Here is a 57671-nt window from a genome sequence, read left to right on the forward strand (position 1 = left end):
CTTGCATGTATTAGGCCTGCCGCTAGCGTTCATCCTGAGCCAGGATCAAACTCTCCATCGTAAATGTTATAAAAATTAAGACTTGCGTCTTTGTACTGTTACGCGTCCTGTCGTTTGTTTTCTTCTCACCATTCTGTCAAAGAACTTTTGCTCAAGTCGCTCTCAAGCAATGTGTTAACTCCTTCCGTTAACTTATTTCCTCTTTCTCTCTCCTCGTTTCGGGTTGCAAAGGTCTGACTTTCTTTTTTAATTTCCAAAAAAATTTTGAACTTTTTTTTCAACCTTCAAAATCTCTTCTTCTTTATCAGCTCCCCTTCATTTCTTTCGGGTTGCAAAAGTCTCACTTTTTATTTTAACATCCAAATTATTTTTTGATTTTTTTTATTTCTCAAAATTTTATTTGGATTTTTCCGCCCGCCCTCGTTGTTTGGGGTTGCAAAAGTCCCACTTTTTTCACCCCATTCCAAATATTTACACAACTATTTTTGAAAATAATTTGCAACTACCTAAAAACCAAATCATTATACCTATAAAAAAATACCCAGCTCCTCACCAAAATATCGCAAAACATGCTCACGCAAAACGTTTTCTTGGCTAATTAATGAGATTCGAGGCAGTTTTTCGTTCAATTTCCAGTGTGGCCAACCATCTTTATCGAGTCCTTCGAGGGTATAAAAGCCCGATAAACTGAGAACTTTACAGGTAGCAATGTGCATTAAATCCTGTTTTTGCTCTTTTGTAAAGTGCAAAGGCCCCTTTCCCAGCTCTTGAACTCCTATTAAAAATAGCACGCTGTTCAAATCTTCTGGTCTTTTACCCACCATTGACTGAAGCGTATCCAATAACTTTTCCCAATTCTGTTCCAGTTGTTCGTTTACCTCTATCATATCCTTTATATATATATAAGCACTATTTAGAAAGTTCGTCCCAATACTCAACGGCACGACGTAGGTGTGGAATCACGATTGAACCGCCGATGAGCGTGGCGATTGAAAACACTTCTTGAATTTGTGGTTCGGTAACGCCCAATTCTTTACATTTCCCTAAATGGTATTTTACACAATCGTCACACCGAAGTACCATCGAACACGCAAGCCCCAACATTTCTTTGGTCGCTTCATTGAGATGCCCTTCCGAATAACAATTTGTATCCAAATTGAAGAGACGTTTAATGATAAGATTGTCGGACGACATGATACGGTCGTTCATTTTGGTCCGATAGCTGTTGAAATCTTCTACAAGTGACATACGTATAAATAGTAAATGCTTTGGTCAATGATATGGTTAACAAAACTGAGGTTATGCCTATTTTGTTCCCTACCTTGACCAAAGCATTGATTCAACAATGAATTAATGAATGATTAATGAGCTGATAGTTCGCTCATTTTCTGTTTATGAACCGAAGTAATTTCTATCAAATCAGCGACTAACCCCGTCCAGCCCATTTGGTGGGATGCCCCTAGCCCATCTCCGTTATCTCCATTAAAGTATTCATAGAATAAGTACAAATCTTTGAAGTGTTCGTCTTCTTGGAACAACTTCGATGAAGTATAAACTGGAATGTTGCCGTTTGCATCTCTACGGAAAATATTAATCAGTCGCTCTGCTACGCACATCGCTGCTTCTCGAACAGTCATAACATTGCCCGAATTGGTGGGGTATTCAATCTCATAGTCGTCGCCGTAGTAGTTATAGAACTTCAACAGTGAATCGACGATTAGGAAGTTAAGCGGGAACCAAATGGGGCCACGCCAGTTGGAGTTTCCTCCGAAAATGCTACTTTCGGATTCGGCAGGCGTGTATTTCACTCGAAGTACTTCGCCATTTACGTAAAACTCGTACGGATGTTTTTCGTGGAACTTCGACAAAGCACGAATGCCATAGTCGGACAAAAACTCTGTTTCGTCAAACATTCGTTTGAGCAGCATCTTCATTCGGTGACCGCGAAGCAAAGCCAATAAGTGTGATTCTCCCTTGCCTGGTTCGTGCCAACGAGACACCAACGACGCCAAATCGGGGCGATTGGTGAGTACCCATTCTACCCTTCTTTTAAAGTCGGGGAGCTTTTCGAGCAAATCGTCGTCCAAAATCTCGACGGCAAACAGCGGAATCAGGCCGACCATAGACCGTACCTTTAACAACATTCCCTTTTTGTCGGGGGTATGAAGTACATCATAATAGAACTGATCTTCTTCGTCCCAAAGACTGATTTTATCACCTCCCAACGATTTCATAGCCGCCGCAATGTGCAAGAAGTGTTCAAAAAACTTCGAGGCCATGTCTTGGTAGGCAGGTCGTACCAACGAAATTTCGCAGGCAATTCGAAGCATGTTCAGCGTGTACATGGCCATCCAGCCAGTTCCATCGGCTTGTTCCAAATACCCACCCGTTGGTAGCTCGGCACTTCTATCAAATACCCCAATGTTATCAAGCCCTAAGAAACCTCCCGAAAAAACGTTGTTTCCTTCGGCATCTTTGCGGTTGACCCACCACGTGAAGTTGAGCAATAGTTTATGAAAAACGCGTTCTAGGAAGGCCACATCTCCTTGTCCGTTCATTTCACGGTCAATTTCATAGACTTTCCAAGTTGCCCACGCGTGTACGGGCGGGTTTACGTCCGAGAAGTTCCATTCGTAAGCAGGCAACTGACCATTGGGGTGCATGTAATACTCCCGAAGCACTACTGCCAGTTGTCGTTTGGCAAAATAAGGATCAAGTCGAGCCAAAGTAACGGTATGGAATGCCAAGTCCCAAGCCGCAAACCAAGGATACTCCCATTTGTCGGGCATTGACAAAATATTGGCCGTGTACATGTGTTTCCACGTAAGGTTACGTGGATAGGCTCTTCCTTTGAACTCGAACGGCATCTTAGGATCGCCTTTGAGCCATTCGTTTACATTATAATAAAAGAACTGCTTGTTCCACAACATTCCCGCAAAGGCTTGACGCTGCACAGTACGAAGCTCGGGGTCAGTAACATTTTTTTGCAAGTCGTCGTAAAACTCGTCGGCTTCGGCTTTGCGTTGTTCAAAAATTTCGTCGAAATCCTCAAACGCGTTCGTCAAGTGAGTTTGATTTGAAAAGCGAAGGCGAATTTCTACGCTTCCACCAGCGGGTACTATTTTTTTATAATGACCCGCCGCTTTCGAACCAATTTGATTTCGATTGATGTACTGCTTTTTCCCCGTAACAATATAATTATTGATACCGTCTTTGGTGTAAGGGATGGCATTGGGTTTTCCAAACATCTTTTCTGTGTTGGTTTCGTTTTCACAGAAAATTAGCTCATCGGCTCCATCCAAATAAAACTTATACCGTCCCAGCAAGCGGTGGTTCACGTCAATTTGACGATTGGCAATACCATTCAGAATAGGTTTGTAATTAAACTGCTCGTATCCCCACGACCAGGTGTTGCGAAACCAAAGTGTGGGCAAAATGGTCAATGGTGCTTCTTTGGTGTAGCGGTTATGGGCCGTAATTTTTACCAACAAGTCATTTTCATCGGCTTTGGCATACTCTATATATATATCAAAGTAGCGATTATCATTAAAAACACCCGTATCCAAGATTTCATACTCGGGTTGAAGGCGGTTTCGTTTGCGGTTTTCCTCCGATAGTTTGGCGTAAGGAAACGCTTGCTGCGGGTATTTATACAGCAATTTCATGTACGAGTGCGTCGGTGTACTGTCGAGATAATAGTACAATTCCTTCACATCTTCCCCGTGGTTTCCTTCAGGTCCTGTTAGGCCAAACAAACGTTCTTTGATGATGGGGTCATGGTGATTCCAAAACGCAAAAGCCAAACAGACATGGCCTTTATTGTCTGAAATACCACCGATACCATCTTCTCCCCAACGATACGCGTACGAACGAGAAAGTTCGTGTGAGATGAATCCCCACGAATCGCCCCAGTAACTATAATCTTCGCGAACAGTTCCCCATTGGCGTTCAGCCAAGTAAGGCCCCCATTTTTTCCAGCCTTTGTTATCGGCACGCGCATGAATACGCTTTCTTTCGGCAGTATCTTTCATTGTGTATTAGAGTGGGTTATTACAAGGAATTACAAAAATAGCGGAATCAGCGATAGGTTTTTCTGCAATTTTGCATCAAATAAGCATTTATTCCCATCTTCAACTATCTTTTTTATGTATTTTTTACGCTGGAAACTACTATTTATCTTTCTATGGGGCAACATTCCATTGCTTTTTTCTCAAGTTTATTCTCCTACCTCAACCATCGCACTCGTAGGAGCAATGGACGAAGAAATCGAATTACTCCAACGTTCGTTGCAACATTCCAAAACAAAAATCATCCACGGCATTCCTTTTTATACGGGGAAAATTGGGAAACAAAAGGTCGTTATCCTCAAAACAGGAATTGGAAAAGTAAATGCCTCGATGGCGGTGGCTTTTCTTCTCAGCGAATTTCGTCCTAAACAGCTAATTTTTACGGGAATTGCAGGAGGTTTACGTCCCGATTTGGAGGCGGGAGATATTGTGATTGGCAAACAAACGCTCCAATACGATTATGGCCAAGCGACCAACGACAGTACATTTACCCGAAGTACTCGCAACCCAATGACGAAACAACTCAATCCGTTGTATTTTTTGGCTGACTCCATGTTATTAACAACTGCTCAAGAAGCAGCCAAGCAAACTGATTTTCAATCATTGGGTACGACTCATCGTGCACCAAAAATTTTGACAGGAACCATTGTCACGGGCGATTTGCTCGTTACTTCTGAAAACAAGGCCAACGAACTGCGCCGAAAGTTTGGGGCGGATGCCACCGAAATGGAAGGAGCAGCCGTGGCGCAAATTTGCTGGCAACAAAAAGTGCCTTGTTTGGTTATCAGAAGCATGAGCGATAAAGCCGATAGCAAAGCACGCGACAGCATCGAAAATTTTAAACAGGTGGCTTCTTACAATTCAGCGCACCTTTTACTAAATTTATTGGGGAAACTTCCCTAAAAAGGTGCATTTTGTGACATCATTCATTCCCTAAATCAGGTCAATATGACTAACCGTGAATTTCATCAACAGCTTTTAGACGAATTGAACCGTCGTTACGAAAAAGTAAAATTAGGCGGTGGACTTAAAAACATCGAAAAACACAAAGCCAAGGGAAAACTGACCGCCCGCGAGCGCATCGACTATTTGGTGGACGACGCTAACGATTTTGTGGAAGTAGGTGCATTTGTGGGTGACGGTATGTATCCCGATGAAGGCGGTTGCCCATCGGGCGGTGTGGTGATTGGTATCGGGAAAGTATCTGGGCGGCAATGCGTGATTGTGGCCAACGATGCCACGGTAAAGGCGGGGGCTTGGTTTCCGATTACGGCCAAAAAGAACTTACGTGCCCAAGAAATCGCCATCGAAAACCAACTTCCTATCATTTACCTCGTCGATAGTGCAGGGATTTACCTGCCCCTTCAAGCCGATGTTTTTGCTGATAAAGAGCACTTTGGACGAATTTTTCGTAACAATGCCGTGATGTCTTCCATGGGATTGCTGCAAGTAGCGGCCATTATGGGAAGCTGCGTTGCGGGTGGGGCTTACTTGCCTATTATGTCGGATGAAGCGCTGATTGTAGAAGGAACGGGTTCTATCTTTTTGGCGGGGCCTTATTTGGTAAAAGCCTCCATCGGTGAAGACGTAGATGCCGAAACCTTGGGTGGTGCCTCCACGCACTGTGAAATTTCGGGCGTTACCGATAATAAATATCCTGACGACCCTTCATGTTTGGACGCTATCAAACGAATTTTTGACCGACTGGGGCATTCGCCTGAAGCTGGGTTTGACCGCATTGTACCCGCTCCACCCCAAAAAAGTCCTGACGAAATTTTTGATTTGCTCCCCGCCGACCGCAACAAACCCTACGATATGCGCGAAATCATTGAGCGAATTGTGGATAATTCTGAGTTTGAAGAATATAAACAATTGTACGGTCAAACCTTGCTCTGCGGTTATGCTCGAATTGACGGCTGGTCGGTAGGAATTGTGGCCAATCAGCGAAAAATGGTCAAAGCGAAAAAAGGAAGCGGTAACGAAATGCAAATGGGCGGCGTGATTTACTCCGACTCAGCCGACAAAGCTGCCCGTTTTATCATGAACTGTAACCAAAAGAAAATTCCGCTGGTGTTTCTGCACGATGTGACGGGGTTCATGGTAGGCAGTCGTTCGGAACAAGGCGGGATTATTAAAGACGGCGCTAAGATGGTCAATGCCGTAGCCAACTCGGTGGTGCCCAAGTTCACGTTTATTATCGGAAACTCTTACGGCGCGGGCAATTATGCTATGTGCGGTAAAGCGTACGACCCACGCCTGATTTATGCCTGGCCAACGGCCCAATTGGCCGTTATGAGTGGGGCTTCGGCGGCCAAAACGTTGCTCCAAATCCAAGTAGCTACGCTTAAAGCAAAGGGGCAGACGATTGACCCCGAAGTTGAAAAAGAGCTTTTATCCGACATCACCAACCGCTACAACGAGCAGCTTTCGCCGTATTATGCGGCTGCACACTTGTGGACCGACGGTATTGTCCATCCCTTAGACACGCGCCGCATCATTTCAGCAGGTATCGAAGCGGCCAACCACGCGCCTATTCAAAAGCCATTCAATGTAGGAGTGATTCAGACGTAACTTTTTCATTCTAAAGATTATGAAAAATCTACGTCGGGCTATTTTTTTACTTCTTTTACTGTCAAACCAAGTCATTGGGCAGGAGTTTTCGCCTTATTTCGAAGGGCTTACCAAGCAATTGCGTTTAAACAAGCCTAGATTGCCGCGAAACTCCTACCAAGTAAGGCTCTGGGTAAACCTTTCACTGGCGGTTGGGGAAGCCGAAGAATTGTACCTCATTACCCAAAAACGAAAAAAACTATCCCTCGAAAAACGTACTCTTTTTCACACCAAAGAAGGATTTCTACGTTCTACCGTTGATTTCAAAGTAAGTTTAAAAGAAACCACTTTCTTTAATGAACTGATTGCCAACGCTGTTTTATCAAGCCGCGACCAATCCATCGTTACAGATTCGTTATACAATGTCTATCGTTCTTTTAAACAAACAACTCGGGTTGAAATACAAGATGGCGAAGTACAAGTGATTTCTAACAAACCTCCCAAATTGACCATGTTACTGGACGGAACTACGTATTATTTTGAGGTGATGGGAAACGGTTTTTTCAGAAAGTACAAGTTTCATTCGCCCAAAGCCTACGCGAAGATGTATCCTGAACTAGGAGAACTAAGTCGAAACTTAGATTTGGTTCGACGTATTTTTATTGCTTTTTTAGAAAAACGGCGAGAAATATCTCTTGTCGAATGTGTAATTCAGCAAAATTCTTGGATTTAAGTTTACTCATTATTAACTTACTAACTAATCATACTTATTGGCCTAATGACACAAGTAACCTATTCATTTGATAATACAATTAAACAGACGATTCAATTATTACGATTACAAAAGCATCAAGCAGGGTTTCCTTTTATGATTGAAAGTAGAGGTGAGTTAAATTCCAACCAAGCTTTTATGGAATATGCAAATGGAATCATTGAAGTAGTCGAATTTGATAAAGAATTTCGTAGCTACTCTTTTGTACGACGTCTCTCTTCTATCGAGGCAAGTGAGATACGTCAAAAATACCTATTTGGGGTATAATGAAAAACCTTTTTGTTATTACAGGCGCCAATGGTGCTGGGAAATCGACTCTTTCGCACTACTTACTCCCCACTCAATGGAAATCATTATCTGTTTTTGACGGAGATAAGTTTTTCGTTGAAGCATTAAAAAATATATTTCCATCTCAAACCAAGTCCCCCAAATACGCACGAGAAGAAGCATTCAAAAGAACAATTACTGAGTTCGAAAGCCTTGTGAGCGAAGCTATTCATAAGCAAAAAGATTTTGCGTATGAAGGTCATTTTAGCAGTGATGTACCTTGGGATACCATCAAAAAATTCAAAAATGAAGGCTACCGAGTTACTATGTTCTTTTTAATGGTTGAAAACCTCAGTTTATCTCAAAAACGCGTTGTCGAACGTGTAAAAACTGGAGGTCATTATGTCACTCCCCAAGAAGTTGAAAAAAACTTTATTGGAAATCTCATTTTCCTCAATCAGTACTACTATTTGCTTGATGAATTAATTGTTGCAGACAATTCCTACATAAACCAACCCAGTTTACTGTTACACCATTCTGACAAGGATATACTTTACATTGCTTCACAAAGGCCACAATGGTTTGAGGTGTACTTGCCCAATCTTCTATAAGCAGTTTTTTATGTCTGTGGCCCAAGTAACCGTCATTTTACCCGTTTTTAACGGCGAACTTACGCTCGCAAGGGCAGTAAAATCAATTCTACACCAGACCTACCCACATTGGAAACTACTCCTCCTCGACGATGGCTCAACCGATGCTACCTTGGAAATTGCACATTCATTTCAAGATTTTCGGATTACAGTCATCAGTGATGGACTGCACAAAGGCATCGTCGAACGACTTAATCAAGGCGTGGAACTTGCCGATACGCCCTATATTGCACGAATGGACGCCGATGATTTTTCTTTGCCCGAACGGCTAGAACAACAAATTCATTTTTTGGAAAATGCTCCCCAAATTGACCTTGTAGGTACGGCAATTCACTTAGTTGGCCCGACTGGCGAAGTAATTGGAAAGCGTATATTTTCTACTTCACATTCGGGTATAGTTTCTAAGCCTTGGCTCAAAACCATTTCAATCGCGCATCCCACTTGGTGTGGACGTACCGCATGGTTTAAAAAATGGATTTATCAAGATTTTTCCAGAAATGAAGACCAAGAACTTCTCCTGAGAGCAGCTGCTTCGAGCACATACTCAAATCTTTCAACTCCTTTGCTAGAATATACCTTTAAAAATAATTTCTACCAAAATTTTCAAACTCGTTTGAGTTGGCTAATCGTTTTGGTAAAACATTATCTAAAAAGAGGGCAGTTTATTGAATTATTTTTAGGTATATCTGTATTTTTTGTTAAAATTTTTCTGGATTTTTTGCGAAAGCTCTTGCACTAATTACCTATTTTAACGTCACCAAGGTTTTAAAAAGTGACTCATTATGAAGGTAATACACACATTCACTGTACCCATTTCGCTTTGTTTTTTAGAAAACCAATCATCGTTTTGGGATACAAACCAGTACAATCTGTACGTCCTTTCGTCAGAACACGGTGGACTTTTGAAGGAATTTGGTCAAAAGAACCGTCTTACCACTTTTGCCATTCCTTTTACCCGAAACAAAGACATTCTCCAGTCGCTCTCAAATCTAAGAATGCTCTACGCTTACTTCCGTAAGCATCGCCCTACCCTAGTTCACGGCAATACCCCCAAGGCCGCCTTTCTGAGCATGATGGCTGCGACGTTCGCCCGTGTGCCCGTTCGCGTATATGAAATGCACGGGCTTCCACTCGAAACGGCCCGCTGGCCTTGGAAATTATTTTACTGGGGAATAGAAAAAATGACGTGTGCGTTAGCTACCCACGTCATCGCGGTCAGTCCTTCCCTGCGGCAAAGTGCCATCCAAAAACGGTTGATTTCTGCACAGAAAATTTCGGTTATGCACCACGGCAGTTGCAACGGCGTAGATACCAAACAGAAATTTAACCCTGCTTGTATCGACGTCCAAAAGGTAGAAAATTTACGAAAAAAGTGGAATCTTCATCCTAGTCAGCCCATCGTCGGATTTGTAGGAAGACTCAGCCCCGAGAAAGGTATTCAAGAATTGTACGATGCTTGGCAATGGGTAAAACAGGTCGTTCCTGCGGCTAAACTTTTGATGGTGGGTGACTGTGACGACCGACAGCCTATTTCCCATCGGCTGCTTTCACAATTGGAACACGATGCTTCGATTATACACCTCAACCACCAATCGGACATTGCTTCCGTGTATGCACTGATTGATTTTTTGGTATTGCCCAGTTACCGCGAAGGACTCGGGAATGTTGTCCTAGAAGCCGCTGCCATGAGCAAACCCGCTGTGGTAAGCAACGTCACGGGTTTGAAAGATGCCGTTGACGATAATCGCACAGGCACGTTTTGCACACCCCGCTCCGCACAAGACCTTGCAGCGAAAATAATTGCTTACCTCCAAAACCCACCGCTCGTCCAACAACATGGGCAGGCGGCCCAGCTCCGCGTACGCAAACGGTTTGTTCCAGAAGACGTATGGCACGCAAAACTTATGCTTTATCGGCGTTTGGTAGCCGCTACCGAATCCGTAACTTTGCCGCATGTACCCACAATTTTTCAAACCGCTGATTGATAAAACCATCGCTGGTATTTTACTGCTCATTACTTTGCCTATTACGCTGTTAGTAAGTGGGTTGTTGTATTTTTATAACGACGGAAAACCGTTCTTTTTTCAACTGCGGCCTGGACTTCGTGGGCAAATTTTTAGGATTTGGAAGTTCAAAACCATGAACGACCGCAAAAACAAACAGGGTGAACTCTTACCCGACCACGAGCGCCTGACAGCGGTAGGGAAATGGGTACGAAAAACGTCGCTAGATGAACTGCCTCAGCTTATCAATGTATTGAAGGGTGATATGTCGCTGGTGGGGCCTCGTCCGTTGCTGGTGGAATACTTACCGTTGTACAATCTCCGTCAACAGCGCCGACATGAGGTGAAACCTGGGATTACGGGCTGGGCACAAGTCAATGGTCGTAACGCGATTTCGTGGCAGCAAAAATTTGAGTACGATGTTTGGTACGTAGAAAATCTTTCCTTCTTTCTCGACTTGAAGATTTTATGGCTAACGGCCATGAAAGTGGTTAAATCGGAAGGAATAAACGCTTCCCAAACAACGACAATGGAAAAATTTATGGGAAACAACTAACTCCAACGACTATGCTTTTATACGGTGCAAGTGGTCACGCCAAGGTAATCATCAGTTGTTTGCGGGCCCAAAATGTAGCAATCAACGCCATTTTTGATGATGATTTATCGAAAAACGAACTTTGGGGAATTCCTGTCGTTGGAAAGTATCGTGCCCAACAATCGCCGTCTCTTCCCCTCATTATTTCTATAGGCTACAATGCCATACGAAAAAAAGTAGCTTCAACCATCCAACATCGTTTTGGGAAAGTGGCTCATCCTACGGCCATCATCGACGAATCGGTGGTATGGGACGAAGGGACTGTTATTTTTCATAATACGGTAATTCAAGCCGACGCTTACATTGGTAAGCACGTGATTGTCAACACCGCTGCCTCCATCGACCACGACTGTAGTATTGGAGACTTTGTCCACATTGCCCCCAAAGCTACCTTGTGTGGCAACGTTCGGGTGGGTGAATCGACGCTGATTGGCGCTGGTACGGTCGTCGCTCCTAACTTAACCATTGGCAAAAACTGCATGATTGCAGCGGGAAGTGTCATTACCAAAAACATTCCTGACAACGCCATTGTACGCGGAAACCCTGCTCGGGTTATCAAAATAAGTACTTGATTACAAGTCAACTGTTATTTGAGTGTGCCGAGGGATGCTGACACCCCGATATTTAGCTTAGTTCTTCTTAAAGATATGGTATAAAAGCCGACGGACAATGTTGTTGACCCAGCCTCCTGCCCGAATCCACACAATTGTTTTTATCAAAAGGAGCCCAAACACAATGGCAAAGCCCCAATAGCGGCTATCGAGCCATTCGTTGAGTAAAACGGCCAACATTATAAAAACAAAAATGCCCGTTAGCGAAACTAGCAACAACAAAACCACCAAATAGATGATTTGAATAACAATGTTTTCAATCTGCTCTTGGGCTTCGGTTTTAAATAAATCCAGGCGGGCTTCGAGGTATTTGTACAAATAATCCCGAATTTCTTCGATTTTTTCTATCATTCTGGGTAAGTATTTCGATACGGTGAACAATTTTACACAAAACTCTTTAGTCCTACAAAGCGTTTCACAAATGTCGTTCGTACCTTTGTGAACTTTTTATTGATATTAATATGGCTGTAGTTCCTTATAAAGATAAAGACGCCTCTAAGCGTGAGCAAATTGCTGAAATGTTTGACAACGTATCGGCAAAGTATGATTTTTTAAATCACTTCCTGAGCGCAGGAATTGATTTTTATTGGCGCAAACGTGCCATCAAACTTCTTCAACCCGAAAAACCTCAAACGATTTTGGACATTGCCACGGGCACGGGCGACTTTGCCATTGAGGCCCTCAAGCTCAATCCCACCAAAATCATTGGCGTCGATATTTCGGAGGGGATGTTGGCGGTAGGTCGTGAGAAAATCAAAAAAATGGGCAAGGAAAACGTGATTGAACTTCGCAGTGGCGACTCGACCAACCTCATGCTTGAAACCAATTCGTTCGATGCAGTCATTGCTTCTTTCGGAGTCCGTAACTTTGAAAACCTATTAGCGGGCCTTACCGAAATGTGCCGCGTGACCAAACCAGGCGGAACTTGCGTTGTTTTGGAGTTTTCAAAACCGAAAACTTTCCCTTTCAAACAATTATACAACTTTTACTTTCGTTACATTTTACCAGTTATCGGACGAATGGTTTCCAAAGATGCCTCGGCCTACACCTATTTGCCCGAATCGGTACAGGCGTTTCCTGATGGAAACGACTTTTTGAAAGTTTACGAACAGGCAGGTTTTAAAAACACGAAATGCATACCACTCACTTTCGGAATTTGCTCCATTTACGTTGGCAAAAAGTAATTGTTGGCGCGTTGCTCCTTGGGCAAGCAATCTTGTTTTCGGCAAACGCCCAAACGTCAAGCTATTACCGTAAACATTTAGAACACTACGACGATAAGCCCGTACATTACGGCTTTTTGTTTGCCCTGCCCGTCACCCGTTTTGGAATCGTGCATAGCAATACGTTTTTAACCCAAGATACCCTCAATCGCATTACGGCACCTGCTACCGCAGGTTTTCGCATGGGATTTGTGGTAAATGGCTACCTCAATGACAGTTGGGACATTCGTACGACGCCCTCTGTATCGCTCTACGACCGCCGTGTTCAATACGAATATGCAAAAGGAAGTACGCGAAATGAGCTGCGTGAAGCCACTTGGATTGAAATTCCTGTCTTATTCAAATACAAATCCCAACGTCGTATGAACACCCGCATGTACATGCTTGGGGGTATGACGTTTGGTTTTGAAACCAACGTTCGGAAGCGTCTTCGCCAAGGTTCGGATTTTTTAAACACCCGTGGTTCGGATTTGACCGTGGACTACGGTTTTGGGCTTGAGCAATTCTTGGCCTACACAAAATTTTCTCCCGAAATTCGATTTTCGCACGGGATTCTTAACTTATTCCGTAGCAACGACCTCAATACATCGAGCAATGGTATTCGTCGCCTGACTTCTCATACCGTTACAATTTATTTGATGTTTGAATAAACCGATTGTTTTTTCAAACTTTGTAGAAATGAATCCCAAATTGTTGGGATATCCGCTATTTGACCAGTAGCGGATATTTTCTTTTATTCCAAATCATCAACTATCATGTCAGAAATTGCTCTTTTAGACGAAATCCCGTCTTTAGACTTATCCGATTTTACATCGGGCAATCCTGAGCGCAAAGCCAAATTTGTCCAAGATTTAGGTTCTGCTTTTAATACTATTGGCTTTGTAGCCATTTCTAACCACGGCCTGACGGAAGACATTCGGGTGAAGCTTTATGAAACAGTTCAGGCTTTTTTTAAACAACCAGACGAAGTCAAATACAAATACGAATTTCTTGAACTCAACGGTCAGCGTGGCTACGTCAGTAAAGGGCGTGAAAAAGCGAAAGGGTTTAAAGTAGCTGATTTAAAGGAGTTTTACCACGTAGGACAGCCTACTCCCGAAGGTGAAATGCCTTCCAATGTTTTCCCCGAAGAAGTACCTAACTTTGAAGAATACACAACACTGGTTTTCAACACATTTGAAAATACGGGTAAAACCCTTCTTCGCGCCATTGCCCTGTATCTCGATTTGGACGAAGATTATTTTGAAGACAAAGTGCGTAACGGAGATAGTATTCTGCGCGCCTTGCATTATTTCCCACTCGACCCCGAGACCGTACCCGAAGGAGCCGTTCGGGCGGCTGCCCACGGCGACATCAACCTGATTACGTTGTTGATGGGTGCCAGTGCCGAAGGATTAGAAGTACTCCGTCGCGACGGAGCTTGGATTGCCGCCACCCCTTCTCCCGACCAAATCATCATCAACGTAGGCGATATGCTCGACCGCCTCACCAACCACAAACTCAAGTCAACGATTCACCGCGTAGTCAATCCTCCACGTGAAAAGATGAATACGTCGCGGTACTCGATTCCGTTTTTTATGCACCCACGGGCCGAAATGAACTTGACGTGTTTGAGCAGTTGCGTTACGGCCGAACACCCCAAATTGTACGTTGACATGACTGCAGGCGAATTCCTAAACGAACGCCTCATTGAGCTTGGATTGAAAAAAGCCTAATCACCCGCCTCCTCACTGCTTTTTCGGAAGGTAGTGAGGAGACTAAGCCCACTTAATCACTTGTCGGAATCAGTTTTACACTCACACGTTAGGCAAATTCGCTACCTCATCTTTCTCAAAGATGTTCTCGTTCTTGCGTTGACGTGTTTTGGAGGTCCACAAGTGCATTTGGTGATGTTTTTGGAACGTTTTGTTCAAAAAAGACGCTACATTACTGAAGCCGAACTTCTTGAGTTACAGGCACTTTGCCAAGTACTTCCTGGCCCTACTTCTACCCAAACCATCACGGCTTTGGGCTTTAAAATCGGAGGTCCTACCCTTGCCTATCTTACCGTACTGATTTGGTCGTTGCCTGCCGTAATTGTCATGACGTTGGCAGCATTGGGGATTTCTTACCTCCAGCAACACCACATTTCATTGTCGTTCATGCGTTTTGTAGAGCCAATGGCCATTGGTTTTCTAGCGTACGGCGGCTATTCGATTGGCTCCAAAGTCATTCATAATCAGTCACATTGGATTATTTTAGGAATATCGGCGGTCGTATCGTACATTTTTCCCTCACCCTACATGACACCCATTGTCGTGATTTTAGGTGGTGTCATTACATCTTTTCAATACCAACGACTCCAAAAATTGGACAAAACGCCTATTCGCATCGAGTGGGCCAACTTCTTTCTTTGGCTTGGCGTACTCATTGCAGCAGCCCTTCTTGGGAAAATTACCAACTGGCTCCCGATTCGCTTGTTTGAAAACTTTTACCGAAATGGCAGTTTGGTATTTGGCGGCGGGCAAGTACTTAATCCCATGCTTTACACGGAGTTTGTGGAGTTTAAACAATGGCTCTCAGAGCAAGAGTTTTTAACAGGTATGGCCTTGGCCCAGATTGTCCCTGGTCCTGTTTTTTCGATAGCGTCTTACATTGGCGCGCTTTCCATGCGTGACGATGGGGTTTTTGGGCAACTCATTGGCAGTACGGCCGCAAGTTTTGGTATTTTTCTCCCAGGTACGTTTTTAATTTTCTTTGTGTATCGTTTTTGGAACGAATTAAAAAAATACCGAGGCGTCAGAGCTTCGCTCGAAGGACTCAATGCCGCCAGTGTTGGCCTAACCATCGCGGCCGTCATTCGGATGTTTATGGCGACTGCTACCACTTCTACGGGTATTTTTAGTATTCTGCTCACAATTTGTTTACTTTACTTCACCAAAACGCCGCCTTACATGATTGTTTTTGGTGGCATTTTGCTGGGAATTCTGCTTTAGAAGTAGCATTCCCCTTTCCAAAATCAGAAAAATCTACGTTCAACCAATAGTTACTTTTTATTACATTTCTGTTTTTAGCAAACCATGAATAAACTTAAAACAACCCTGTGCGCCTTGTTGGCAAGCTCGCTGGCATGGGCTGGGAATCCCTCCGACGAAGGGATGTGGCTTCCGCTTTTGATTGGAAAAAATGAAGCCCAAATGAAAAAACAAGGCTTTAAACTCTCCGCAAAAGAGATTTATAACGTCAACAATGCCAGCTTAAAAGACGCCATCGTTCGCATGGGCGGCGGTTTTTGCACGGGCGAAATCGTTTCCGACCAAGGTCTTTTGTTTACCAACCACCACTGCGGCTACGATGCCATCGCAACAAACTCCACTCCAGAAGACAACATTCTCGACAACGGTTTTTGGGCAAAATCTTCCAACGAAGAACGCCCCATCAAAGACCTTTACATCGACATATTGGTACGAATGGAGGATGTGACAGACAAAGTTCTCCCTCAATTGGCAGGTCTTAACGAAAAAGCCCGCGCTGCCAAAGTCAACCAATTGGGCAATGAGCTTTCTCAAAAAGCCACCGAAGGCACCAATTACAACGCTTCCGTGCGGGAATTTGCCAAAGGGAACGCCTATTATTTGTTTGTTTTTGAAAAATTCTCCGACATTCGTTTGGTAGGAACTCCCCCGCAAAGCATCGGAAAATACGGAGGTGATACCGATAACTGGGTTTGGCCTCGCCACACGGGCGATTTCTCGGTATTTCGTATTTATGCCAACAAAGACAACAAAGGAGCCGATTACTCCAAAGACAACGTTCCGTACCGTCCAAAAAAATTCTTACCTATTTCCCTGAAAGGCATCAAACCAGGGGACTTCGCAATGGTATTTGGGTTTCCAGGACGTACCAACCGCTACGAGACTTCTATGGGAATCAAATTGGCGATTGAAAAAGTAAACCCAGGCATTGTAAAAAACCGTGGGGTACGTTTGGAAGCGTGGAAAGAAGAAATGGATAAAGACGTGGCAGTTAAACTTGCTCTTGCGTCTGAATATGCCAGCATTGCCAACTATTGGAAATACTTTATTGGTCAAACCGAACAACTCGTTCACCTCAAAGTGTATGACCAAAAAGTAGCCCTCGAAAACCAATTTAAAGAATGGGCCAAAGGGAAAGCCGAGTACGAAAGCATTTTTGAAGAATGGCAAAAAGCCTACGCAGCCTACGAACCTTACTCGACTCACTCTGTGTATCTTTCTCAGGGAATTTTTGGGGCTCATTTGGTCAACATCGCCCTTCCAGCAGTGATGAGTGCCAATGGATTTAAAGACGCTGCCACCACAAAAGCAGCTTCTGAGCGCTTAAAAACGGCAGGGGAGACTTTTTTCAAGTCGTTCAATTTACCTTCTGACCAGAAAATTGTCGCCCAAACACTCCTTGCTTTCTACAACGATATTCCGAAAGACCAACATCCTGCCATCGTTGGGGAGATTTTATCGAAATTTTCGGCAGGAACTCCTGAGGAGTCGTTCAAAAAATTTGCCCAAGACCTTTATCTTACAAGCATTTTTACTGACAAAGGCCGATTTACTCAGTTCTTGGAAAACCCTAATTATGAGAAATTGACCAACGACTGGGCATTTAAGTATTTTTCTGATTTTCAAAGAAACTACGTTGCAAAATACGCAAAGTACAGCACTGATTTTCAAGAAGTTGACAAACGATTGGCCCGTACCTACATCAAAGGGCTTGGCGAAATGAATCCAGCTTTGGTTCAATACCCTGATGCCAATAGCACCTTGCGTGTGAGCTACGGAAATGTGCAAGACTATGACCCACGCGACGGCGTTCACTACAAATACCGCACGACGATTTCGGGGGTTATTGAAAAGTACAAACCAAAAGACGACGAATTTGATTTACCACAGAAGTTTCTTGACCTGTACAAAGCCAAAGATTTTGGTCAATACACGGATAGCGACGGCGAAGTCAGTGTCGGTTTTATTACTAACAATGACATTACGGGTGGTAACTCGGGTAGCCCCGTGCTCAATGCCAAAGGCGAATTGATTGGTTTGGCTTTTGACGGCAACTGGGAAGCGATGTCGGGTGATATTGTCTTCGACCAAAAATTCAAACGTTGTATCAACGTTGACATCCGCTACGTGCTTTGGTGCATCGAAAAACTAGGCGGTTCTGATTTGGTAAAAGAGCTAAAAATTGTAAAGTAATGGCTGGTTGATAGTCAACGGTCGATAGTCCACAGTCGATGGTATTGCATTTATACCTACAAACTGTTGACTATCGACCATGGACTATCGACTAAACCCTATTTATCGCGGAAGAATATTGTAATCGGAACTCCCTCAAAATCAAAGTTTTCTCGCATTCTATTCTCCAAATATCGGATATACGATTCTTTGATGTATTTAGGGTGGTTTGTGAAGAAAACAAAGGTTGGCGACGGCGTAGGCAATTGAATCATGTACTTGATTTTGATGTGCTTACCACGGTGTGCTGGTGGCGGATAACGCTCAATCTCCGCTTGCATTACTTCATTCAATTTAGAAGTCGTGATTTTCTTCGTTTTGTTTTCATACACCTCCATCACCTTTTCCATCACCTGGAAAATCCGCTGCTTTTCATGAACTGACGCAAAAATGATGGGCATATAGTCCATAGGCGCCAATCGTTCAATCATCTCTTTACGGAGTTTGTCCACTGTTTTTGAGTCTTTCTCAACCAAATCCCACTTATTGACCATTACCACAATGCCTTTTTTGGCTTTGTGTGCCATTCCAATAATATGAAGATCTTGGGCTTCTAAACCACGCGAAGCATCTAACATCACAAGCACAACGTCCGAATCCTCCATGGCTTTCACCGAACGCAGCGTTGAATAAAACTCAATGGCCTCTTTCACCCGTGATTTGCGACGAATACCTGCCGTGTCAATCAAGATAAAATCTTTACCATAGGCTTTATAACGCGTGTTGATGGCATCGCGGGTGGTTCCAGCAATGTCGGTCACAATACTTCGCTCCTTGCCCGTTAAAACGTTTAAGAACGACGATTTTCCTACATTGGGGCGACCAAGGATTGAGATTTTAGGAATGCCTGCATCAGGATCCTCAATCCCTGCGTTTTTGAAATTTTTTACCACTTGGTCGAGCAAATCGCCCGTTCCAAAACCCGTTTGCGACGAAATAGCGTAAGGCTCTCCAAGACCCAGTTCGTAAAATTCGGCAGCGGCCATTTCACGGTCACGGGTTTCGGCCTTATTAACAACCAGATACACTGGTTTTTTCGACTTACGTACTACATTCGCAAACTCTTTGTCTAGGTCGGTAAGCCCTGTCATGCTATCGACCATAAACAAAATCACGTCGGCTTCGTCCATTGCGATTTCAACTTGTTCACGAATGGCACCTTCAAAGACATCTTCCGAACCTACTACGTATCCGCCAGTGTCGATAACTGTAAAATACTGTTCTGTCCAAAATGAATTGCCGTAATGACGGTCGCGGGTCACCCCACTTTGGTCATCCATGATGGCTTGCCGTTGTTGAATCAACCTGTTAAACAGCGTTGATTTGCCCACGTTTGGGCGTCCTACTATTGCTACTATATTTGACATTGAAAAAAGTGTAAAATGTTGGTAATCAAGGCTCGGGTCAAACTATACCCCCTTTCGCACATTCGCTTGAGATGTGCCTACAGCCCTTTTCCCTTAGTTATCGTATCCAAACTGTTTCAAGCGTTGAATTTTGTTTCGCCAGTCGGGTTCTACTTTTACGTATTGTTCTAAGAACACCTTTTTACCAAAAAACTGTTCCATATCTTCCCGCGCTTGGGTTCCTATCTTTTTCAACATCGCGCCTTTGTCGCCGATGATAATTCCTTTTTGACTAGCACGTTCCACCAAAATTACCGCCCGAATGACGATGATTTCCTTTTTCTCCTTAAACTCCTCAATCAATACCTCCGTACTGTAGGGAACTTCTTTTTTGTAGTTCAAAAAAACTTTTTCTCGAATGATTTCCGAGGCAAAAAAGCGCTCTGGCTTGTCGGTAAGCTCATCTTTTGGGAAATACGGTGGGTGTATCGGCAAATACTCCATAATGGCCGTGAAGAGCTTGTCTATCCCCTCTTGCTGCAAAGCCGATACCGTCACGATGGCCGCCGTAAATAGCTTTTCTTTCCAATAGGCTATTTTTTCTTGAACTTGCTCTTCGGTGGCTAAGTCAATCTTATTGATGACTAAAATTAGGGCGCCTTCCGTTCTTGAAAGTTGTTCTAGTACTTCACTTTCGTCGTGTTTTTCAAAAATATCAGTGACAAACAAAACGATGTCAGCATCTTCCAACGAGCCTTTTACAAACTCCATCATTGATTCGTGTAGTTTGTATTGGGGTTTTATGATGCCTGGGGTATCCGAATAAACCAATTGAAATTCGGTTTCTTCGTGAACTCCATTCAAAATCCCCATGATGCGGTGGCGGGTCGTTTGCGCTTTTGACGTAATAATAGAAAGCTTTTCTCCGACCAAAACGTTCATTAGCGTCGATTTTCCTACATTAGGTTTTCCAACAATACTAATAAACCCCGCCCGATGATTGGGATTGTTATACACCTCTTTATCTTCAATTGTCATTGTTTTCGTATTAATACACCTAGCCCCTCTGGCACATGTAGAGGGGCTAGGTGTCGATAAAAAAAATATTTTTTTGCAAAGATAGTTGTTTTTTTGAAAATAGCTCTTACCTTTGCAGTCCCATTATATCGCGGGATAGAGCAGTTGGTAGCTCGTCGGGCTCATAACCCGGAGGTCACAGGTTCGAGTCCTGTTCCCGCTACAAAGTAAAAGTGCAACAAGTTGGTCATCAATCTGTTGCACTTTTTTGTTTTTCTACTGTGGACGGATTGGGGGACGTTATGGCAACGTTTGTGCCCCGTATGTTTTTTCTTCCAATGTTTTACGGCTACCTCCTACTCCTTTTTTTACCGTAATCACAAACAAATTATCATAATCCGACGATTCTATTTTAGCTTTTGTTGGTGTTACGCCAAATCCCTTGACGATTTCTAACACCGTGTCGCTGTGGCCCACAATTACTACATTTTGCTTGCCTATTTTTTCCACTGTTTTTACAATCACTTCGGTCGGATGGGGTTCGTACACCTCGTATCCTTTTCCTGTAACATCACAAAGTACTTGGGCTGTCTGTCGGTTTCGTTGGTATTTTGTTCCAAAGATTCGGTCAATGTTTTTGTTTTTTAAGCTATCTGCCAAAGCTTGCGCCCGTTGTAAGCCCGCGCTTGACAACGGCGTATCTGCACTTTGGTCAAGCCGTTCGGCGTGTCGAACTACGTATATTTTTGAGGTATAACAAGCCGACAAACTCAGCCATACACCCACCATCAACAAACTATTTATTTTCCCTAACTTATTCACGTTTGTACACATTATTGTGGATAACTGTTGATTATTAAAGGTTGTCTCCCCGCAGTTGTCTAAATCGTTTTCGCGCATCAGCCGCGTAAATACTCGCTGGATACTTTTCAAGCAATTTTTGATACAACTCCATTGATTTGTCTTTGTCTTTGAGTCGATTTTGGTACAAATCAGCCATCATGTAAAGTGCATCATCGCCAAGAATGTCCATTGCATACTTATCCACAATTACCTGCAAGTTTTCCACGGCTTTTACATTATCCCCCATTTTGGCGTAGGTTTTTGCTTTAAGCCACAAGATTTCGTCGGCTAGTGTATGGTCTTTGTATTTTTTCAACATCTCGTCTAAGCGCCCTAGCGCAAGCTCTGGTTGATTCTGATACAAAAGCAGGTCAATCGACGCATATTCCTTCATCGCGTCTTCTGAGGTATCTAAACCCGTATTATCTTGAATTAATAGACTCAGCGAGCCTGCGTCGTTGGCAATCTCTCGCGATGTGGCCATTTTCAGGATGTCCAGTAAGGCTTTCGACAATTCAAAATCACCCGTATAATAGAATTGTCGTGCATTTCTAAGTTTGGCCTCATACCCTAGTGGGGTTTCTTTTTGTGACTTTTCCACTTGGGAGTACAGCAATGTGGATTCCCAAGGTTCATTTTTCAACAAATAAATATCTCCCAAGTCTAATTTACATTTGTCGATAAAATCACTTTCAGCACGTCCAATTTTAACGGCGTCTTGAAGTACCACAATAGCCGAGTCTTTGTCATCCATGTAAAACGCGTACAAATTGGCCATACTGCGCATTGCTTCTAAAGTGCGGTTGTTTTGACCCAACTCTGATAATAATTTTCGATAATCATCAATCAGTTTACGCACACTTGGCTTTTCAATCGGAAAGGTATTCTTCACTTGTTCTTCTCTGGCCACAATTACCATACGGCGTGCATAAGGATACAACTGCCCTTGTGGATATTCTTTGATCAGATAATCGAATGATTGAATGGCCGCGTTGTAATCTTTGTTTTGCAACGCCAAGTTTCCTAAGTCAAACACTTTTGTTCCGTTGTATTTGAGCCTTCTATCAAGTGCTCTTTCCTGGATGAATGCTTTTCCGAATTGTTTTTTCTGGGTAAAAAACCAAATCAGCATCTCAGCATAGAAAGTTTCATTTGGGTGCCGCTGAATTTTTTCATACAATACTTTCTCAAATTTCGCTTGGTCTTTTTCTTCTTTGAGAAAATCTTGCAAATAGTTTTGAATCACTTCTTTGTTTTGAATGGCCAAACCAAGACTCAGCAATTCTTCAATCATTTGTTCGGTCTTTCCCGTTTGGGCATACAATGACGCCAGCTCCATTTTGAAAATAGATTCGTTGCCCGCAGCAGCACGTCCTTTCAGTAAGGCCCCTATCGCCGCTTCTGTGTTGTCTATTTCCCGAAACTCATCAGAGAGTTCTTTATACGCATTGATGTCCTTAGAAGGCACTTGTGCTAGGCTTTCATCGTATTTCTGCATTGCTTGGGGCATTTGTCCCGTTTGTTCGAGCATGCGTCCCCAATAGAGCGTATATAAATAGCCAAACCGAGCGTCTGATTTTTGCTGACGTTTGAAAAACTTTTCCGCTTCTTCAAAATCCTTCAATTTAATTGAACAGCTCACATACCTTCTCAGATAAATCTTGTTGAAGTCTTTGCGTAATATTTTTTGATAAAGTGCAACGACTTTATCACACTCTCCTTTTTGAAAATAGGCATCCGCTAAGTCAGCGTCGCTTTGCGCATAAGCCACACTGGTCATTAACCACAAGCCTAGCCCCACGAGTAGTATCCACACCCGATTTGGGGTTATACACACTTTTTCTTTTCCCATTATAAAAACAATAAATATTAATTTTTAAAACTATTAAAGTTAATTAAGGCCGGGGATAAGTGGAAAACAAAACTATTCACAAGTTTTCCACTTTATTCTAAAACGCTTTTGTGAATAAAATATAAGGTTATCCACTTGTTTTTATTTTTTTCCACAACTGAAATTACTGTTTTTCAAGCAAATAAACAATTGTTCACATTTTGGCGTGGATTGTGGATAGTCTTATCAACGATGTGGATGACTATTTGTCCACAAAAATCAGTGTGAAAAACACCTTGAAATGATGTGCAAAACCTGTGTAGATTCCCACACAGTGGATGTGGACAAATAATTCTCCACAATTCAAAAAGGTTATCGACACCCTTATCCCCGGGTTATCCACTAAATTGTGTGAATGAAAACAGTTATCCACAATGTTGTTAACATTTTTTCCGCCAAATGTTCTTTTTTGTGAAAATGACGTTTCACAGAGTAAAACCTACCTACGCTTATTTTGAGTACGTACAAAAAATGCGCCAAGAGGCGCATTAGCTTTTCCACATCGTATGTGAATTGTGAATTATTTTGTGGATAAGTCTATATCTATACCACTCAAGACAAAATTTTTCTTGACTTTGATGGCATCAGGATAAAAAAGAATGGGTTCGGCCAATTTTCGGGTTTTAAAATCGCCTGCATCCCACTTCCCATTCTGGTTTTCATCTACAATGACCCGAATATTATAGAGGGCTGGTTTTAAGTAACTGAATTGAAAGGATGGTTTTGTGGATGTTTTGACTACCTCGAACTTCTCGTCCAATAATTCTACAATAAAAGGTTGCTTAGCTCCCTTAATTTCTCCTTCTAACATTCCATACTCTTCTTCTTCCATGATGGGAAGTTTAAATATCCGCTCTGGAATGGTGTCATTTTCTACGCTAAAAAAAGTGCTTTTGGGAAGGACAACTTTCAACAACTTACGGGCTGAAATTTGGTGGGTAAGGGTGAGGATGGTTTTATTATTTTCCCATGTATAATCACCAGGCAGTAGTTGCTCGGTTTTAAGACTATCGCTCACCAACTGAATTTGGTTCAACCTAGCCTCTGCTAAGGGTTTATTGAATGTGAGCTTTAAAGTAAATAACCGAGGTTCGATTGGGTCATTGTCTTGGTGACTGACTTTCATATCAAACGGTTCTTTATTGCTATCACTATTTTTCCCTGCATTGCGAGCTTCTCGAAATTTGATTTTTTGAACGTGTTCAAACATAATTCCTACCGAGTCCCGAATCATAATTTTTGCCACTAAGGTGTCTTTCCTATTCTTGGTATTGAAGAATTTTAACTCGTTTGGGCCGTTCTGAAGGTAGGGAATGGAGTCATTTGGATTATCAAATTTGACCTTATAATCCACAAAACCCTTGTCGTAATTGATAGAATAATAATAGGTCCGTGGGATGGTTCCCTTCACTTTTGCGGGGGTAGTATTGGCTAAAAACAGTTTGAGGGAAGCGCCTGAGAATTGCGTAGAATCTTTAATGACGAGGCTATCCCTTAAATAAGCGATTCTCTCTGTCTTCAAATTGTAGGTAAATGAACGGTTTTTGTCATCGAAAGCCACAAGACGATAGAGGTTGGACTGAATATTTTCGATACTAAACCTCCCCGAACTATCCGACCGTGTAAAATACATGGGCTTCATTTTTTCGATATTGAGCGTATCCGAATGTGGGTACAGCCCAACCAAGACATCAAACATGGGCTTGTTGGTAAGCATGTCTTTCACCTCTCCCCTTACGAGGGCAGAGTCGATTCCAATCCCTGTGCTAAATACGAGTCGTAAATTTTTGGCAGGATTTTTTTCGCTAAAATCTTTGATTGCGTCCCCAAATGAAAACGAATATGTCTTGGCTGAATCCAGTGATTTTTTAAAGACAAGGCGAACACTCGTTGGTTTTGCTTTGTATTCATACTCGCCTGGGTCGGGTGTAACCAACAATTTTTGCTGTAGGTTTTCGGCTACAATGTACTCGTCAAATTCAAGTTCAATGGTTTTCCCTTTGTAGTTGGTTTGCTTATTTTCAGGAATACTCTTTATCAACTTTGGCGGAATGGTATCTCGTTTTCCTCCCGTTGGAGAAATGGGTTGGGAGCAACCCAGTAGTAAGAAATAAAAAGCAGCCGTCAGCAGACTGTAAATGCGAAGCGTAATTACTAACTGTTTTATGTTGAAGGAACTCATGTGTTGGGCGAAATTTTTAACAAAAATAAAAAGGGCTTTTGTTAGCCCTTGCAAATTAACATCTTTTAAAATGAGTTTATTGTTTGATGACTTTCTACCAAAAGAAAAGGGAACTTTCAAAGCTCCCCTTTTCTTTTGGTAATCAATAAAAAAATTAGCGTCCTATGTGGATTAATAAAACCGAAACATCTGAAGGACTAACTCCGCTGATTCTGGAGGCTTGCCCCAAAGTGTGCGGTCGAATGGTTTTTAACTTTTGTCGGCCTTCAAAAGAAAGTGCAGGGACTTTGTCATAATCGAAATTGGGGATGATTTCGAGGTCTTCCAATTTGTTCATTTTTTCGACCATTAATCTTTCCTTTTCAATGTAGCTTTCGTATTTCACTTTTATCATGGCCTGTTCTGCCGACTCTTCATTAAAGCCATTTAAAAATGTGGCAAAGCTTTCACTGAGTTTTTTGATGTCTTCGATTTCTACATCAGGCCGTTTTAGCAATTGATACAGGGGCTGTTTTTCTCGAATAGGTGACGTACCTATCTCTGCCAAAATCGGATTTACTTCATTGGGCGTTACTTTTACTTTTTGAAGCTCTTCTAAAATTACCTCGGTATTGGCAATTTTTTCTTGCACACGAACTAAACGTGCTTCGCTGGCCAACCCTATTTTATGCCCTAATGCCGTGAGTCGAATATCGGCATTGTCTTGGCGGAGTAAAGTACGGTACTCTGCTCTTGAGGTAAACATTCGGTAAGGTTCTTCCGTCCCTTTGTTGACGAGGTCATCAATCAATACACCAATGTATGCTTCGGATCTTTTTAAAATAAAAGCATCTAACTCGTGCGCATTTTGGTGCGCATTAATTCCAGCAATGAGTCCTTGACATGCTGCTTCTTCGTACCCTGTCGTTCCGTTGATTTGACCTGCAAAGAATAAATTACCAATCAAATGAGTTTCTAGGGTGAGCTTTAGTTGAGTTGGGGGGAAATAATCATACTCAATGGCGTACCCTGGTCGGAACATTTTTGCATTTTCAAAACCTGGTATAAGTCGAATTGCTTTGTATTGAATATCCTCAGGAAGTGATGTCGAAAAACCGTTGATATACATTTCTACGGTTGACCAGCCTTCGGGTTCTACAAAAATTTGGTGGCTGTCTTTGTCTGCAAAACGATTGATTTTATCTTCTACTGATGGACAGTAACGTGGTCCAAGACCTTTAATCCGTCCCGTAAACATGGGTGATTTGTCGAATCCCGTTCTTAAAACGCCATGCACTTTTTCATTGGTATAGGTAATCCAGCAACTCCTTTGATGGGTAAGTAGTGGGGTATCGGTATATGAAAACTTGCTTGGGATTTCATCACCTGGCTGTTCTTCCATCTTTGTGTAGTCCAGTGAACGACCGTCTATGCGGGGTGGCGTACCTGTTTTCATTCGCCCTGACTCGAATCCCAATTGGATAAGTTGTTCGGTTATTCCAGTGGCAGCCTTCTCCCCTACCCTACCTCCTCCAAATTGTTTTTCGCCAATATGGATTAATCCGTTTAAGAATGTGCCGTTGGTTAGCACCACTGCCTTGGCGGTAATTTTCACACCGAGCGAAGTTTTTACCCCAACAGCTCTGTTATCTTTTACAAGAATTTCTTTCGCTGTGTCTTGCCAGATGTCCACGTTTGGGGTTTGTTCCAATGTCATTCGCCATTCTTCCGCAAAACGCATACGGTCACTTTGACATCTAGGCGACCACATTGCGGGACCTTTTGAGCGATTCAACATTCGGAATTGAATCATTGTTTTATCGCTAATTATTCCTGACTGTCCTCCAAGTGCATCAATTTCTCGTACAATTTGCCCTTTCGCTACGCCGCCCATTGCTGGGTTGCACGACATCTGGGCAATCGTGTGCATATTCATTGTGATGAGTAAAACGTGGGAGCCCATGTTTGCCGCCGCCGCCGCTGCCTCACAACCTGCGTGCCCCGCTCCTACTACAATCACGTCGTATTCTGGAAACATAAAGTTTTTGTTTAATTAATCAAATGTCGTGAAAATGTACTGTTTTGTGGAAAATTTAAAAATGTTTCACATGAAACATTTTTGTAAAGAGTCAGATTTAAGACTTCGGGAAGGTCGCAATGTAGGCATCTTCCTTTTGTCTCATTACTAATTCGTCTTCATCTTCGTGGTCGTCATACCCTACTAAATGAAGAATACCGTGAGCAAGTACCCGTAACAATTCTTCTTTGAAAGTTTTTGATAATTCTTCGGCATTCTCTTTTACTCTGTCGATGCTGATAAAAATATCGCCTTCGACAATCCCTTCTATTTCTTCTGAATTATCAAAAGTGATAATATCTGTATAAAAATCATGATTAAGGTATTGCTGATTTACGCTGAGCAAGTATTCGTCAGAACAAAAAATGTAATTTAATTGGTTCAGTTCAAACCCTTCGGACTCAATGATGTCTTTGAGCCACGTCTTTGTTTTACGCGGATTAGGAATTTTAAAATCCACGTCTTCGTTGAAAAATTGAATCATTGGGAGGATTGAATATTGGTCGTAGTTCTACTATAATATGCTCGATAATAACCAGATTTTGCCTGTAAATTGCTGAAAACCAGAGTATTTTGTTGCTACAATGGCTGGTTTTCCTAGACATTTGGGCAAAAATGAGTATCTAAAACGGGATGCTAAAACACTAAAAAAGCAGAGTAAAAGTAACCTTACTTCCTCTAAATTAATGAGTTAGCTTCTAATAATATAAGACAAAATTAAGGAAGAATAAGGGAAGTATCAAAAGAGTTGTTTCCACGTCCCTTTGATTCTGTTGTATTTGAGGGTGCTCGGAAGAGCTTTCCACCAATATTTATTGATGGTCACGGCAAAAGATGGTTGCATGTAACAATTGATAGCACAACCCTCGCAAGCAGGAAGACGGCCTTCTAGTGCGACTAGCTTTTGAACTTCGTCTGAGAGGTATAGCTCATATAAATTATTCTCAATCGCAAATTCTTTCAGCCCTAAATGATAACAGGGGAGCACGAGTTTGTTTTCTGGTGAAATGACGATGGTGGTACTACCTGCAAGGCAAATGGGGGAATCTGTGTGGTTTCCGCCATCAAGACGTAACTGAATGAAGGCATCATTGAGATAGACATTGCTTTTTTTTCCCCACTGCCTAAGCTGCTGTAATGCCGCTGGAGAGAGCTGTGAGCCCACTTTATTGTACTCAAAGACGGGATTTAGGATAAGTACAAGGCCGTGAGGTTTGCATATTTCTTGCCAAACCTTTTCTATCTGGTGAATATTCGACTCAAAAACGGTAAAAAGTATGTCTGGACGCTCTCCCAACGACTTTGCTATTTGGATAGACTCCATGACTTTGTCGAAACATTTTACCCCTCTGGACAAATCATGCTCTTCTGGTTCGGGAGAATCAAGGGAAAAATGAAGCATGTCAACCAACCCCCGAAGGCGATTGGCATATTTAGGGTAAAGCAAACAGTTGGTCGTAATGGTAGTCAAAAGACCCAGCCGTTTACATTCCTTTAGCAGTTCATCAAGCTGACGATGTAATAATGGTTCTCCCCCTGTGAAATCAACGACTTTTACCCCTAACTGTTTTAGGGCAGCGAGATTGGCTTTGGCTTCTTCGAGGGTTATGTATGGCGAAGGGCGTTCCCAAATGTCACAAAAACTACAAGCGGCGTTACAGCGATACGTCACATAGTAATTACATAAGACAGGGTGGGATACAAGACGCATAGGGGATAAAAAAACTTTCTGGAAAGTATGAAGCTTTCCAGAAAGTGGGAATTTATTGAAGCATTCGTAGTAAACTCGCAAGCTTATCTTTTAAGTCTTTGCGATCGACGATAAAATCTAGGAAGCCGTGTTCTAAGACAAATTCTGCACTTTGAAAACCTTTGGGTAAGTCCTTACCAATGGTTTCGCGAATAACGCGTGGCCCCGCAAACCCAATAAGCGCGCCAGGTTCGGCAATATTAAAATCACCTAACATGGCATAGGACGCCGTAACACCACCAGTGGTGGGATCTGTAAGTAAAGATATATACGGAATTTGTGCCTCCGACAAGAGCGCAAGCTTGGCCGAAGTTTTAGCCATTTGCATTAACGAATAGCCTGCTTCCATCATTCGTGCGCCACCAGAGCGAGAAATCATCAAAAACGGCATTTTGTTTTGCAATGCGTGGTCAATCCCTCTGGCTATCTTCTCCCCTACTACTGACCCCATAGAACCACCAATAAAGTTGAAATCCATGCAACTTACCACAATGTCGAGCTCATCCATTTTACCATAAGCGGTACGGACGGCATCTTTTAATCCTGTTTTCTTTACGGTGTCACGGATACGATCGGGATACTTCTTTGTATCTTCAAAATTGAGAGGATCTCCCGATAGCATATTAGCATCAAGTTCGGTGTATTCTGCATTGTCAAAAAGAACAGAGAAATAGGCTTCCGAACCAATTTTTTCGTGATAATTACATTTTACGCACGTATAAGCATTGACTTTATGTTCGCGAGTGTGCATAACATGCTTGCAGCTAGGGCACTGATACCAAAGCCCATCAGGAGCTTCGCGTTTCATTTCGGTGGGCGTCTGAATGCCCCTTTCTTTTCTAGTAAACCAAGACATGAGTTAGATTCGAGTTTTGATTTGTGTACTTTGAGTTTAGATAAGACGCTGATAATCAAACTCAATAGCGTTTTGAGCCTTTTAAAGGCCGCGCCAAAGATACGTAAGAAATCAATCTATGTGTCAAAGTGATAGATAATACTTACGTTTTGACTCAGGAAAACGTTCAATGGCGTACCGTAATGCGGTTCGAGGCATTTGTTTGGTATGGGTGTCTAAAAACTCTTCCAAGACAAGTTCGTCGCGTTTTCCTACCTCGCGCAACATCCAGCCCATTGCTTTGTGGATAAGGTCGTGAGAATGAGTCAATAGAAGTTCTGCGATACGCAAGGTGTCACTAAATTGATTGTGTTTGATAAAGTACCAAGTGGAGACCATTGCCACGCGTTGCGCCCAAAGATGAGGGCGTTGCGCCAAGTCATAGAGAATGTTGCGGTCTTGTTTCAATAAATAAGCACCAACAATATCGCGGCAGGTGACATCTACCAAATCCCAATTGTTGATGTAATCAAGGTGCGAAAGGTAAAAATCAAAAATTTGCTTCTGAGCAGCGGGATCCTTTTTTGATTTCTGAAAATGCTTCATTAATCCAATCAAAGACGCCATTCTGATTTCATGGTAAGGGCTACTAAGTAGCGCTTGCCATTCTAAAATAGATAGGTAGGCATATTTGGCGACTACAGACCGTATTTCGGGCATGGTAATGCCTAGAAACAAATCTCCTTCTCCATATTGGCCTTTTCCTGTTTTAAAAAAGCGCGAAAGAAAGGCAGCCTTTTCGGGGCTGCCTAGGGAGTGTAACTCTTTTTGAATCGAATCAATTCCTGTCATCTTATCTTTTGTGTTTGTCTAAAACAATCTGAATGAACACTTCGTCAGGTGAATTAGGTTTCTGGAATAAAACAACGTTTTGACGCAAGAAAGCAGGTTTGTCGAGTTCTTTCTCCGAATATTTTCCATACGAAATATCGTGTACAAGACGGCGTAAAATCTCGGGGTCTTCTTGGGGCTCCTCGGGTGTTTTTTCAACTACTGGAGGTTGTGGTGGTTTCACTGGCTCCTCAAAAACAGGTTTTGGAGGCTGTGGCACTTCTACTTTTGGCGGTTCTTGTACAGGCTTTGTTACCTCAATCTTTGCCTCAGTTACCTCTGGTTTTTGCGGAGAAACGGAGATGGGCGAATTGCTAGTGGTAGCCGTCGATTGTCTAGGATTATACTCTGTCTTCCGCTCTGGAGCAGGTGGTAAAGTGTTGTTTCTTTGGAGGGTGTCCGAAACCGATGGTAGTTGAACAGGCTCTTTTCGCTGCTTTACACTGGTGTCATAATTAAACGGCAAGTGGGAGTCTTCAAAACCCGCCGCAATGACTGTCACCAACAACTGATCACCAAGGGCATCATCAAAAATAATACCCACTTTACACATATCTGCTTCGTCTCCGATGAGTCCTTCGATGTAGTCAGTAATAATCATTTGCTCATCGAGGGTAGCCATGTGTTCTTCTTGCGTACTTGAAGCAAGCGTCACAAGGATACGTTTGGCTCCACGAATGTCACGGTTGTTGAGAAGCGGAGAGTTAAGCGCCGCTTCAATCGCCAATTCAGCCCGATGCTCACCCGATGAAACCGCCGAACTCATCACAGATGTACCAGCACCTTGAAGTACTTTTTTGACGTCCATAAAATCGGAGTTGACACTTCCGTGGACGGTGATAATTTCTGCGATACTTTTTACGGCGTTTGAAAGAACGTTATCAGCGTGCTCGTATGCACGGAGAATCGGTAATTTTCCGTATAGCTTGGCCAATTCGTCGTTAAGAATCACCAGCACAGTGTCGCAATGCTCTTTGAGAGCATTGATACCATCAATGGCTTGATTTTTCTTAATACGGCCTTCGTGGCTATAGGGAGCTGTCACAACCGCAACGGTTAGCATCCCCATTTCCTTGGCCACCTTTGCAATGACAGGAGCAGCACCCGTTCCTGTTCCTCCCCCCATACCAGCGGTAATAAAAACCATCTGGGTAGGAGGTTGCATCAATTGACGAATATATTCAATACTCTCTTCTGCAGCGCTGCGGCCAGTAGCAGAATCAGTTCCTGCTCCTAAGCCTTTGAGACTATCGGCTCCTAATTGAATTTTGTTATTGATAGGACTACGCATCAACGCCTGCTTGTCGGTATTACATACCACAAACACCACATCTTTGATGCCTTTTTTATACATGTGGTTGACGGCATTGCTACCTCCCCCCCCTACACCAATTACTTTGATGATAGGGGCATCGTCTAAGTGGGTTGACTCTTCCATAACAAACTCGTAGTCGTGCTCAAAAACGTTTTTTCGTGCAAAAACCATATTTTCTTAAAAATAAACAAACTAGGTAGGGATATTTTGGCCTTTATTAATAATCGTCGTGTCCTTTGATGTCATCTTGGGTAAGACCTTTCCAAATAAAGGTACTTATTTCTTTGATGGTTGATTCCTGAGACGTGCTTTTACGAAAACCAGGGATAGACCAACTGCTGCTTGGTTTTTTTTGCTCTGGCTCAGGAGTAACCGTTGTTTTTTCGATTCGTTTATCGAGTGGTTTTACACTAGACCAGGCCAAGCCCAGGGCCGTAGTGTAAGATGGATCAGTGATAAGCGAATCGAGTGCGCTATTGCTTCGTTCGAGGTTTTTTGGCGAGCCAATCTGAACGTACATTCCTGTGATTTCCCGAAAAATGCTCTCAATCCCCTTAATTTTTGACGTCCCACCCGTCAATATGATACCAGCACGTAATTTGTGCTCATATCCTGCTTTTTTGATTTCAGCCAGTACCAAAGCCGCGATTTCACGCAATCGCGCCCGGGCAATCAAGACGACGTTGCGCGCCACAATTTCAATGGGTGGAATGCCTTCGGCAGTTGGAATCACCAACAAGGTATTTAGCGAGCAATTTTTTGGGTTGGTTTCACCCAGGAATATTTTGGCTTCTTCAGCGCTTTCGTGGGTAAGATGGCAACCCTCACGAATATCGTTCGTGATATGATTACCCCCAAAAGGTAGCACTACAGTATGACATAATAACCCATCGTGATAAATGGCGATGTCGGTGGTTCCGCCGCCAATATCAACAAGTACAACCCCTAGGCTTTTGTGGTCTTCGGAAAGAATAGCCAAGCCAGAAGCCAGTGGAGAAGCCGAAAAACCATCTTCTTCATTGACCGAAAGGTTCGCTTTTTGTAACGAATCTTTGATTTGGTGCAACGCCGATTTTTTTGCGGTAATGATTTTAAAATCACCGCTTAATTTAAGCCCAGTATGCCCAACAGGGTCAATAATTTCGTGCTGTTCTCCAACCGAAAATTTGAGAGGGAGCAAGTGAATGATTTGATTTGTATCAGAATCAAACGTTTGCTGCATGGTTTCAAACAATGATTTTACATCTCTTCCTTGCACACCAACGGCATGGCAGGCCACAGAGCCTGTTTCCGAGGTTGTTGCTAAGTGTGTCCCACTTACGTTGACAGATGCGAATAGGTTATGAGATAACAAATCAATGCGATCCGCTTTTTTTGCTGCCATTTCAAGCGCTTGACGAATGGCTTCTTTGGTTTTAATAGGGTTATTGATGTTCCCACGGTGAACACCTTCATTGCGGGCTGACCCCATCCCTATCACCTGAAGCATCGTATGGTTGCTTAGCTTTTTTGGTTTTGCTAAAACCGCAGCTACTTTGGTGCTACCAATGTCTATTCCTAAATAAATTTCGTGTTCTGACATGATGTGCTAAGGCTTTAATAAAAACTTAAGATATGTACTATTGATAGGGTAGTGATGAACAGAAAAGGGTTATTCACACACTATCTGATTTTTAAATTTGACACTTACTCGATGGTATTTTTCCCAACCACTGATGGGGAGGATGGTCTTGTAAAAGACCTTTAACTTCTCAAATTTGACGTCTGCGTCCTCTGGAAAACCAAAATCAATTTGGTGTTGGCCCACTTGAGGGATCAATGTTAGTTCGCCGTCTTCTGCCACAATGACTTCGGTTACTTGAGACTTCCAAAAAGAATTTTGCTGTAGCTGTTTTAAAAAATCTATCAGCTGTTCTCCTTTGGGAGATTTGATGGCTTTGGTATTTTTAAAAAAATCTCCTGAAAGAATAACCGTACGAGCGGCAAATCGTCCAGAAAGAGGAATAATATCCCCAGATTCCGTTAAGTACCCCCCAGATTCGGCTGTAATCGGTTGAGTTGCTTCGTTAAAGCTACCCATTATTCGACCGATGGGGCGTTGCTGTTCGATTGCTACGACCAAATTTCCTGATAAATCTCGAAAAACGTCACATTTTTTTATCAAACGGTTTTTTAGGACTCTTTTTTCGAGCCCTTTAAAGTTAATATCCGAAAAATTCATCCCTTCAACCACATCAACTCCTTTCACAGTGAGTAGGTCTTTGATGTCTTGTTCGCTAAAAAATGGATACTCTGCTTTGTTATCGAGCCTCACCACGACGCTTTTGCATCGTTTATTATTTTGTTGATACTCAACGTAAAAAAACATTGCACCAACCACCAATATCCCTAAAATGATCCAAATCCAGCGTTTCATGGTCGTTAAGTTGTTTGCAACACGTCTTTGATGGGTAAAATGTACCGATCAATATCCCCTGCTCCAATGGTTGTTACAACATCACATGTTTGTTGTTTAAGTACATCTATTAACTCCGACTTCAAACATTGTACTTTGTCACATGTTATCTTTTGGAATATTAAATCGGAGCTTACCCCTTCGATTGGTAGCTCACGAGCGGGATAAATATCCAATAAAATAACACGGTCTGCCAACGATAAACTTTCGGCAAACTCGTCGGCAAAATCACGCGTACGGCTGAACAAATGCGGTTGAAAAATAGCCGTTACGTGCCGATCGGGGTAAAGCGCCTTGGCTGATGATAAAAATGCTTTTACCTCTGCTGGGTGATGGGCATAATCATCAATTAAGACTTTGGTGTCGGTTTTGAGGTAATATTCAAAACGGCGTTTTACACCTCCAAACGATGCGATGGCTGCACGAATTTGGTCGTCCGAAAGACCTATTTCCAAACCTACGGCGATGGCAGCAATGGCATTTTCAACATTGTGAAAACCAGGAACTTTGAGCGTTAGGTCTTTGATGATTCCGTTTGGATGTACAGCATCAAAGAGGAAACAAGCATTTTCGATACGCACGTTTTCGGCGTGGTAGTCGCCTTCGTCGATAGAATACTCAAAAACCTTGGCTTGGGTCTTTTCGGCTAATTGTAGCCCTTTGCGCATAAACAAGCGCCCTTGGGGCTTTATCTGACTTACATAAGCCGAAAAAGAAGCGAGTACCGAGTCGTGAGTGCCGTAAATATCCAAATGGTCGGCATCAGTGGAAGTAACTATCGCAATTTCGGGAAAAAGGGTCAAAAACGACCGGTCAAATTCGTCGGCTTCGACAACACATGGTACGTTTTTTAATTCACCTGTTGGTTCATTTAGCAACATATTGGTACCATAATTTTGCGTGATTCCACCCAAAAAAGCGGCACAATTGATGCCCGAATGCCGCAAAATATGTGCTGTCATTGAAGAGGTCGTCGTTTTACCGTGGGTTCCTGCTACCCCAATTGTAAACATTCCACCCGCGATTAAACCCAAAACCTGAGAACGCTTTTGAAGGATAAACCCGTGCTGTTTAAGATAATTATACTCCGAATGATCGGCTGGTATAGCAGGGGTAAATACAACCAATGTTTGAGCGGTGTCCTTCAAAAAATCCGCAGGAATGCGCGCAATATCGTCGTCGAAATGAACCGAAATTCCTTCTTCTTCCAAGGTGTTGGTAAGGGCAGTCGCAGTGCGGTCATAACCAGCTACTGCAAAGCCGTTGATGTTGAACCAACGCGCCAATGCACTCATACCAATGCCTCCGATGCCAAGAAAGTAGATATATTTGAAAGGTTGAATATTCATTTTAAATCAGACTTAGTACGGTTTCTGCAATTTCTTTTGCCGCGTTAGGTTTTGCTAGTTTCTTGATATGTTTGCTTAATTCTTGCTGTTTATCGACATCCTGTAACAACCGCAACGTGGTTTGAACAAGTTCGTCTTTGGCGTCTTTGTCCTTCACCAAAAGTGCCGCGTTTTGTTCGACCAAGCTCATCGCATTTTTGGTTTGATGGTCCTCGGATGCGTAAGGGAAAGGAACCAAAATAGCTGGTTTCTCAACCAAACATAATTCTGATACCGACAAGGCCCCAGCCCTAGATACCACTACGTCGGCAAGGGCATAGGCCAAGTCCATTTCATAGATAAAATCAAAAGCCTGAGCATAGGGCGTTTTTAGGGCCTCTACTGCCGCTTTTGCGCGTTCTGCATAAGGCTTTCCTGTTTGCCAAAGCACTTGGTAGCCCGAATCTATGATCATTTTCAAGCCAGCTTCGATGCTTTCATTGATGGTTTTTGCTCCCAAACTTCCACCAATGACGAGTAAGGTCTTGTGGTTAGGTTGCAACCCAAAACGCTCATAGGCTAATTCGCGTTTATTGGTACTATTCACTATGTCGTTCCTAACGGGATTGCCTGTTAGTTTGAGCTTATTTTTTGGAAAGAAAGCCTCCATGTTGGGGTACGCTACACAAATGGCTTTGGCACGTTTTGCCAAGAGTTTATTGGTAATTCCTGCGTACGAATTCTGCTCCTGAATAAGCGTCGGAATGCCCATCAAGGAAGCAACCATTAACAATGGCCCACTGGCAAATCCTCCCACGCCAATGGCAATGTCGGGCTGAAAGCTTTTGATAATGCTTCTGGCTTTCAACAAACTACGCGTTAGTTTGAAAGGAAACGAAAGATTATCGGCCGAAAGCTCACGCTTTATGCCCGAAATAGGCAGGCCAATGATTTCATAACCAGCTTTGGGCACTTTTTCCATTTCCATCTTTCCCAATGCTCCCACAAATAAAATCTGTATGGTAGGATCAATGGCTTTTAGGGAATTGGCAATGGCGATGGCAGGGTAAATATGCCCTCCAGTACCTCCTCCGCTTATGATTACTTTCTTCATAGGTTTTCTTAAATAGCACTTTCGTCTGTTTCTCCTCTGCTTACACTGAGGATGATTCCGACCGAGATACAGGTAAAGAATACAGATGTTCCTCCCATACTGAGAAGAGGTAGTGGTTGACCAGTGACTGGGAAAGCCCCTACAGCAACAGCCATATTAGTAAATGCTTGTAAACCAATACTTAATGTGAGCCCTGCAGACAATAGCCCGCCGAAGGCTCGATTGGTACCTCCTATATTTTGGACGCCCCTCACGAGTAAAATGGCGTAGAGGAACATGATAAAAACCCCGCCGACAAGCCCATATTCTTCGATGATAATGGCATAAATAAAGTCAGAATAAGCTTGGGTAAGGTAATTGCGCTGGTGACTGTTGCCAAGCCCTTGGCCAAAAGTTCCCCCGTTGGCGATGGCAATAAACCCTTGTTTTGCTTGGTATTCGTCATTGTCGAGGAAACGCTCAATACGCCCAATCGCTGTTTCAAGCCGTTGACCAGCAACAAGTCCGAGTCCACCAGTGATGCCGATGGCAACAATCATGGCCATCAGATATTTACCAGGAACTCGTCCGATATAGAACATTAAAAAACAAGATAGCCCAAGCAAAACGGCAGTGGAGGTACTGGTAAGGGCAATGAAAAAACAAATAATCCCTACCCACAAAATCATTTTACCAAAAACTTGCCAACTGTATTCCACGCGCTGGCGTTTGGCGAGCATCGCAGCGAGGTTCGCAATAAGGGCTAAACGGGCAAAATCGGCTGGCTGGACAGTAAAACCTGTTCCAGGAATGGCCAACCAACGCGTCGCGCCGTTGATGGTAACCCCTGCTACTTTTACCAAAATCAACAAAGGAATGGAAATGAGAAGTGCCGCTCGCGAAAGGCGAGAAAAGTAGGTGTAATTGACGCGGTGAACCCACCACATCACAAACAACCCCATGCTGGTATAAAAAATGTGTTTAAACAAAAATGTTTCGGGATACCCACCCCCACGTTGGTAAGCGAGTGTACCCGTAGCGCTGTAAACAATCAATAAGCTCACAAGCGACAAAATGGCGACAATGACCCAAATGACGATGTCGCCTTTGAGGTTTCTACTCAACCAATTTTTGATATTGTCCCAATGCTCTAATGTAGAAGGGCGAATCGTCCCCGTGTTCATCTCGTTCTTGTTCATCTTTCTAAATGTGAGTTAGGAAATAAAACTTCGTACAGTCGCTTTGAACTGTTCACCACGGTCTTCGTAGTTGTTGAACAAATCAAAACTAGCGCATGCTGGAGATAGAAGAGCGACGTCATTTGGTTGACCAAACGACAAGGCATACTGCACCGCTTCTTTAACGTCCTGTGTCTCAATGACTACGGGGACGATAGAAGCGAAAAACGAGAGAAGTTTGCTGTTATCTTTGCCCAGACAGATAAGGGCTTTTACTTTTTGGCGTACCAAAGGTTCGATTTGGGTATAATCGTTGCCTTTGTCAAGTCCGCCAGCTATCCAAATTATAGGGGTATCAAAGCTATTTAACGCATAAAAAACGGAATCGACGTTGGTGGCCTTCGAATCATTAACGAAACTGATTCCGTTGATTTCGGCTACGGGTTCCAAGCGGTGGGCCGCATTTTGGAATGTCAGCAATCCATTCTTGATTTGCTCATCGGTCAATCCTACCGCCATAGACGCCAAGGTTGCGGCCATCGCGTTTATAGCATTGTGAGGTCCTTTGATGGGCAACTCGTTTGCGTTTATATCAAAAGTACGTGTATTGCGAGTGAGATGCAAAATTCCTTCTTGAAAAAAACCGCCATTCTTTTCTTTTTTCAAGAAAGAAATAGGTAAGTGGTTGACATTGAATGATTTCTTGCCAAGTTCGAGGGCAATAGGTTCGTTGTCAATGAAATAAATGAAATCGTCGCTTGCTTCGAGATTTTGTAACAAACGAAATTTTGAATCGACGTACTTTTGGAAAGTATATTCGTAGCGGTCGAGGTGATCGGGCGTAATGTTGAGTAAAACCGCGACATCGGCTTTGAACTCGTACATGTTGTCCAACTGAAAACTGCTAAGTTCGAGCACAAACCAGTCGAAGGTATCGTCGATGACTTGTTTGGCGAAACTCTCACCGATATTTCCTGCTAATCCAACGTTGATGCCTGCTGATTTAAGAAGGTGATAAATCAATAAAGTCGTGGTGGTTTTACCATTGCTGCCCGTAATCGCAATTTTTTTCGCTTTTGTATAACGTGATGCAAACTCAATTTCAGAAATAACGGGTGTGCCTTGTTCATATAATTTTTTAATCAATGGCACTTTGTCAGGAATACCTGGACTTTTTATCACTTCTTTTGCCGAAAGAATAATAGTTTCGGTATGTTTACCTTCTTCAAATGGTATATTGTTCGCAGCCAAAATACCCCGATATTCCTCGGTAAGGGAGCCCTTATCCGATAAAAATACGTCAAAACCTTTGGCTTGAGCCAATAAGGCCGCGCCAACGCCACTTTCGCCGCCACCTAAGACGACGATTCTGAACGAATCTTGGGGGTTCATCAATAAAAATGTAAGAGGTAAAGCAAAGAATGAAAACTCAACCCAAATTAAGGCTTTTTTATAGGAAATTGCAAAGAAATAAAAACGACTAATCTTTAAAAAAAACCTTAAATATGCTTAATATCGAACCCCAAAAAAACACGTTTCTCACTGATATGCCACGAATTATAGACCTTTCCAAACCAATTCGCTTTAATGCCGAAGACCCTTGGTTTATGCGGGTAAAAATTAAACATAAACCTCATAAAGCCGCTCGGTGGCTCATTCGCTTTCTGGGTTTGCCTTTCCGACTCTTCCCCAAGGATTTTGTAGGCTGGGCAGATGACACTATTAAACATATGGGAGTTCATGCGACTACGCATCTTGATGCGCCTTGGCATTATTACCCAACCGTGGCGGGACAGCCTGCCAAAACCATTGATGAAATACCATTGGAATGGTGCTACGGCGACGGAGTGGTTATTGATATGACTCACAAAGCAGATTTTGAGGTCATTACATTACAGGATATACAAGAAAATTTGCAAAAAATGGGCGTTCGCTTACAAGCAGGAATGATTGTACTCATCCGAACAGGGCGCGATAAATTCAACGGAACGAAGCAATTTGCGGATGTAGGAACGGGCATGAGCAAAGAGGCGACCGAATGGCTTATTGACCAAGGAATCAAAGTAATGGGTATTGACCAATGGGGCTGGGATTTACCCATGCGGTACATGATTCAGAAAGCCAAAGAATCGGGCAATCGTGATTTGTTTTGGCAAGCTCACCTTGTGGGACGTGAAAAGGAGTATTGCCACATTGAGCAGTTGGTCAACTTGGGCGCATTGCCGCCAACGGGCTTTAAAGTATGCGTTTTTCCGCTCAAAATTGTGGGGGCATCGGCCGCCCCCGCGCGTGTTGTGGCAATTTTAAACGAATAACTATTTTTTCTTGACCTCCTCGGGTTTGGGGGCGCTTTGACCCACTTTGACAAACTCAGCAATTTGTTGCTCGGTAATGCCTGTGGTGATTTCTAACGCAGCATTGGCTTGTTTCAAAGCGCTCACACCTGCTTCGGTTACGTTGGTTTTCCAAAGGTGAAGGCTGGTCAATTTTTTAGCAGCTGCGAGTTCTTTAAGTCCCTGGTCGGTGATTTTTGTGCCGACCAAATTGAGGTACGTTAGACGAGGTAAGTCTTTGATTTTTTGAAGTAAAGCGTCTGAAATAGCGGTATTTTCAAGGTGTAATTTTTGCAAATTTTTGAGTTGGCTGAGGGTGCTTGTGGCTTGGTCGGTGATGCGAGTATTGTTTAATTTTAACCAAACGATTTGTTCGCTAAGAGGTTCCAAAAGCGCAAGTTGGCTATCTGTTAGACCGCTGGCGTTGACGGCGTTGATGTCTAACAAATGGCTGCCTGTGGCAATGGGTGTAACCAAAACGCCTACTTTTTTGAGGGCTTCGATGTCGTTGGCATTGGGAGCGGAGACGTTAAGAGACGCTAATTCATCTTTTTGGCTAGAAGAAGATGCACTACCTTCGGCAGACTGCGGTTTGCTGAGGGCTGCCAACGCGGGTTTAACGGCGTCGGTTGTTTTGAGTTCTGCCACTTTTTTGTCAACGGGTGCACCTTGGTCAATCCACCAAGATAAAATAGCCACTTGCCCTTCCGAAAGTTGGGTTTTTCCTTTGGGGGGCATGTGGTTTTCGTCTTCTGGTGGGAGCAAACAGCGCTTAATGAGTTCACTTTCGTCGGATTTTCCTGCAATAAAAGCTGGGCCATTTTCTCCCCCTTTTTTCAATAATTCTATTTCATCCATTCGCAAATCGCCCTTGGATTTTTTTGCGTTATGGCACTGAACACACCTTGCTTTTAGAATAGGGTTGACGATGTCTTGATAAACCAAGGCATTGTTGACGTCGGCGATGGGCTTAATTTCATCGCCCCCTTTTTCAGTTTTGGGTTCCATGCCCGCCCACGCCCGAAAAGGTTCGGGCGTTTCTTGGGTGAGATAGCCTTCCCCGTGCGTCAGAGAACCGCCATGATGCCCTGCGACCATTGTAAAAAGACCACCTATTGCCAAGACAGGAAGGTACAAAAGACCGCCAAATTTGAAGTTTTGAAACAACAAATCGGTCTTAGAAACCCACGCAACCCACGAAGCGACAGCCACCCAAATTCCTTGCCATTTGTGTTCTTCAAGCAGTTCGATTTCATAGCCCCCGCCCAACGACAACAAATAGCCCGCAATGCACGATGCCGTAGCTCCAATGGCTGACCAAAACAAAATAAATGAAATCGTCGAGTCTTTTACTTCTACCTTATTGGTCAAGCGCGCCAGTTCGAGCAGCCCCGCTAGGAGTAAAAATCCAATGGGTAAGTGTACCAATACAGGGTGAAAACGTCCAATAAAAGCGGCCCAATCGGAAGAAGCTTGTAACAAAATCATGGTTTGATGGCGACGATGGAGTGAATGTCTAATTTGCTTATGGTAAAGGTAATTTCTCCGTTTTTATACGCAAACGGAATCGGCTTATTTTCGGGTTGAAGCGTTACTTGTTTGGGGCGCAAGGGTGCTTTTACGGCTATTTTTAAGTTCAATAACGGTGGAATTTCGTCACTAGCATGAATGGCTTTGTTGGCGTGGTTGCCTGCCATATTGATGAGGTTTACGTAAGTGGTTCCTTGTTTTTGGTTGAGGGCTACGTTTACGTACTTTGAGCCACTCACGGTCACTTGGGGTTGAAACAATTGTTTGGCCAATGTACCTAAAAAGTCTCTTCCGACGTAGGTTTCGCGCTTAAAATGTTGTTCTCCAAAATTAAAATAAACGCCCGCGATTTTGCCCTTGCCAAATGAAGCAATGGATGCAACAGGGCCTTCTCCAAAACGGAGGTCGCCTCCCGAAAACCACTGTCCAAACGTCTGAGTACCTGAAAGTGGCTCAAAAGGTCGAAACGTAGCTTTGGTGCCCGTCAGAAGTTGGCCAAATCCCCAATTAGAAATGGTTTGGGTGGAAGCTCCAAGACGAACGCCCAGTGGGGCTTCAAATAATTTGACGGTTTCACTGCCAATAACGATCAAATTTCCACCTTGGCGCACGTACTCAATTAACTCCTCTTTGAGGGTTTCGTCGATTTTTTTCCATTCAGGAATGACGATAAGCGGATAGGCTTGCGTACGGCCACGGAGGTGATGTTCTTGTAAAATTTCGGTGGGCAATTGGCTGTATAGTAGTGCATTGAGGGTGCCAATCATGGGTTGTTGTTTGCCATCTCCAGTGTTATAAACAGTCGTTAGCTGACTTTTGTACCCCACGTTGGAGTAAAGCAAGGCCACTTGCGGGATGGGCTTGCTTTGTTGGGTAAAAGGCTGCCGTTGGCGGCAAAACTTTGCCAAATCGCTCATAGTTTGGTACGAAAAAGTAGGCAGACTTCCGTCTCGCTCTTGAGTCCAATAGGCTTGAAAACCGCCTCCCATCGAAATCACTTGGGCGGCTTCTTGCGAAAGTTGAATGGCGTTTTTGGGTGATTTTACTTGGTCTTCCCATCCGTACCCAAAACTCCACGACATCAAGTCCCAGGGTTTGCCCTGAGGCGCTAGGCAACGCGCTTGGAAAGCCGATTGGTTGGCACCGTTGAGGGGTTCGGTATCGCCCGACAAAAAATCGACGTTGATGTCCACTTTTTCGGGCATCATGGCCGAAAAAGACCAATTGCTTGCTACCTGAAAACGAGGATTGTAAGCGTGGAGCGCATCGGTGTATTTGCGGACGTACCGACGGAAGGCATCGCGGTGAAATTCCAGCCACTTGTCGTAATGCGGGTCGGTTTTTTTGCGGGGAATGTCTTGGATGCCTGTGATAAACCGAAACTCGTCGATAGCAGCTTGGCAATAATCGGGGTTGGTTGCCCAGCAGTCGCCATCGACCCATACTCCGTTGACGCCATAATCGCTGATTTCTTTTAACTGTGGAATGAGCAAACTATCGGCGTAAGCGCTCCAGAGCGAGGCTTTTTGGCGGTCTGGTTTGCCTTCTGAATCAATCCGCGACCAATTGGGATGGTGTTTGACGGCTTCGTCGTCCCATACACCTGAGTAATGAACGTACAACGCCACGCCTCGGCGCAGGGTAACTTCTCGAAAGAGTTTTAAGATGTCTTTTTCGACCCGTTTGGGCGCGTTTCCCACCTTGGTCGGGTAGCTCGTCACCCCTGAGTGCCCCTTGCAATCTACTTGAATAAAATCGGGCTTTACTTTTGTTAAAAGGGAGTCTATCATCTTATCGGTGAGGGTTTTACCGATGAGTGTGTCTTGCAAGGTGGCATGAAAATCAAAATGCAAGCCGAAATAACTTTCGGAGCGGCGCAAAGGTGTTTGGGCAAGGGCCGTACAGGAAAGCAGCCCGAATAGGAGGATGTATAACCGTTTCATGGAAAAGGGAATTTAGTACCCATACTACCAAAGACAAGGAGTAGGCTATTCTCTTGTATCAGTTTCTGGCATCAGATTAAACGCATTAAAAAAATAGCCTCGGAGAGGCAAAGCCTTTGTAGAAAAAGTAAACAAATGGCATCAGATTAAACGCATTAAAAAAACAGCCTCGGAGAGGCAAAACCTTTGTAGAAAAAGTAAACAGACCCCTCCCTAAAGCAGCCCTATCGGGGTGGCTGATTATTTCTTTCTACGAAGATTTAGCTCCTCTGGAGCAATAAATAGTCACTTTTTATTTTTAATGCGTTCAACCTGAACAAAAAAAACATTCGCTGGACGGAGTTAGAAAAACTGGTAAAGTAAGGGGGGGCTTTCGCAAAAGTTAGGTTTTCGTATTATCTTGCAGCCAAAACGAAAAGCCTCAACAAACCATGACATTTCCAGCAGAGCTTAAGTACACCAAAGACCACGAGTGGATTCGCCTTGAAAGCGACGGTACTGCCGTTGTAGGTATTACTGATTTTGCCCAAAGAGAATTGGGTGATATTGTTTATGTTGACATTAACACCGTCGGCGAAACCATCAGCGAAGGTGAATTATTTGGAACAGTAGAAGCCGTAAAAACCGTTTCTGATCTTTATTTGCCCGTTTCAGGAGAAATTCTTGAATTTAATGCAGCTTTGGAAGCTGATCCAGATTTGGTCAACTCTGATCCTTACGGTGAAGGTTGGATGATTCGTGTTAAAATAACTGGCTCAACCGATGACTTACTCTCTGTAGAAGCCTATAAAGAATTGATTGGCGAATAAGAACAAGCTCCGAAAGGGGCTTTTTTTTAGCCCTAATCCCAAGGGGGAGCCAAGAAAGTTGATAAAAAAATGTTACTGATTCGTTCTGTAAAAATTACTGATACTCACTCGCCTTATAATGGGCAACTAAAAGATATTTTGGTAGAAAATGGCCAAATATCCCAGATTGCTGACCACATTGAGGCGGCTAATGCCCAAGTACTTGAAGGCGAAAATTGGCATATTTCACCTGGTTGGGTGGATATGCGCGTTCATGCGTATGACCCAGGGTATGAGCAAAAAGAAGACTTGCGCTCGGCTTGTGCAGCGGCGGCTTTAGGTGGCTTTACTGACATTGCCGTGTTACCCAACGCCAAACCCGCCCTCGACTCCAAAGATACCCTCGTTTACGTCAAACACAGGGCTTTGGGGCAAGTGGTGAATGTACACCCGATTGGCGCGGTTACAAAAAGTTGTGAAGGCAAAGATTTCACCGAAATGATTGACCTTTCGCAGGCGGGGGCGGTGGCTTTTTCGGATGGTTCTCATCCCATTTACAACACGCACATTCTGTTGAAATCGTTACAATATTTGCAGCAGGTTGACCGAGTGTTGATGAATCGCCCCGAAGATTACGATTTGACCGTGTTTGGGCAAATGAACGAAGGCGAAGTGAGTACGTTGCTCGGAATGAGGGGGATTCCTACCATTGCGGAAGAACTTATGGTGATGCGCGACCTAAAAATGCTCGAATACATGGGCATTAAAAGTGAAACTCCCCTCCTACACTTCTCGACGATTTCGACGGCAACGACGGTGGAACTGATTCGGGCGGCGAAAGCCAAGGGGTATCCCGTGTCTTGCGACGTGGCAGCGCATCAAATTGCGTTTGACGATTCGGCCTTGCTGAATTTTGATACGAATTATAAGGTCAACCCTCCTTTTAGAGCACAATCTGACATCGAAGCAATTTGGGAAGGATTGGCCGATGGTACCATCGACGCCGTGGTGTCGGATCATAACCCTCAGGACGAAGAGTCTAAAAATTTGGAGTTTGATTTGGCCGAATTTGGAATTATCGGGTTAGAAACGGCTTTTGCAGTACTCAACACTCATAACACCCAATTACCGCTGGATCAACTGGTAGGAAAACTCACGCATCAGCCCCGTGCTATTCTACGTTTGCCTTCAGTAACGATTTCGGAAGCCAACGTGGCCAATTTTACCATTTTTAACCCCGATTTGGAATGGATTTTTAAGGAAACTCGTTCTAAATCAAAGAATTCACCGTTTTTTGGTACTCAATTTAAAGGCAAAGCCGTCTATGTTATCAACCAAGGAATGGTGGAAAAATGTGGATAACTTTGTGGATAACCTATGCAAAGTGTGATTAACTTCTTCAATAAGCCATTGCTCAAGCTCCCGTTATTCTTCGGGGTGATTGCTGGTGTGGTTTGCTTTTTGTTCTTTTTGCTCGTGCAGAGCCTAGAAAAATTCTCAAGCACAAGCCGAGCGCTCGACGTCGGTTTTTTTGCCATTATCATTGCGGCGGCCACTTGGTATTACCGTAAGAAGGTCGGGCAAGGCTACCTACACATGTGGGAAGGAATCTCGATTGGTTACGTAGTGTGGATTACGGGGGCGTTGGTGTGTGGTTATTTATCGAGCTTGTATTTTTACTTTTCTCCCAAAGCATTGACTCACTACCAAGGTATTTTGCGCCAATCGTTGTTGGTCAACAAAGCGGAAGCGATAAAGGTATGGGGTAATGAAAGTTTTCAGCAAAAACTGGCCGACATAGATAAACTTGAGCCTTCAAGTTTCATTTTTGATGAGTTTCGGTTTACGTTGATGCTCGTCGTGATGCCTATTTTATTGATTTCGTTGGTGCTTCGTAAACAACACCCCAACAGTTTGAGTCGTTAAAAATTTATCCCATTATTCCCTTGACTGATGGCAAAGATTATCCAAATTACCAAAGAGAAAGCCGAACAATCAAAAGTTCAGAAGGAGTTTAACCGTCTCATCAAAAAGATAGAAAAGCTGGAACAAGAGATTGCCGAGTATCGTGCTGGTGTGGAGGAAGTCAATCAACGTCTTCATAGCGCACTGACCCCCGTTCGGAAAGAATATTATGTCCAGAAAGCTGAATTGGTGAAGTGTTTTGACCGCGCGCATGACTCTGGTTATTTCAAAAAAAGGGAACAGAAAAAACTCACGTACCTCATTTGCGAACTTGCGCACGATGTGATTGAATACGGAGGCATGGAGGAGTTGATTCCGATTTACGATAAATACAACGAGACATCGTACGAAGAAGAAAACGAACAAGTCAACGAACTAGCAGCCGAACAGCTAAAGGGGATTTTTTCAATGTTTGGCATCGAAATCGATGAAGACGTTGATATAACCAATCCTGAAAAGCTTCAGGAGTTGATGAACAAAAAAATCGCTGAAAGACAAGACGAGTTTGAGCAAGAGCAGCGCCAAGCTGAAGAACGAAAAGCCAAACGCCCGAAGAGTAAAAAGCAGCAAGAGAAAGAAGAAAAGAAAGAATTGGAAGCCCGCAACATTACCAAATCGGTGCGGACAATTTACATGGATTTGGTCAAAGCTTTTCATCCTGACCGTGAGCCTAACGAAGAAGAACGCGAACGCAAAACTCAAATCATGCAGCGCGTGACGGAAGCCTACGAAAAAAATGATTTATTGGGGTTGTTGCGTTTGCAGTTGGAGTTTGACAGAATCGACCAAAACCACATTGAAAATATGGCCGAAAGCCACCTAAAAAATTACAATAAACTCTTGCGCGAGCAGGCAGAAGAATTGAGTTATGAGCTAGAAAATATGGTTTCGCAGGTTGCTCAAATGAGCGGTAAACCTGACTATATTGTGAGCAATATCCACCGACTTCGCCTATCGCTTGAGCAGGACATTAAAGAATTTAAAAGTGAGGCTGCTAGTATTAAAAAAGACGTAAAAGCGTTTGGAAGTCAGTTGGTTCTGAAAGAATTTTTGAAAAGCTTTAAAATTCCTAAGGCAGAGAAAGATATAGACTTTTTTGAAGGGATGTTTTAACGAACATCACCAAAAATTGTATAGTTTTGAAGAAAATTTGTCATTTCATCAATTATTTTATTGACTAGAATTACCATGAAAAAAGTACTCTTAACAACCTTGTTTGCCGCATTTGCTTTGGGAGCGTTTGCGCAAAGTGATAGCTATTTTGGCGAAAAAATCAGCGATAAAGGAGCCGTAGCGGCTACTGAACTTCCTAAAAAAATGGGAAGCAAAGAAAAAATGACGGCCAAAGTAACTGGTACGGTAGAATCGGTGTGCCAAGCAAAAGGCTGCTGGATGAAAGTAAAAACCGCCGACGGACAAACCATGCGCGTGTCGTTCAAAGACTATGGTTTTTTTGTGCCTAAAGACATTGCGGGTAAAACTGTCGTGATTGACGGCGAAGCCAAAATGAAGACTACTTCGGTGGCTGAATTGCAGCACTATGCCGAAGATGCAGGAAAAAGTAAGGAAGAAATCGCGAAAATCACCGAAGCCAAGCGCGAATTGACGTTTGTGGCGGACGGGGTCATCGTGAAAAAATAATAAACCAGATTCCTAAAAGCGGTCAGTTGGTTAATCACCAACCGACCGCTTTTTATTTGTACTTTTGCAATCCATTTAACTTTTGAAATAAATAATTCGATGACCACAGAACAGTTGAAAGACTTGAAAGCCCGCGTTTCGGCTTTGAGGGGGTATCTTTGACTACGATACTAAGAAAGAACGATTAACCGAATTACAACAAATTCAGAACCAACCTGAATTTTGGAACGACAATACCAAGGCCGAACAAACCATGAAGGAGGTTCGGGGTTTGAAAGGGTGGACCGAGGGATACGAATCGGTAGAAGAACGCCTTGGCGATTTGGAAACACTTCAAGAGTTTTTCGAACTAGGCGAAGCCACCGAAACGGAAGTTGAAGCCGAATACCAAGCCTTATTGAAGGTGTTGGAAGAGGTCGAGCTCAAAAAAATGCTCTCCAACGAAGAAGATCAGCTCAACGCCGTCCTCGAAATTAACTCAGGTGCAGGTGGTACCGAAAGCCAAGATTGGGCAGATATGCTGTATCGGATGTACGTGCGCTGGGCCGAAAAACACGGCTACAAAGTAACCCAAATCGACTACCAAGAGGGAGACGGAGCAGGGATTAAATCGGCGTCCATTCAGATTGATGGGCCACAAGCCTATGGTTATTTGCAATCAGAAAACGGCGTACACCGTTTGGTACGTATTTCGCCGTTTGACTCCAACGCCCGCCGCCATACTTCGTTTGCTTCGGTGTATGCGTATCCGTTGATTGACGATAGCATCGAAATCGAGGTAAATCCTGCCGATATTGAATGGGATACGTATCGTTCGGGAGGAGCTGGTGGACAGAACGTCAACAAAGTGGAAACGGCCGTTCGGCTTCGCCACAAACCTTCGGGCTTGATGATTGAGTGCCAACAAGAACGGAGTCAGCACCTCAACCGCGATTTGGCCATGCGTTTGTTGAAATCGAAATTGTACCAAATTGAGGTAGAAAAACGAAACGCAGCCCGCGCAGAAGTGGAAGCTTCTAAAAAGAAAATTGAGTGGGGTTCTCAAATTCGTAACTACGTCATGCACCCTTATAAATTGGTGAAAGACGTCCGAACAGGCGTAGAAACATCTGACGTTCAGGGAGTAATGGACGGCGACTTGGACGAGTTTATCAAAGCCTATTTGATGTTGCAGTAATGGAGTAGTTACTCGGAATAGCATAGAAAAGCCCTGACTCATCATCAGGGCTTTTCTGTGCAGAGGGTTGCTCACAACCCGGCCACTCTCCCACTAAATAGCAGGGTCGGCAGGCGTGTTGGTGCGGTTATTATCTTTCTCAATCAACGGATACGGATAAAATGTGCGGGTGCGCTCTACTTGCGAAGCGGCATTGCCTGCAACGGGAGCCAAACGATTAAAACGACGGCTATCTTCCAATTTTAATCCTGACAAAAACAACTCTATGCAACGCTGACGGTAGATTTCGGTCAGCAGTGCATCGGCGGTGTTGGCACCTGAGTAAGCAGGAAGCCCCGCTCCTATGCCCCACGCATCGGTTGTTTTGGTTAAAACGGCGTTCAAAGCGGTCGTTGCACCTACCAAATCGTTGGTACGGGCACTTGCTTCCGCTCTAATCAACTGAATTTCCCCAGGTAAATACACAGGAATCGCGGCATTGTTGGCGGTAAAGAAACTAGCACGCCCTAAGTTAATACCTCCGCTTGCTACGCCCGCAGGGTTTGACAAATAGAACGCCAAGCGCTTGTCGGCGGCAATGGGACGAAGTGCTTCGGGTAAACCAAGCGTAGCGTTGACAGGCTCAGTCACGTTACGGTTTCCGAAGGTGTTGAAGAATAAGGGGTTCTGAGTGGCATCGTCAAAGTTGAACGATGATTTTTTGGTCAAATCCACTTTGTTAGCTGCGGCCAAGGCTTTGGCATTGTCGCCTACCATAAGGCTATAACGTGCAATCAACGCTTGAATGGTATTGGCTAAATCAATCCCTGCTACAATCCGCGTAGTGAAAGTAGAAGAAACGGGGGTAGCAGTAAGCGTAGTAGCGGCGGTTTCGAGCGTACGAATGGCTTCTTTTAACGCTTCATCCCGCGTGACAAACACGGCATTATCGCCTGTGGTAACGGGGAGTTTTTCCCAAAATTGAGCGATAGTCCCTAATGCCAAGGCCCTAAAAATAGAAGCATAGGCCGTAATGCCACTTTTGGTACCTGCATCGCCAGCGACCGTAGCTACGCTTTTTAAGATAAGGTCAGCATTGGCTTTTACCAACTGGTTTTGTGCCCAAAGGTTACGCAAAATACCGTTGTTAGGGGTTATGCTGCCGCTGCCAATCCGAAGTTGTTCTTCGTCGCCGTTACCCGCATTCAATACCGTAAGTTCTTTGGTTGTAAGCCCACTAGCCGTAATGGCCGTGTAAAGAACCCCCGCACGGGTGCTTGAGTAGCGGTATTGGAGACCGTTGCAGAGCGTAATGAGCCCGTTGATGTCGGTCGTTACTTGGGTTTCGCTGGCGGCGCTTGGGTTGAGGTATTCTTGGTCGCAGGAAGTGGCCGTCAGCATCGTTCCCGCCAAAAGTGTATATAAGATCGTCTTTTTCATTGCATTACAGGTTTCACGTTAGAAAGATAAATTCAACTGGAGCTGGTACGTGCGTGGAATAGGGACGTTTCCGAAGTCCACCCCGCGCAAAATGTCGCTGTTGTTACCTGCGTTTGTTTCAGGGTCAAAACCGTTGTATTTATCCCACGAAATCAAGTTACGACCCACGAGCGAAACGCTCCAATTATTGATTCCCCTGAATTTAGGAAGCTGATACGTAAGGGCCAATTCGCGCAATTTGGTAAAACCGCCTTCATCGACGCGGTATTCTTCGATGTTGACCAACGAGAACACATAGCCACGCGGTAATGTACCCAACATTTCGGCTTCGGCGATGTCGCCAATTCCTACGTTGTTGCGGGTACGCTTGTCAGCATTGAACACTTGGAAACCTTGCACGGCATCCAACAAGAAACGTAAACCAAGTTTTTTGTACGTCAAATTACCACTGAACGAACCTGTCCATTTTGGATTAGGATTGCCAATCACGGTACGAACAAATGCCCCCGAAGGCTGTCCATCAGCGGCACGGCTAACGGTGTATTGCGTTGGGTCTGTCGTGTTTTGAGCACCCATTTCGCGTTGAGGAAGGTTTTGTTTGGTTAACAACAAGCTTCCGTCGGTATTACGAGCATAAGGAAAACCATAAAAAACGCTGGCAGGCTGGCCTTCAATCAAGAAAACAGGAGCACCCGCTGAGTTGCCAATGGTGAGCGTTGAAATCAACGGATTCCCTTGGTCGATGTCCAATACTTTGTTGCGGTTTTGGTTGTAAAGAACAGTGAAATCAGCCGAGAAGTCTTTTTTCTTCACTGCTAAGGCGTTGAGACTGATTTCAAATCCTTTGTTTTCCATCGTTCCTACGTTGTTCACAATTCCCGTTCCACCCGTTGAAGGGGCCAATTCGCGGTTGACAACCAAGTCTTTGATTTGTTGGTTATAGACCGAAATTCCCAAATTGAGTCGGCTTTTTAAGAACGAAAGGTCGGCACCCACTTCGATTTCGTCCATGCGTTCAGGACGTACGCGAGGGTTGGCCAAGGTAGCGCCAGGAATGATGGTGTTTTTGCCAAGGAAAGGTACTGGGCTAAACTGCCAGAAACGGCTGTAACTTCCAATTCCCGTCAAGTTACCTGCTTGTCCGTACGACGCACGTACTTTAAAACCGTCCCAAATGTTGGCCAAGCTGCTATTTTTCCAACTATCAAGGTCGGAAACCACAAAACTACCGCTCAACTTAGGATAGGTTTGGTTGGTTTCGCTCGGAGAAAACTTCGATGAACGGTCGCGACGAACGGCAGCCGTAACGAAGGCTAGGTTTTTGTAACCCAAGGTCGCTTGTACAAAAAAACCACTCAAATTGTAACGGTCGAGGCCATAACCTGCCGTAACGGTCGTACTTGCCGTACCGCTTACGGTTTCGATAAAAGGTGCGGTGTTCAAACCACTGGCACGGGTAAAATCCGACTGGTAGAATTGGTAGTTGAAACCAGCAGCGGCGTTTAATTTGAGCGAACTGCTAAGTTCGGTTTCGTAGGTAGCGTTGATGTCGCTGTTAAACTGCGTGACGTTGTTGTTGGCGTTGGCCGCAAAACCATCGGGATAACGCTCCGCAGGAAGCCCCGCCACGGCTTGGTAAGGGTACGGCGGAATGTAGTTTTTACCCAATTGCCCGTACGTATCCACCCCAACAACCCAGTCGATGCCAAGACCTTTGATAGGCGTAAGGTTTAATTGCGCATCAGCGATGGTGCGGCTTACAGCTTGCGTAAACTTCATGGTTTCCACGGTTGTGAGTGGATTGACGCGGGTAGGCTCAACCGCCAACAAGTTACCTGCGGCGTCGCGCTGGGTGATGTCGTAGATGTTGTTGGTGATTGTTACCGAGTTTATCGGGCTGTAAAACACGTTTCCGTTGGCTTTTTCGTTGGAAAAGCTATTTGAATAATTCAAGCCCGCCGATAGTTTTGCCCAATTGTTAAGACGTTGGTCAACGCGCGCCCGCAAACTCGCCCGCCGAAAATCGACATTCTTGACAATCCCTTCATTTTTCATGTAAGAAGCCGACACAAAATACTGCGTACGGTCAGTTCCGCCCGAAATCGAAAGCGTATTGTCGTTGCCAAAACCTGCACGGAAGATTTGGTCAAAATAATTGTAGCGAGTTACGTCCACCAGGTTAGAGGCCAACAAAGAAGTGGCTCCGTCGCGAACGATGCCCGTGGTCGTCATGGTAGGGTTGGCGGCACTTTGAGCAGCACTAATTACCCCGATGGTGTGAAGACGCAAGTCTTTGAACCCAAATTGTTTCCCCAAGGTAGAAATGAAAACACCTTTGCGAAGTTCGTTGGAAGAAAAACTGGTCGTAAAGTTGATTTTTGGCGCGCCTGATTTCCCACGTTTGGTGGTGATAATAACCACGCCGTTGGCAGCCCTTGAACCGTATTGAGCGGCGGCAGCGGCACCGTTGATAACGTTTAAAGACTCAATGTCACTGGGGTTAATATCGGCCAAACGGTTGGTTCCGAGCGCAGTACTTGGCGCTTGGTTGCCAAGCGAAAGGGCCAACTGAGAAGCAGGTGACGTTTCGTTGTTAATGATTACACCGTCAATGACATACAGCGGGTCAGAGCTTCCTTGGATGGATTTCACCCCGCGCAAACGCACCGTAATTCCTCCTGCGGGGTCACCTGAGTTTTGGGTGATTTGAGCACCTGGGATTTTTCCTTGCAAGGCGCTCACGAGGTTGGGTGAACCTGTTTTTTCGAGGTTATCCGCCTTAATCGTCGTAATTGCGTTTCCAAGTTGTCGGCGTTCGGCCCGAATGGTAGAACCCGTCACGACGACTTCGTCGAGGTTCATTTGGTCTTCTCGAAGCGAAACATTGACAATCGACTGACTCGAAGAAACCTCCCGTGTAACTGTGCTGTAGCCTACCGCGCTGAACGTAATTTTAACATTACCACTTAGATTAAGCGAAAAATCTCCTTCTACATTGGCAGTCGTTCCGAGCGAAGTTCCTGCTACTTGTACCGTAGCGCCAGGGATTGGCTGACCGTTGTTGTCGGTTACTTTCCCTTTGACGGCGTACGATTGGGCCCAGCCATTTAGCGAAAAACAAATCGCTAAAATTGCCACAATCGTCCGCATGAGTTCAGAACGAAAACGGTTCTGAATAATTTGGCCGTAATTGTTGTGAAGCATAAGTTATTAATTAAAGGTTTATTTTTAAAATCGGCATAAAACCGCAATAAATAAACAATAAAAACAGCAAACTCCGTCATTTGTTTGGTGAAAATTATTTGTATCAGTAGAATAAAATGAAAAAAAATTAAGATTTTGGCGAAAATTTGAGCTGAATCAAAAAATGTCTCTAATTTTATTGCAACTTTTTGCGGATTTGATTTTATATTTTTTTGAACCATTATGCACCCAATTCAAACCCAAATGCTAAAGCGAGAACGACAGGCATTCATTATGAAACAAATCAATCTTCACAATCGGATATTGTCTGCCGATTTGGGATTGATGTTGAACGTTTCGGAGGATACCATCCGCCGTGACCTTAATGAACTGGCGGAGGCGGGCGAACTGGTGAAGGTTCACGGTGGAGCCTTATCAAAATCGTACCATTACGATTATGCACCGAGTACGACTTATGCTTTATCGGAAAAAACGGTCATTGCGCAAAAAGCGGCCACCCTCATCGAAGACGGAATGTTTGTTATTCTAGGTGGCGGAACGACCGTTAGGGAGTTGGCGAGGTTATTGCCTGTCGATTTAAAAGCTACTTTTTTTACCATAAGCCTGACAACCGCCCTTCAGTTGTGCGACCACCCGACGATTGACGTGATATTTTTGGGGGGAACGCTGGTCAAAAATTCGCAGATTAGCGTGGGAGGCGAAGTCATTAGCCGTCTCAATGAAATCAAGGCGGACTTGTGCATCATGGGTACCAATGCCATTGATACCGAATGTATTACGGATACAGATTTAGAGGCAGTTCAGGTGAAAAAAGCCATGATCAAAGCGTCTAAACGAAGCGCAGTGGTGACCATTAGTGAAAAACTAGGCAGTACCCAAAAACTTCAAGTATGTGAATTATCGGACATTGATTATTTGGTGACTGATTTGCCTGCCGATGCACCGCAGTTTTTAGGCTACCGCCGTGAGGGTCTGGTGATATTGTAGAAATAATAAAAAAAGCGGAGGTTAATCCCTCCGCTTTCTTCGTTCTTCCCGACGTGATTTGTTGAGTTGGCTAATGGCGTCTTTGGCGTCTTTGACTTGGCTCGATTTTTTCTCCCCTCGGTCAATCACCGTTTTGTAATACTCTCTTGCCGCTTCGTAGTCTTTTTCAGTTTCCGACATTTTTCCCAAGGCAATCAACGACGACAAATAATAGCCCGACGTAAACGCTTTGGCTTGAATTGAATAATTGACAGCCTGCAAGTAATACTCCTTGGCTTTTGGAATATCGCGGTGATAGTTGTTGTAATAATACGCCAAAACGTAAGCCGCATTTCGCCCGCTTACAGCTTCGTAGCCTGCCATTCCTTTGTCGATTTTGGACAAAATGCTGTTGGCGGATTTTTCCGCTTCGGCTGTATTTCCCCGTACAAAAGCCGAGCGGAGGTAATAACGTTCAAAATAGGGGTTGTCAGGGTACGTTTCCCACGAGTACTTTGCTAAATCATACGCTTTGGCGTACTGATTTTCGTAGCTGTAAATCTGCAGTAAGAAATACCGTGCTTCGGTTCGGGTGTAAAAAGCGTTGTTTCCTACTTTTTCAAGTTGTTGAATACCAAGCTGTTTGTTGCCTTTAGGGAAAAGCCAAAGGATAGGTTTAAGCAACGGATAGTTGTCTGGAATCCACTGGGCAAAGTAATTGAATAACCCATCGCCAAACAGTAATTCTGGACTTAGATCGCTTTTTCCTTCACATTTTTCCATGTATTTCAAGGCATTCTTCCCCGCGAAAGTCGCCCGTGACCAGTGTTTCCGTTCCGAGTGAATCCGTCCTTTGAAGGCATAGGCCGCGGCCAAGAAAAACGAAGGTTCGATTTTGTTTTCGCGCGCATCGTACAGTTTTTCTGCCAACGTAATGCAAGTATCCATCAACGCCAAACAGCGGTCATCGTAGCGAGTGTCTTCGGTATTAGGCACAATTTTCCACCACTCGGCCAACCCCATCAAAAAATAAGGCATGGGATGGTACGGATAGCGGTAGCGCAGCCAACGAAATTCGGCGTCGGCTTCGGCAAATTTGAAGTTATAAAGTTTGTTAATCGCCTCAGTGGCTTCGATTTGTACGCCTGGATTGGAGAGCAACATATCGTACTTGCCATCAAAGTCGGAGGAGGCATAAAGTTGGGCATTGGCGGTAGTCGTACCTAAAAGTACCCAGCCAACGATGCTGAATATCCAATATTTTAAGATGTTCTTTTCCATGGTCTATTATCTTTGCTGTGGATATTAACGTACAACTTCTCGTTACAGTTTATTCGTAGCTTCATTTTTTAAGTTTTTTTTAATATTTTTTCATCATGCTGACGGTCAAAGACAAAAAGTTTGTTCCATTTATCGAAAAACAACCACTCGAAGAGCGAATTGCGGAACTGGGGCGCGAAATTAACGAAGATTACCGAGACAAGAACCCTCTTTTTGTGGTCGTTCTCAATGGAGCATTTATGTTTGCGGCCGAGCTAATGAAAAGCGTGACGATTCCGTGCGAAATAACCTTTGTGCGCGTCTCTTCCTATTCCAAAACGCAATCGACGGGCGAAGTAACGGAGGTTCTTGGACTGAAAGAACCCATTCGCGACCGCCACGTGATTATCGTCGAAGATATTGTCGATACGGGACTTACGATGAATAAGCTTCTTTTTCAGCTTTCGGCCCAGCGCCCCGAGTCAATTCAGGTAGCTACCATGCTCTTTAAACCCAAAGCCCTCAAAACGCCGCTGAGCGTCAAGTACGCCGCTTTTGAAATCGAAAACCGTTTTGTGCTTGGCTATGGCCTTGATTATGAAGGGTATGGTCGAAATGTGGACGGAGTTTATGTACTAGCGCCGTAGTCCGATTAGCCTTTCATTCAGTTTCTTTATCAACACCTAACCAACCATTTTCTTCATGTCTGATTTCCAAATTTACCTTGGATTGGGGTTTGACCACATCACCGACCCCAACGGTTATGACCACATTTTGTTTGTAGTGGCTTTGTGCGCTATTTACGCTTTTCGCGATTGGAAAAAAGTATTGGTACTTATTACGGCATTTACGCTAGGCCACTCGGTAACGTTGGCATTGGCAACATTAAAGCTGATTACGTACCGTTCTGACATCATTGAATTGCTGATTCCGATCACAATTTTTGCCACAGCCGTTGCTAATTTTTCAGATACCAGCACGGGCGAACCAAAATCCCCCAAATTGCGGTACATCTTCGCGGCTTGTTTTGGCTTAATTCACGGCATGGGATTTTCCAACTATTTACGAAGCTTATTGGGAGAGCAAGAAAGCATTATTATGCCCTTGTTTTCGTTCAATTTGGGCTTGGAGTTGGGGCAATTGGTCATTGTGGCCATTGCATTGGGGATTGCCTCTTTGTTTATCGAAATCATCAAGTTAAAACGCCTCACTTGGAACCACCTGATTTCGGGGATTGTGGCGGGAATGGCCTTGTCGCTCATTCTTAACAATGAGCTATTT

Annotated in this window: 50 protein-coding genes and 1 tRNA gene (1 of these 51 running past the window's edge); 25 read left to right on the forward strand and 26 right to left on the reverse strand. The window is 43.8% G+C overall.

What is annotated here, in order from left to right; genetic code table 11:
- Positions 1 to 527 precede the first annotated feature (527 nt).
- The 3 genes from AC23N5_RS15670 to AC23N5_RS15680 all read right to left on the reverse strand — a co-directional run bounded on the left by AC23N5_RS15670 (position 528) and on the right by AC23N5_RS15680 (position 4031).
- Positions 528 to 887 (reverse strand): hypothetical protein, encoded by a 360-nt coding sequence (locus AC23N5_RS15670; protein ID WP_028522327.1) that lies wholly within the window; start codon positions 885 to 887, stop codon positions 528 to 530.
- A gap of 22 nt (positions 888 to 909) precedes the next feature.
- The gene (locus AC23N5_RS15675) at positions 910 to 1248 is read right to left on the reverse strand and encodes a carboxymuconolactone decarboxylase family protein (protein WP_183978740.1); all 339 of its coding nucleotides are present in this window, start codon (positions 1246 to 1248) and stop codon (positions 910 to 912) included.
- Positions 1249 to 1361: 113 nt separating this feature from the next.
- A complete protein-coding gene (locus tag AC23N5_RS15680) occupies positions 1362 to 4031 on the reverse strand; it encodes an MGH1-like glycoside hydrolase domain-containing protein (RefSeq protein ID WP_183978741.1) in 2670 nt (889 codons plus the stop codon).
- A gap of 114 nt (positions 4032 to 4145) precedes the next feature.
- Between AC23N5_RS15680 and AC23N5_RS15685 the strand changes: the two genes are divergently transcribed.
- The 9 genes from AC23N5_RS15685 to AC23N5_RS15725 are packed head-to-tail and all read left to right on the forward strand — an operon-like array spanning position 4146 to position 11476.
- Positions 4146 to 4970 (forward strand): 5'-methylthioadenosine/adenosylhomocysteine nucleosidase, encoded by an 825-nt coding sequence (locus AC23N5_RS15685; protein ID WP_487756317.1) that lies wholly within the window; start codon positions 4146 to 4148, stop codon positions 4968 to 4970.
- A gap of 45 nt (positions 4971 to 5015) precedes the next feature.
- Positions 5016 to 6638 (forward strand): acyl-CoA carboxylase subunit beta, encoded by a 1623-nt coding sequence (locus tag AC23N5_RS15690; RefSeq protein ID WP_487756318.1) that lies wholly within the window; start codon positions 5016 to 5018, stop codon positions 6636 to 6638.
- A 19-nt stretch (positions 6639 to 6657) separates the two neighbouring features.
- A complete protein-coding gene (locus tag AC23N5_RS15695; protein ID WP_487756319.1) occupies positions 6658 to 7350 on the forward strand; it encodes a hypothetical protein in 693 nt (230 codons plus the stop codon).
- A 45-nt stretch (positions 7351 to 7395) separates the two neighbouring features.
- A complete protein-coding gene (locus AC23N5_RS15700; RefSeq protein WP_183978748.1) occupies positions 7396 to 7656 on the forward strand; it encodes a hypothetical protein in 261 nt (86 codons plus the stop codon).
- Complete coding sequence (locus tag AC23N5_RS15705) at positions 7656 to 8267, forward strand: ATPase (protein ID WP_487756320.1); 612 nt, start codon at positions 7656 to 7658, stop codon at positions 8265 to 8267. The genes AC23N5_RS15700 and AC23N5_RS15705 overlap by 1 nt, the downstream gene beginning before the upstream one ends.
- A 10-nt stretch (positions 8268 to 8277) precedes the next feature.
- Positions 8278 to 9045, forward strand: a complete 768-nt coding sequence (locus AC23N5_RS15710; protein ID WP_487756321.1) for a glycosyltransferase family 2 protein — start codon at positions 8278 to 8280, stop codon at positions 9043 to 9045.
- A 43-nt stretch (positions 9046 to 9088) separates the two neighbouring features.
- Positions 9089 to 10291: a glycosyltransferase family 4 protein gene (locus AC23N5_RS15715; RefSeq protein ID WP_487756322.1), complete on the forward strand. Its 1203-nt coding sequence runs from the start codon at positions 9089 to 9091 to the stop codon at positions 10289 to 10291.
- Entirely contained in the window at positions 10260 to 10865 is a 606-nt protein-coding gene (locus tag AC23N5_RS15720) for a sugar transferase (protein ID WP_487756323.1), read from the forward strand. Before AC23N5_RS15715 ends, AC23N5_RS15720 begins: the two co-directional genes overlap by 32 nt.
- An 11-nt stretch (positions 10866 to 10876) precedes the next feature.
- On the forward strand, positions 10877 to 11476 hold the full coding sequence (locus tag AC23N5_RS15725; RefSeq protein ID WP_487756324.1) for an acetyltransferase: 600 nt from the start codon (positions 10877 to 10879) through the stop codon (positions 11474 to 11476).
- A gap of 57 nt (positions 11477 to 11533) precedes the next feature.
- Here the strand turns inward: AC23N5_RS15725 and AC23N5_RS15730 are convergent, their stop codons facing one another.
- Positions 11534 to 11866 carry a phage holin family protein gene (locus tag AC23N5_RS15730; protein WP_122933044.1) on the reverse strand — a complete coding sequence of 111 codons (333 nt, stop codon included), beginning with the start codon at positions 11864 to 11866 and terminating at the stop codon, positions 11534 to 11536.
- Between the two features lie 110 nt (positions 11867 to 11976).
- On the opposite strand from AC23N5_RS15730, the gene ubiE reads away from it, so the two are divergent.
- The 5 genes from ubiE (at position 11977) to AC23N5_RS15755 (ending at position 17945) form a co-directional block, all read left to right on the forward strand.
- On the forward strand, positions 11977 to 12699 hold the full coding sequence (ubiE, locus tag AC23N5_RS15735; protein WP_028522336.1) for a bifunctional demethylmenaquinone methyltransferase/2-methoxy-6-polyprenyl-1,4-benzoquinol methylase UbiE: 723 nt from the start codon (positions 11977 to 11979) through the stop codon (positions 12697 to 12699).
- Positions 12648 to 13388, forward strand: a complete 741-nt coding sequence (porT, locus tag AC23N5_RS15740; protein WP_487756325.1) for a type IX secretion/gliding motility protein PorT/SprT — start codon at positions 12648 to 12650, stop codon at positions 13386 to 13388. Before ubiE ends, porT begins: the two co-directional genes overlap by 52 nt.
- Positions 13389 to 13493: 105 nt before the next feature.
- On the forward strand, positions 13494 to 14453 hold the full coding sequence (locus tag AC23N5_RS15745) for an isopenicillin N synthase family dioxygenase (protein ID WP_487756326.1): 960 nt from the start codon (positions 13494 to 13496) through the stop codon (positions 14451 to 14453).
- A 60-nt stretch (positions 14454 to 14513) separates the two neighbouring features.
- The gene (gene chrA, locus AC23N5_RS15750) at positions 14514 to 15713 is read left to right on the forward strand and encodes a chromate efflux transporter (protein WP_487756327.1); all 1200 of its coding nucleotides are present in this window, start codon (positions 14514 to 14516) and stop codon (positions 15711 to 15713) included.
- 84 nt (positions 15714 to 15797) lie between these two features.
- Positions 15798 to 17945, forward strand: a complete 2148-nt coding sequence (locus tag AC23N5_RS15755) for a S46 family peptidase (protein WP_487756328.1) — start codon at positions 15798 to 15800, stop codon at positions 17943 to 17945.
- A gap of 98 nt (positions 17946 to 18043) precedes the next feature.
- Here the strand turns inward: AC23N5_RS15755 and der are convergent, their stop codons facing one another.
- Positions 18044 to 19351, reverse strand: coding sequence for a ribosome biogenesis GTPase Der (gene der / locus AC23N5_RS15760; protein WP_183978768.1), 1308 nt, complete (start codon positions 19349 to 19351; stop codon positions 18044 to 18046).
- 93 nt (positions 19352 to 19444) lie between these two features.
- Complete coding sequence (era, locus tag AC23N5_RS15765; RefSeq protein WP_183978770.1) at positions 19445 to 20368, reverse strand: GTPase Era; 924 nt, start codon at positions 20366 to 20368, stop codon at positions 19445 to 19447.
- A gap of 129 nt (positions 20369 to 20497) precedes the next feature.
- On the opposite strand from era, the gene AC23N5_RS15770 reads away from it, so the two are divergent.
- Positions 20498 to 20570: transfer RNA gene (locus AC23N5_RS15770), tRNA-Met, on the forward strand.
- A 77-nt stretch (positions 20571 to 20647) separates the two neighbouring features.
- Here the strand turns inward: AC23N5_RS15770 and AC23N5_RS15775 are convergent.
- The 15 genes from AC23N5_RS15775 to murD form a co-directional block, all read right to left on the reverse strand.
- Positions 20648 to 21169 (reverse strand): histidine phosphatase family protein, encoded by a 522-nt coding sequence (locus AC23N5_RS15775; protein WP_487756329.1) that lies wholly within the window; start codon positions 21167 to 21169, stop codon positions 20648 to 20650.
- Positions 21170 to 21203: 34 nt separating this feature from the next.
- Positions 21204 to 23006 carry a tetratricopeptide repeat protein gene (locus AC23N5_RS15780; protein ID WP_229599998.1) on the reverse strand — a complete coding sequence of 601 codons (1803 nt, stop codon included), beginning with the start codon at positions 23004 to 23006 and terminating at the stop codon, positions 21204 to 21206.
- A 595-nt stretch (positions 23007 to 23601) separates the two neighbouring features.
- Entirely contained in the window at positions 23602 to 25263 is a 1662-nt protein-coding gene (locus AC23N5_RS15785; protein ID WP_487756330.1) for an Ig-like domain-containing domain, read from the reverse strand.
- 154 nt (positions 25264 to 25417) lie between these two features.
- Positions 25418 to 27280 (reverse strand): tRNA uridine-5-carboxymethylaminomethyl(34) synthesis enzyme MnmG, encoded by a 1863-nt coding sequence (mnmG, locus tag AC23N5_RS15790; protein ID WP_487756331.1) that lies wholly within the window; start codon positions 27278 to 27280, stop codon positions 25418 to 25420.
- Between the two features lie 97 nt (positions 27281 to 27377).
- Complete coding sequence (ybeY, locus tag AC23N5_RS15795) at positions 27378 to 27803, reverse strand: rRNA maturation RNase YbeY (protein WP_487756332.1); 426 nt, start codon at positions 27801 to 27803, stop codon at positions 27378 to 27380.
- A 255-nt stretch (positions 27804 to 28058) separates the two neighbouring features.
- A complete protein-coding gene (locus AC23N5_RS15800) occupies positions 28059 to 29030 on the reverse strand; it encodes a radical SAM protein (protein ID WP_487756333.1) in 972 nt (323 codons plus the stop codon).
- A gap of 52 nt (positions 29031 to 29082) precedes the next feature.
- A complete protein-coding gene (gene accD / locus AC23N5_RS15805; RefSeq protein WP_183978781.1) occupies positions 29083 to 29925 on the reverse strand; it encodes an acetyl-CoA carboxylase, carboxyltransferase subunit beta in 843 nt (280 codons plus the stop codon).
- 123 nt (positions 29926 to 30048) lie between these two features.
- Positions 30049 to 30756, reverse strand: a complete 708-nt coding sequence (locus tag AC23N5_RS15810) for a DNA alkylation repair protein (RefSeq protein ID WP_487756334.1) — start codon at positions 30754 to 30756, stop codon at positions 30049 to 30051.
- 1 nt (position 30757) lies between these two features.
- On the reverse strand, positions 30758 to 32233 hold the full coding sequence (ftsZ, locus tag AC23N5_RS15815) for a cell division protein FtsZ (protein ID WP_183978785.1): 1476 nt from the start codon (positions 32231 to 32233) through the stop codon (positions 30758 to 30760).
- A 94-nt stretch (positions 32234 to 32327) separates the two neighbouring features.
- On the reverse strand, positions 32328 to 33692 hold the full coding sequence (gene ftsA / locus AC23N5_RS15820) for a cell division protein FtsA (protein WP_183978787.1): 1365 nt from the start codon (positions 33690 to 33692) through the stop codon (positions 32328 to 32330).
- A gap of 69 nt (positions 33693 to 33761) precedes the next feature.
- Positions 33762 to 34526: a cell division protein FtsQ/DivIB gene (locus AC23N5_RS15825; protein ID WP_487756335.1), complete on the reverse strand. Its 765-nt coding sequence runs from the start codon at positions 34524 to 34526 to the stop codon at positions 33762 to 33764.
- 5 nt (positions 34527 to 34531) lie between these two features.
- Complete coding sequence (gene murC, locus AC23N5_RS15830) at positions 34532 to 35914, reverse strand: UDP-N-acetylmuramate--L-alanine ligase (protein WP_183978791.1); 1383 nt, start codon at positions 35912 to 35914, stop codon at positions 34532 to 34534.
- Between the two features lies 1 nt (position 35915).
- Positions 35916 to 37007: an undecaprenyldiphospho-muramoylpentapeptide beta-N-acetylglucosaminyltransferase gene (gene murG, locus AC23N5_RS15835; protein ID WP_487756336.1), complete on the reverse strand. Its 1092-nt coding sequence runs from the start codon at positions 37005 to 37007 to the stop codon at positions 35916 to 35918.
- An 8-nt stretch (positions 37008 to 37015) separates the two neighbouring features.
- Positions 37016 to 38185 (reverse strand): FtsW/RodA/SpoVE family cell cycle protein, encoded by a 1170-nt coding sequence (locus AC23N5_RS15840; RefSeq protein ID WP_487756337.1) that lies wholly within the window; start codon positions 38183 to 38185, stop codon positions 37016 to 37018.
- Between the two features lie 15 nt (positions 38186 to 38200).
- The gene (murD, locus tag AC23N5_RS15845; protein ID WP_487756338.1) at positions 38201 to 39556 is read right to left on the reverse strand and encodes a UDP-N-acetylmuramoyl-L-alanine--D-glutamate ligase; all 1356 of its coding nucleotides are present in this window, start codon (positions 39554 to 39556) and stop codon (positions 38201 to 38203) included.
- A 155-nt stretch (positions 39557 to 39711) separates the two neighbouring features.
- On the opposite strand from murD, the gene AC23N5_RS15850 reads away from it, so the two are divergent.
- Positions 39712 to 40479, forward strand: a complete 768-nt coding sequence (locus AC23N5_RS15850) for a cyclase family protein (protein WP_487756339.1) — start codon at positions 39712 to 39714, stop codon at positions 40477 to 40479.
- Here the strand turns inward: AC23N5_RS15850 and AC23N5_RS15855 are convergent, their stop codons facing one another.
- On the reverse strand, positions 40480 to 41985 hold the full coding sequence (locus AC23N5_RS15855; RefSeq protein ID WP_487756340.1) for a c-type cytochrome domain-containing protein: 1506 nt from the start codon (positions 41983 to 41985) through the stop codon (positions 40480 to 40482).
- Positions 41982 to 43970: an alpha-amylase family protein gene (locus AC23N5_RS15860; protein ID WP_487756341.1), complete on the reverse strand. Its 1989-nt coding sequence runs from the start codon at positions 43968 to 43970 to the stop codon at positions 41982 to 41984. Before AC23N5_RS15860 ends, AC23N5_RS15855 begins: the two co-directional genes overlap by 4 nt.
- Before the next feature lie 431 nt (positions 43971 to 44401).
- On the opposite strand from AC23N5_RS15860, the gene gcvH reads away from it, so the two are divergent.
- The 6 genes from gcvH (at position 44402) to prfB (ending at position 49541) form a co-directional block, all read left to right on the forward strand.
- Positions 44402 to 44779, forward strand: a complete 378-nt coding sequence (gene gcvH, locus AC23N5_RS15865) for a glycine cleavage system protein GcvH (RefSeq protein WP_183978806.1) — start codon at positions 44402 to 44404, stop codon at positions 44777 to 44779.
- A 69-nt stretch (positions 44780 to 44848) separates the two neighbouring features.
- A complete protein-coding gene (locus AC23N5_RS15870) occupies positions 44849 to 46120 on the forward strand; it encodes a dihydroorotase (RefSeq protein WP_487756342.1) in 1272 nt (423 codons plus the stop codon).
- Positions 46121 to 46135: 15 nt separating this feature from the next.
- Positions 46136 to 46684 carry a DUF4199 domain-containing protein gene (locus AC23N5_RS15875; protein WP_122933081.1) on the forward strand — a complete coding sequence of 183 codons (549 nt, stop codon included), beginning with the start codon at positions 46136 to 46138 and terminating at the stop codon, positions 46682 to 46684.
- A 27-nt stretch (positions 46685 to 46711) separates the two neighbouring features.
- The gene (locus AC23N5_RS15880; protein WP_487756343.1) at positions 46712 to 47836 is read left to right on the forward strand and encodes a hypothetical protein; all 1125 of its coding nucleotides are present in this window, start codon (positions 46712 to 46714) and stop codon (positions 47834 to 47836) included.
- 75 nt (positions 47837 to 47911) lie between these two features.
- On the forward strand, positions 47912 to 48364 hold the full coding sequence (locus AC23N5_RS15885) for a DUF4920 domain-containing protein (RefSeq protein WP_183978813.1): 453 nt from the start codon (positions 47912 to 47914) through the stop codon (positions 48362 to 48364).
- Positions 48365 to 48463: 99 nt separating this feature from the next.
- Positions 48464 to 49541, forward strand: a protein-coding gene (gene prfB / locus AC23N5_RS15890; protein ID WP_183978815.1) for a peptide chain release factor 2 whose coding sequence is annotated in 2 segments (ribosomal slippage) — positions 48464 to 48523 and positions 48525 to 49541 — 1077 coding nt in all. Because the reading frame shifts where the segments join, the coding sequence is not laid out codon by codon here.
- Between the two features lie 93 nt (positions 49542 to 49634).
- Here the strand turns inward: prfB and AC23N5_RS15895 are convergent.
- A complete protein-coding gene (locus tag AC23N5_RS15895; RefSeq protein ID WP_487756344.1) occupies positions 49635 to 50960 on the reverse strand; it encodes a RagB/SusD family nutrient uptake outer membrane protein in 1326 nt (441 codons plus the stop codon).
- Between the two features lie 18 nt (positions 50961 to 50978).
- Entirely contained in the window at positions 50979 to 54164 is a 3186-nt protein-coding gene (locus AC23N5_RS15900) for a SusC/RagA family TonB-linked outer membrane protein (protein WP_487756345.1), read from the reverse strand.
- A gap of 243 nt (positions 54165 to 54407) precedes the next feature.
- Between AC23N5_RS15900 and AC23N5_RS15905 the strand changes: the two genes are divergently transcribed.
- Positions 54408 to 55151 (forward strand): DeoR/GlpR family DNA-binding transcription regulator, encoded by a 744-nt coding sequence (locus AC23N5_RS15905; protein ID WP_164490177.1) that lies wholly within the window; start codon positions 54408 to 54410, stop codon positions 55149 to 55151.
- 21 nt (positions 55152 to 55172) lie between these two features.
- Here AC23N5_RS15905 and AC23N5_RS15910 read toward each other — a convergent pair whose 3' ends face one another.
- On the reverse strand, positions 55173 to 56411 hold the full coding sequence (locus AC23N5_RS15910; RefSeq protein WP_487756346.1) for a tetratricopeptide repeat protein: 1239 nt from the start codon (positions 56409 to 56411) through the stop codon (positions 55173 to 55175).
- A gap of 95 nt (positions 56412 to 56506) precedes the next feature.
- Here AC23N5_RS15910 and hpt point away from each other — a divergent pair, with 95 nt between their 5' ends.
- Positions 56507 to 57037 (forward strand): hypoxanthine phosphoribosyltransferase, encoded by a 531-nt coding sequence (hpt, locus tag AC23N5_RS15915; RefSeq protein WP_028522369.1) that lies wholly within the window; start codon positions 56507 to 56509, stop codon positions 57035 to 57037.
- 55 nt (positions 57038 to 57092) lie between these two features.
- A protein-coding gene (locus AC23N5_RS15920) for a HupE/UreJ family protein (RefSeq protein ID WP_487756347.1) crosses the window boundary here: on the forward strand, positions 57093 to 57671 show its 5' portion. Its footprint extends 30 nt past the window's final position; only the first 579 of its 609 coding nucleotides appear in the window; its start codon is at positions 57093 to 57095; its stop codon lies off the right edge, out of view.

Source organism: Runella sp. R5_40 (assembly GCF_057652295.1).

What these genes read in the sequence shown, in the direction of transcription:
- AC23N5_RS15695 (WP_487756319.1), top strand. Translation starts at nt 6,658, where the DNA reads ATGAAAAATCTACGTCGGGCTATTTTTTTACTTCTTTTACTGTCAAAC.
- ftsA (WP_183978787.1), bottom strand. Translation starts at nt 33,692, where the DNA reads ATGTCAGAACACGAAATTTATTTAGGAATAGACATTGGTAGCACCAAA.
- AC23N5_RS15700 (WP_183978748.1), top strand. Translation starts at nt 7,396, where the DNA reads ATGACACAAGTAACCTATTCATTTGATAATACAATTAAACAGACGATT.
- murG (WP_487756336.1), bottom strand. Translation starts at nt 37,007, where the DNA reads ATGAAGAAAGTAATCATAAGCGGAGGAGGTACTGGAGGGCATATTTAC.
- AC23N5_RS15875 (WP_122933081.1), top strand. Translation starts at nt 46,136, where the DNA reads ATGCAAAGTGTGATTAACTTCTTCAATAAGCCATTGCTCAAGCTCCCG.
- porT (WP_487756325.1), top strand. Translation starts at nt 12,648, where the DNA reads ATGCATACCACTCACTTTCGGAATTTGCTCCATTTACGTTGGCAAAAA.
- AC23N5_RS15825 (WP_487756335.1), bottom strand. Translation starts at nt 34,526, where the DNA reads ATGAAACGCTGGATTTGGATCATTTTAGGGATATTGGTGGTTGGTGCA.
- AC23N5_RS15910 (WP_487756346.1), bottom strand. Translation starts at nt 56,411, where the DNA reads ATGGAAAAGAACATCTTAAAATATTGGATATTCAGCATCGTTGGCTGG.
- AC23N5_RS15855 (WP_487756340.1), bottom strand. Translation starts at nt 41,985, where the DNA reads ATGATTTTGTTACAAGCTTCTTCCGATTGGGCCGCTTTTATTGGACGT.
- AC23N5_RS15745 (WP_487756326.1), top strand. Translation starts at nt 13,494, where the DNA reads ATGTCAGAAATTGCTCTTTTAGACGAAATCCCGTCTTTAGACTTATCC.
- hpt (WP_028522369.1), top strand. Translation starts at nt 56,507, where the DNA reads ATGCTGACGGTCAAAGACAAAAAGTTTGTTCCATTTATCGAAAAACAA.
- AC23N5_RS15785 (WP_487756330.1), bottom strand. Translation starts at nt 25,263, where the DNA reads ATGAGTTCCTTCAACATAAAACAGTTAGTAATTACGCTTCGCATTTAC.
- mnmG (WP_487756331.1), bottom strand. Translation starts at nt 27,280, where the DNA reads ATGTTTCCAGAATACGACGTGATTGTAGTAGGAGCGGGGCACGCAGGT.
- AC23N5_RS15900 (WP_487756345.1), bottom strand. Translation starts at nt 54,164, where the DNA reads ATGCTTCACAACAATTACGGCCAAATTATTCAGAACCGTTTTCGTTCT.
- AC23N5_RS15705 (WP_487756320.1), top strand. Translation starts at nt 7,656, where the DNA reads ATGAAAAACCTTTTTGTTATTACAGGCGCCAATGGTGCTGGGAAATCG.
- der (WP_183978768.1), bottom strand. Translation starts at nt 19,351, where the DNA reads ATGTCAAATATAGTAGCAATAGTAGGACGCCCAAACGTGGGCAAATCA.
- murD (WP_487756338.1), bottom strand. Translation starts at nt 39,556, where the DNA reads ATGAACCCCCAAGATTCGTTCAGAATCGTCGTCTTAGGTGGCGGCGAA.
- AC23N5_RS15885 (WP_183978813.1), top strand. Translation starts at nt 47,912, where the DNA reads ATGAAAAAAGTACTCTTAACAACCTTGTTTGCCGCATTTGCTTTGGGA.
- murC (WP_183978791.1), bottom strand. Translation starts at nt 35,914, where the DNA reads ATGAATATTCAACCTTTCAAATATATCTACTTTCTTGGCATCGGAGGC.
- AC23N5_RS15895 (WP_487756344.1), bottom strand. Translation starts at nt 50,960, where the DNA reads ATGAAAAAGACGATCTTATATACACTTTTGGCGGGAACGATGCTGACG.
- AC23N5_RS15690 (WP_487756318.1), top strand. Translation starts at nt 5,016, where the DNA reads ATGACTAACCGTGAATTTCATCAACAGCTTTTAGACGAATTGAACCGT.
- AC23N5_RS15860 (WP_487756341.1), bottom strand. Translation starts at nt 43,970, where the DNA reads ATGAAACGGTTATACATCCTCCTATTCGGGCTGCTTTCCTGTACGGCC.
- AC23N5_RS15685 (WP_487756317.1), top strand. Translation starts at nt 4,146, where the DNA reads ATGTATTTTTTACGCTGGAAACTACTATTTATCTTTCTATGGGGCAAC.
- AC23N5_RS15840 (WP_487756337.1), bottom strand. Translation starts at nt 38,185, where the DNA reads ATGAACAAGAACGAGATGAACACGGGGACGATTCGCCCTTCTACATTA.
- ftsZ (WP_183978785.1), bottom strand. Translation starts at nt 32,233, where the DNA reads ATGGAAGAGTCAACCCACTTAGACGATGCCCCTATCATCAAAGTAATT.
- AC23N5_RS15680 (WP_183978741.1), bottom strand. Translation starts at nt 4,031, where the DNA reads ATGAAAGATACTGCCGAAAGAAAGCGTATTCATGCGCGTGCCGATAAC.
- AC23N5_RS15730 (WP_122933044.1), bottom strand. Translation starts at nt 11,866, where the DNA reads ATGATAGAAAAAATCGAAGAAATTCGGGATTATTTGTACAAATACCTC.
- AC23N5_RS15725 (WP_487756324.1), top strand. Translation starts at nt 10,877, where the DNA reads ATGCTTTTATACGGTGCAAGTGGTCACGCCAAGGTAATCATCAGTTGT.
- AC23N5_RS15715 (WP_487756322.1), top strand. Translation starts at nt 9,089, where the DNA reads ATGAAGGTAATACACACATTCACTGTACCCATTTCGCTTTGTTTTTTA.
- AC23N5_RS15670 (WP_028522327.1), bottom strand. Translation starts at nt 887, where the DNA reads ATGATAGAGGTAAACGAACAACTGGAACAGAATTGGGAAAAGTTATTG.
- AC23N5_RS15810 (WP_487756334.1), bottom strand. Translation starts at nt 30,756, where the DNA reads ATGACAGGAATTGATTCGATTCAAAAAGAGTTACACTCCCTAGGCAGC.
- gcvH (WP_183978806.1), top strand. Translation starts at nt 44,402, where the DNA reads ATGACATTTCCAGCAGAGCTTAAGTACACCAAAGACCACGAGTGGATT.
- AC23N5_RS15870 (WP_487756342.1), top strand. Translation starts at nt 44,849, where the DNA reads ATGTTACTGATTCGTTCTGTAAAAATTACTGATACTCACTCGCCTTAT.
- AC23N5_RS15720 (WP_487756323.1), top strand. Translation starts at nt 10,260, where the DNA reads ATGTACCCACAATTTTTCAAACCGCTGATTGATAAAACCATCGCTGGT.
- AC23N5_RS15880 (WP_487756343.1), top strand. Translation starts at nt 46,712, where the DNA reads ATGGCAAAGATTATCCAAATTACCAAAGAGAAAGCCGAACAATCAAAA.
- ubiE (WP_028522336.1), top strand. Translation starts at nt 11,977, where the DNA reads ATGGCTGTAGTTCCTTATAAAGATAAAGACGCCTCTAAGCGTGAGCAA.
- era (WP_183978770.1), bottom strand. Translation starts at nt 20,368, where the DNA reads ATGACAATTGAAGATAAAGAGGTGTATAACAATCCCAATCATCGGGCG.
- accD (WP_183978781.1), bottom strand. Translation starts at nt 29,925, where the DNA reads ATGTCTTGGTTTACTAGAAAAGAAAGGGGCATTCAGACGCCCACCGAA.
- AC23N5_RS15755 (WP_487756328.1), top strand. Translation starts at nt 15,798, where the DNA reads ATGAATAAACTTAAAACAACCCTGTGCGCCTTGTTGGCAAGCTCGCTG.
- ybeY (WP_487756332.1), bottom strand. Translation starts at nt 27,803, where the DNA reads ATGATTCAATTTTTCAACGAAGACGTGGATTTTAAAATTCCTAATCCG.
- AC23N5_RS15905 (WP_164490177.1), top strand. Translation starts at nt 54,408, where the DNA reads ATGCTAAAGCGAGAACGACAGGCATTCATTATGAAACAAATCAATCTT.
- AC23N5_RS15800 (WP_487756333.1), bottom strand. Translation starts at nt 29,030, where the DNA reads ATGCGTCTTGTATCCCACCCTGTCTTATGTAATTACTATGTGACGTAT.
- AC23N5_RS15710 (WP_487756321.1), top strand. Translation starts at nt 8,278, where the DNA reads ATGTCTGTGGCCCAAGTAACCGTCATTTTACCCGTTTTTAACGGCGAA.
- AC23N5_RS15675 (WP_183978740.1), bottom strand. Translation starts at nt 1,248, where the DNA reads ATGTCACTTGTAGAAGATTTCAACAGCTATCGGACCAAAATGAACGAC.
- AC23N5_RS15850 (WP_487756339.1), top strand. Translation starts at nt 39,712, where the DNA reads ATGCCACGAATTATAGACCTTTCCAAACCAATTCGCTTTAATGCCGAA.